The organism is candidate division TA06 bacterium (assembly GCA_004376575.1).
Classification (GTDB): domain Bacteria; phylum Hydrothermota; class DG-26; order E44-bin18; family E44-bin18; genus E44-bin18.
Map to the genome: position 1 here is coordinate 1 of SOJN01000010.1, position 57671 is coordinate 57671.

Consider the following 57671-nt stretch of genomic DNA (forward strand, 5'->3'; position numbering starts at 1 on the left):
AGCGAGTGGGACGCCTGTCCCGACATAGTCGGGATCTGCCAGTTCCGCCACCCCGGCATACTTAGAGGACAACTTGTATTCATGTTTTTCAAATAGCCCCTCGAGCGAGTGGGACGCCTGTCCCGACATAGTCGGGATCTGCCAGTTCCGCCACCCCGTCGTCATTACGATAGAAACTGCGCAGGGAATACTATATTATTTGCGAACGCCAGGTGTCAAGTCTTTTTGTGGCCTCACCCCATCTCCAAAACGCCTGCCCACCCACATGGCGATCCAGGTGCAGCCTAAGAATGTGGCTCTTCTCCAATTTAGTTGGCGGTACTGCTTGGCAATGGGGTGCTATGTCCTTGTTTGCCATTGGGATTGGTCTACCGCACTCTTTTCTGCATCTGTTCTGATGTTGCGTCTGACTTTTCTCTTCCTCCATGTGATGCCTGGGCCGTTTTCCTGGAAATGGGCGCTAACCTAGCGCCCCGCAAGCGGCGCTACTCCACACATTCAGGAGTAACCGCCTGTCCTTCGCATTCGGCTTCGCCAAGCATAAACTCCGTCGGAGGAAGGTTGCTCGGCGCCACAGGCAAGGGTTCTCCGTACGTTCCCCAACTCCTCCCTGTCATCAACTTTTTGGGAGAAGAGCAAAAAATGTAAGGTCCGGCCTCGACCTGAGATTCTTTTTGACACGAAGCGAAGCAGTGTGCTACAATAGCAGAAATCTGGCTTTTCCGCCGAGGGAGGTGGTTGCCTGAGATTTGTACGTGTGATTTCCCCAAGCACATAATACAAAACTTCTAACTGGAGGGAGGAGCATGAGAAAGCTCTTCGTATATACTGCCACGGCGGTTCTACTGCTGGCTTGGGCCGGAGTTTGCGCAGCCGATTTTGCCGCGAAGGCGTTTACGCACGGTTCTACTGGGGGAGCTAATCCCAGACCAGGCAATGTGACGGCAGGACACCGAACGAGACCAGCGATCCTTCAGGTATTTGATGTCGTCGACTCCATCCCTGCCCCTGGAGACTTACACATGGGCCTCGCGTGGGATGGGACATATCTCTGGATGGCCACTAATGAGACACCTCCGATTCGTATTTACAAGATCGATCCGGCTACTGGAGCCGCTGTCGACACATTGATCACCAGTGTTGGTAGCTTTGTCCTTGGCCTGACCTATCTGAATGGCTCATTGTGGTTGCAGGAATGGCAGACCACCGGAACTACTTATCAGATTGATCCGACCAATGGTTCGACCATAAGCTCTTTTGTGTCTCCGGGCGACATATGGTCGAGGGGTCTTGCCAATGATGGCACCTTTTTGTGGATTGCAGACACCAGAGGTGGCAGTAACATAGGAATCTTGCATCAGGTCGACACTCTGGGAAGCACACAGAGAACAGTTGACATAGGAAGCGTCATAAACTGGCCCATGGGGATGACCTACAATCAGACCACGGATTCTATGTGGCTGAACGACAACGGTCCGAATAACGATGTGAATGAGCTGGATATTTCAGGAGCAGTAGCGATACTTGTATCCGAACACACGCCCCCAGGAAATCCTATGGCAGATACTCCAGAAGGCTTGACAAATGACGGGACCTTCTTGTGGTACACGGACCATTACGGCTCCTGGATTTGGAAAATAAACATAACCCCATTTGAACATGATGTGAAAACAGAAGAAATACATACGCCTTCAACTATTGTGACGCCAGGTGGGCCCGTGACCATTGAAGCAAGGGTGAGAAACTCGGGTGAAAACATGGAAAGCTTCACAGTCTGGGCCGAAGTCGAAAGCCTCAGTGTTCAAATATACCAGGACTCAGAAAGCATAACCGACCTTGCCGCTGGGGATACGGCATTGGTCACCTTTTCTGTAACGTGGGATGCTCCTGTGGAAGGAAACACATATTTGGTGAGGGTCTTTACGGACCTTGTAGGTGATATGCTTCCGGCGAACGATACGGCTGAAGTAGTAACCTTTGCCACTTTCACAGAAAAGATGTGCATTGATGATGGAACGATGGTGAATGCGCACGCATGGTGGGACGGCGGCAACATATGGGCTGTTCGATATACGCCGAGTGAGTATCCCGCTTACGTAGATTCTGTGCAGGTCTACATTCTTTCTGGAGGAGATCCGTACTATCCCTGGCCGGACCCCACACATCAGCCTTTCGTCATTGAGGTGTGGGACGAGGCAGGCGGCCAGCCTGGTTCAGTCCTTTTCGGGGACACAGTGCTTGCCGATGACATACCGCCAAGTTGGGTGATGGCCTATCCCGACGTCGAAATCACGTCTGGTGACTTCTGGCCCACGCATCATCAGCTAAACGACAACCCCGCCTGCGAAGGAATGGGTGTTGATGCCTCGGTCAACTATGCCTCCCAAAACTGGGGAAGAATAGGCGGCATCTGGCAGCAGTATTCTCCAGCTGGGGATCTCATGATCTGCGCGTACGTCAGGTACAGAGGACTGTACGATGTTGGTCCTGTGTCGATAGACTCACCTGGCCGTATTGTAGAGTCCGGAATTCCCCTTAATCCCATGGCAACCGTCGGGAACCAGGGGAGGCTAACAGCCTATGGCTTCCAGGTGGCCTGCAGAATAGATTCTGCGGGACAACAGGTTTACCTTGACACGGTGACTGTAGACAGTCTGGACTCTGACAGTATTGCACAGGTCACATTCAGTTCCTGGACTCCTGGCCCGCCGCTCAACGACTATGATGTGACAATGTACACCACCTTCACCTCCGATCCCAGATTCTCAAATGACACACTCTATTCTATTGCCAGCTCGTTTCAGTTGATGCCAATTCTCTATTCTCCTCCTGGTGTCACGCCCACATTTGATGGATTGATCGAACCAGGCGAGTGGGCTGATGCGAATGCCTACGACATCTCTGATGTCTTCCAGAAGAAAGGCGAGATAAACTTCCCTGGGAGCGCAATCTTATATGTTATGAACGATCTCAACCAGGTTTACTTTGCCATTGACGCGCAGTTCGATAGTACCAGAACCGACTTTGACAGGATTGGCATCGCCTTCGATGACAATAGAGATGATGCGTATCCCGCACCTGGCGACGACTCAGAAGGGTTGCTTACCCTCTACTATACCTCGCTCCTTGACTTTGTTAGCTACACTTCACTTCATTCTGATGGTTCACAAGGCAGCCCCTATGGAGTGAACTTCCAGGCAGGGACTGCTCTTCCTGCGGGGCACGAGCAATACGAGCTTGCGGTGCCGTTTGGCAGTCTTGACGAAAGGCTTGACGCCAGCCCGCTGGACACTGTGGGCTTGCATATTTTTGTGGCCGACAGCACGGTGGATGGCGGCGAATACGGTGGCTGGTGGTTCCAGAGCGTGGAACCCAATCAGTGGGACGAACCAGCATACTACGGCGATCTGGTTCTCAGTGATGGTGTTGGAGTCACAGAGGCTGTGCCGCAGAGACGCAGAATCGTAAACTACCGCCTGGGTCAGAACTTCCCGAATCCGTTTAGCGATTTGACCGTCTTTGAGTACGCGATCCCCGACTTCGCAACTAACGCCCATGCTTCTGTACGAATCTATGATGCGGCGGGTCGCGTCGTCCGCACGTTGCTTGATAATGACCAGGCGCCTGGCAACTACAAGCTCTTGTGGACCGGGACTGACGATTCGGGAGCAAAAGTTGCTGGCGGAACATACTTCCTCAGGTTCATATCTGGTGGCTTCACGGCAACAAGGAGGCTTGTTCTCATTCGCTGATAACCGATGGAACAAGGAGGAGTTGCGATGAAGAAGATTTTGATATTCTGTGCAGCACTGGTCCTGGCCCTTGCATTACCGCTTTCTGCAGCGGGCAGGAAACTGGATGCTGCCGTATCAGCCGGGCCTGCAGTAAAGACGACGCTAGACTTTGAGTCAAGCCCTGGTATTGCTCTTGGAAGTGGGGGCCCGGACGGCTATGGGTATATGTGGATAGACTCAGACACAGCAGGAGGCCCGGCCTTTGAGTGGGTGGGCATTACCGCTATGGAAGGCGGGAGTGGAACTAACACCGGGATTGCTGGCGACGACACGATGGATGTGATAAATATGTCTCCATTTGGGTTTCCCTTCTATGAAGGCAGTTTCGATGTGATCAATGTCAGTTCGAATGGTTTCTTGAGTTTTTCGTACTACGGTTACTCGTACCCAACGAACCTTCCGCTGCCTGATTCGAATATCACCGATGGCCTTTTCCTGTTCTGGGATGACCTAGACCTTCGAATAGAGGGGTCTATCTGGTACTGGTACGACAGCGCAAATGCCAGGTTCATCGTAGAGTTTTACGATGTCCTGCATTTCGGGACAGGAGGCCCCTACAGCTTCGAGGTTATTCTTCATGCAGACGGCACGATTCTATTCCAGTATCTAGACATGAACACCCCCACCAACTCCAGCACAATCGGTATCCAGGGGGCCGATGGTTCAAGTAACTACTTCCTTGAGTATTACAGTAATGGTGCACCTTTTGCAAATGAGGTTCACGACAGCCTTGCAATACGGTTTGCATACCAGAAGCTTGAGCATGATGTAAAGCCTCTGAATATTATAACTCCTATTGCCAACGTGGACCCCGGAGGAGTGATCGATATCGAGGCGAATATCCTCAACTACGGGCTGAACCCGGAAAGCTTCGATGTGGGAGCAGAGGTTGAAAGCTCTGGAGTGGTAATCTACCAGTGCTTCGAGCATGTATCTGACCTCGACCCGTCAGAAGTTACCGCTGTCGTATTTTCCGACCCCTGGTTTGTGCCGGCCGGTGAAGGTCTGTCCTATGATGTCACAGTTTACACCATGCTGCTCGGCGACATGAACAACGCCAATGACACTATTTCTCTCACAACAAGAGCTGTCACTACGGAGAAATTGTGCATTGACGATGGCGTAATGGTGAATGCTTATGCATGGCTTGCTGCGGACAACGTGTGGGGTGTAAGATACACACCCCCCGACTATCCGACCGTAATCGAATCTGTCTGGGTCTACATCCTCTCCTTTGGCGACCCGTATTACCCGTGGCCTGACGCCGTGCATCAGGAGTTTCAGATCTCAATCTTTGACGAAAGTGGCGGTCAGCCCGGCACGGAGCTTTTTGCCGATACAGTATTGGCCGATGATACGCCACCAAGCTGGGTGTCCGCCTACCCGAATGTGGAGATAACTTCGGGGGACTTCTGGGTGGCCAATCATCAGCTTACTTCCAACCCTACCTGTGAAGGAATGGGTGTTGATGTCGCTATGGACTATCCCAATCTTAACTGGGGAAGAATAGGTGGTACCTGGCAGACATATGGTGTTTCTGGCGATCTGATGATGTGTGCTTTTGTGAGACTTCTGGCTCCGCATGACGTAGCGACAGAATCTGTGGACGAACCAGGGCCAATAGTCGAGGCGGAAGCGCTCATCAACCCTGTGGGTACAGTCAAGAATGTTGGGAAAAACACCGAAAGTTTCGAGGTCGCGTGCATAATCGATTCAGCCGGTACGACGATATGGGCTGATACGCTACCCATATTTAACCTCGACCCGGGCGATTCAGAACAGATCGTCTTTAGTGCCTGGCAAGTTGGACCTCACGGAGTGCAATATGGCGTGACCATAAGAACGATACTGGCGACTGATCAGAGAAATGGAAACAACGCAAAAGCGGTGCAAACCAACTCTTTCAAGGTGGTGTATGAAATCGCCTCACCACCCACGAGTAACCCGCCGACCATTGATGGGATAATCGACTTTGCAGAATGGTCAGATGCCAATCTGGAGGACATATCGGATATCCTTGCCAAGTATGAAGAGCTGAACATGCCTGGAAGCGCCATGCTTCACGTGAAGAATGACAATGACTATGTCTATTTTGCCATTGACGCTTACTTTGACGCGACTAGATCAGACTGGGACAACATGTGGTTGTTTTTTGACGACAACAACGACGGCGTCTTCCCACCACCGGGAACCAATGGGGAAGGTGGCATAGGACTCTTTTACACATCTCTGCTGGATCTCGCTGTCTACCTGCCCCTGTACTCAGATGGTTCTACAGGAGACATGAATGGGGTGAACTTCCCTGCGGCGACGGCCATGCCAATAGGTCATGAACAGTATGAGATTGCGATTCCTCTTGGGACTCTTCCTGAAGAGCTCAACTGCAGTCCTGCCGATACTGTGGGAATGCTCATAGTAGTGACCGATACCACGACTGATTCACGTGAGACAGGTGGATGGTGGGTGCAGAGTATTGATCCTGCCAACTGGAATGACCCGAGCTTCTATGGCAAACTCCTTCTTTCAGTTGAGGTGGGTGTGGAAGAAAAGCATCCGGCCAGGAAAGCGAGTCCCACCGTCAGCTTCCTCTCTCAGAACGTCCCCAACCCGTTCAGGGACTGCACCACAGTCCGGTTCGGAGTGGCAAGAGACTGCTTTGTGTCGGTTGACGTATTTGATGTAGCCGGACGTCTGGTGAAGAACATCTTTTCCGGGGAAATGAGTCGTGGACTCAATTCCGCAACCTGGGACGGGACCAGCGAAGCGGGCGTTGAGGTATCCTCTGGCACCTATTTCATCAGAATGGCTGGCGGCAGAGAGAACTTTGTCAAGAGAGTGGTAATGGTAAGGTAGCAGGAAACCATGGTCTTCTGAGATTCTTGGTGAACGAAGATTCGAGAAGATATGAAAGGGGAAAAACAGGATGAGAACGATGCGAACACTTGCTGTGGCGACCATGATGGTACTTTTGGTCGCTCCGAATGTGGTCGCCCGCGGAGTGATGGGACCTGACCTTGCGGAAATGGTAAACCTCGCCAAGGAGGACGAGCTCATTCCGGTCAACGTGGTCCTTCGGGAGCAGGCAGACCCGGGCATGCTGGCGAATTTGACCAGGGGGATGGATCGCAAAACTAGAAAGATGGCCGTGGTCTCAGAGCTTAAGAGATTCTCCAGCGAACAGCAGGAAGTTATCCTGTCTTACCTGGAACTGGCCTCAGCCAAAGGACTTGCAGAAAGGGTAACCCCGTTCTGGGTCTTGAATGCGATACATGCAGAGGTTGTGCCTGAGTTGATTGATGACCTGTTGTTCATGGATGAGGTCTGGTATGTAGAAAGCAGTCTTCTCAAGGGCGACCCCTTTCCTGCAATGCACTCGACGCTTACTGCTGCTTCAGACACGGCGTGGGGAGTTCTGAAGATAAATGCTCCAGCCGTCTGGCTTGATGGCTATACCGGAGATGGGATAGTCGTCGGGATAATCGATACAGGTGTGAACTATAATCATGTGGATCTGGCTGATCACATGTGGGCCGACCCCAACTACCCAAATCATGGATGGGACTTCCTTGCCGATGATGACGACCCCATGGATACAGCTGGACATGGCACTCACTGTGCAGGCACAATCGCGGGTGACGGCACTGCAGATACCCTCACCGGTGTTGCGCCTGATGCACAGGTGATGGCCATGCGTGTGAGAACTGTGGCAGATTCGACTGCTGAGAACCAGGTCTGGGCAGCCATGGAGTTTGCTGTCAGTCCTCCGCTTTCCCCGGACAACGGTGCCAATCTCATAAGCATGTCTCTAGGTTGGTTCTATACTTGGGATCCAAGGAGAGCCGCATGGAGAACGGCCTGTACTAATGTAGGTCTGGCTGATGTTCCCATGATTGTCGCAGCGGGCAATGAGAGAGGAATGTTTCCTCCTCCGAACGATCTCCGGTGTCCGGGCGATGTTCCGCCGCCGTGGAGGAACCCTGATCAGATCGAGGGCGGCCTGAGTGCTGTGATAAGTATCGGGGCCACTACCATTGACGATGTCTACGCCTCTTTTTCTTCCCAGGGACCGGTTGCCTGGAACATTGATCCTTTCTACGACTACATATATCCTCCTGGGCTCATAAGTCCAGACGTGTCTGCCCCGGGTGAGGATGTGCTCTCCCTGAGGCACAACAATAACACGGGCTACAGGTACATGAGCGGGACTTCCATGGCCACTCCCCACGTTGCCGGAACAGTCGCCTTGATGCTTCAAAAGAACCTACTGCTCAGCCCTGCAGAAGTAGATGAAATTCTTGAGACGACTGCTCTGGACCTCGGTGATCCCGGGAAAGACAATGATTACGGCGCAGGACGGATTCAGGCATGGGAAGCAGTTGATGCCACCTGGCCGCCTGATAGGCCCAATGTGAGGTATCGAACAATAGTATATGATGATACTGCAGCCGGAAATGGCGACGGCATATTTGATCCTTGGGAGACTGTGGATGCTTTTATCAGTCTAGACAACAATGGTGGACAGGATGCGGAAACTGTGAATGTTGTACTGCGAACGGAAGATACCCTCCTTATCATCGAGGATTCAACTGCTTCATATCCCGATATTCCGATGGGGGAGAATAGAAGGAACGATGCTGATCCTTTCGTTTTCTCAGCTGATCTCTTGACGCCGGAAGGATATATTGCCCAAGTTGTCGCCCACATTACTGCTGCGGGTGGATACGAGTGGGACAGGAGTTTTCAGGTTCAAATTGGGGTGCAACCAGTCCTGTGGGCGGACCATAATATAGGGAATATGGTCTTCACAGTAACCTGCATTGCCGCCTGCGGCCATACTGAGACGGATTCTATCTCTATGGAAGGCACTGGTCTCATCTTCCCCAAAGCTGGCGGCGGCAACCTGCTGAAGATTGGTTCTATATGGATTGGCAATGCCTCTAGCTATGTGGTGAACAGAGACTATTCTGCAGGCAACGCAGACTGGCAGACAGTGGTGCCAGGGGGCTGGTTGAGATTGGGTGCAACTCTTTTCAGTGACCAGGATGGGGAAGCCAGATACGAAGACGCAGGTGCTCCTTCACCCAAGGGGCTGTCTGTAGAGCAGCGCTCATGGGCATGGGCTGATCCCCCGTACGATGACTTCGTGATTATGATGTACAAGCTTACGAATACGGGCGCCGCTAATCTGGGGAACCTCTACGCAGGTCAGTTCATGGACTTTGATATGACAGTGTCCAATCCAGATGACGACCTGGGTGGCAGGGATGTCGACAGGAACTTGATCTATATGTACGATACGAGTGAGCCGGAATATGCGGGCATAAGAGCCCTCGGTGCCATTCCAGTGAAGAATCTGACATTCATAGAAAATGCTCTGTACATAGACCCATGGGGCTACATGCCGGACTCCTACAAGTTCCAGTTGCTTAAGGGAATCATGGGCATCCCTGAAGCCTCAACCGAGAAAAACTGGTCAACTCTCGTTTCTGTTGGGCCTTTTGACCTGGCAGCAGGTGATTCCACTTACGTGGGTTTTGCCATTGTTTGCGGCGAAGACTACAACGACCTCTTGACAAACTCAGACGAGGCAGACAGCATCTTCCGTGAGAAGACAGGGATTCTTGAGGAAATGACGCCAGTAAGTCCGCCCACAGCCCTTTCACTCTTTCAGAACGTCCCGAATCCTTTTCACACTCATACTTCCATTCGATTTGTGATGACCAGGAAAGGTGAGCTGTCGCTGAAGGTGTTCGACATCTCTGGTAGAGTTGTGGCGTCTCTTTACGAGGGTAGTGCAAGCGAAGGTGCACATGTAGCCCGCTGGGACGGCAGAACGGATGAGGGTGGGCCGCTTCCTTCCGGCGTATACTTCTACAGTCTGTCCACCGCCGAAAGGACGATAACAAAGAAGTTGGTGGTTCTCCGTTAGCGTTTTTCATGCCACTTGCAGACATAGGGGCGTAGGCAAGGTGCCTGCGCCTCTTTTTGTGCAAGGTGCCTACGCCGAACCACTGACTATCATCTTCTTCTTTGCTGAAGATTTGGTGTCTGTGGTATCTGTTGACATGTGAGTTTGGGTGTGGTAATAGACTTTGACATTACAGCAGGCGTCTGGAGAGTCATTTGTACAGAGACAGGGTGAGGATAACTGTTGTAGGGGGGAGAGGTGGAGACGGGTGCGTAAGCTTCAGAAGGGAGAAGTACATCCCAAAAGGCGGTCCAGATGGGGGAGACGGTGGCAGGGGTGGCGACGTGATAGTGACAGTCGATACCTCATCGGATGATCTATCTCACATAAGACCTGGTGGTAGCACCGTCCGAGCAGAGAACGGCAAGCCTGGAGGCGCTGGCAACAAGCATGGAAGAGATGGTGAACCACTGAAACTGGCCGTTCCTGAGGGCACACACGTTTACAATGACGAGAGCGATAAGCTCATAGCCCAGATGGGTGAACAAGAAAAAGAAGTGCTAGTGGCAAGGGGAGGAAGAGGGGGCAGGGGTAACCTTCATTTTACTACCTCGACTGATAGGACTCCAAGAAAAAGGGAAAAGGGGACCCAGGGGAGGCGCGTCAGACTGAGGCTTGAATATCTGCCGGCAGTCGATGTTTGCATAATAGGGCTTCCAAATGCAGGTAAATCAACTCTTCTGTCTCGCCTATCCTCTGCCAAGCCCAAAATCGCAGAGTATCCTTTCACCACCAGGCTCCCAGCTCTGGGGACATTCATAGACGAAGAGAGCCGCAAGGTGACAGTGATGGAATTGCCCGCTATTGTCGAGGATTCTCACGGGGGAAAAGGGTTCGGGCAAAGATGGATGGGTCACATGAGAAGAGCAAGACTTCTCCTCTTTCTGATTGATATCTCGAGTAAGAAGTACAGGGATGCCTATGATTTGCTGATTGGAGAGGTTTCGTCATTCGATCAAGTGCTTCTCAACAAGCTACAGGTTCTGGTCATTAATAAAACTGATCTTCTCAAAGAGGAACCTCAATTACCCGAGATTCAAAACAAGAAGGTGGCTGCGGTCCAGACAGTATCACTCAAAACCGGTGAAGGAGTCAGTGACTTGAAGACCACTATAACCAGGCTTCTTGCGAAGAACGAAGTACAGAGTACAGAGGACGAGGTGCAATCCACGCCCTGTCATTGCGAGGAGCCCGAAGGCGACGAAGCAATCTAAATGAGAAGGACCAGAGATGCGGGACGAGGTGGAGAAGCGTCAGCGACGAAGCAATCTGGCACAAGCAGATCCTTCGACTCTGTCCTTCGGACTTCGCTCAGGACGAAATATGCCTCACGCCCTCTCCGATGGCGTGGCCCTATTTCGTTTTCGATTTTCGTGAGGTGGGAAGGTGAAGGAGGTTGAGTACTGGGTAGGTCTCTCACTTGTGCCGGGAATAGGGGGAAACAGGCTGAAATCCCTCATCTCCAGGTTCAAATCCGCAAGGGCAGTGTTAGAGGCATCAAGATCTGACCTGAACGCCTTGGGAATTTTGGATGATAAGACGGTAGCACGGCTCAGTGGCTCAAGACACATCGAACTTGGACAGAAGCAGGTTGACCTCCTTCGGAAGGTCGGAGGTCAGGTGGTCACATTTCTTGACCAGGACTATCCTCGAAATCTCAAGGATCTTGATGAAGCGCCGCCGTTGCTCTATGTGCGGGGTAGCCTGAAAGAAGAGGATTCTTTAGCCATTGCGATCGTAGGCTCCCGACGGGCTACGGCTTACGGTAGAGCTACTGCTGAGAGGCTTTCGTTCGAGCTCGCCAGCAGAGGTGTGACCATAATCAGTGGCTTCGCCACCGGAGTTGATTCTGCGGCGCACAGGGGTGCTCTGCGAGCCGGTGGCAGAACATTGGCTGTTCTGGGGTGTGGTCTGGATATCAACTACCCTGCTGGCAATAGAGGCTTGAGGGAGAAGATCGTATCCTCCGGTGCTCTGGTAACTGAATTCCCTTTGGGCACACAACCCCTGGCCGGGAACTTCCCTAAGAGGAATAGAATTGTGAGCGGGCTTTCTCTGGGGCTTGTGGTAGTAGAAGCAGCTGTCAAAAGTGGGACTCTTTCCACAGTCAAATGGGCTGCAGACCAGGGGAGAGAAGTGTTTGCAGTACCCGGCGACATAAACAGAAAGACGTCTTCCGGGACCAACAGGCTAATAAGAGAAGGTGCCAAACTAACCACCTGCGCAGACGATGTTCTGGAAGAGATTGGAATTTCGAAAAGGCCCTCGATTCAGGCAGCAAAAGAGTCTGTCTCCGACGATGAGAAAGAAGTGATGGAGAGACTTGAGTATGGTCCAGTTCACGTGGATGAGATAGCAGAAGATCTGAAGATGCCTGTGAATGAGACTCTGGCCATTCTTCTCTCTCTCGAGTTGAAGGGTATTGTAAGACAAACACCAGGCAAGATATTTTCACTTGAGTCATGACATGAGTACCGTTGTTTCTCTTGCAAAGTGTAAGGATTACGAACCCGAGCGAGTGGCGGATGCCATGGCGCAGTGTCTTGAAGGCCTGGGGGAGATAGACTCGGTTCTTACAGAAGGCAAAAGAGTACTTGTAAAGCCCAACCTCTTGAGCCCTACTGCTCCTGAGCAAGGGATCACCACCCACCCTTCATTGGTTCAGGCTGTAGTCAACTTCGCGAGGAATAAAGGTTGTCTTGTGAAGGTTGGCGATAGCCACGGAGGTTATGAGAGAAAAACAGAGGAGGTGTGGGATAAGACCGGCATGAAGTCTGTTGCAGAAAAGACTGAGGCACCACTGGTCAACTTCGAAGCTTGCGGGGCACACATGAGAAACATTAATGGCCGAGAGTATCCCATAAGTAATGCTGTCCTTGACTGCGACGTGCTGATCAATCTTCCCAGGCTGAAGACTCACATTATCACCACTTTGACCGGTGCAGTAAAGAATATGTTCGGCTGCGTTCCCGGTTTCAGAAAAGCGAGCTATCATCGAGATCTCCACTCTGTTCGGACTTTCAGTGAAATGCTCGTTGACATATGCCAGCTGGTCACTCCACACATTACTATCATGGATGCCATCGTCTCCATGGACGGGAACGGTCCAGCCGCCGGAAGGCTGAGGGATTCAGGACTGTTACTGGCATCCCTGAGCCCTTATGCGCTCGATGCAGGAATTGCCACGCTCGTTTCTGCTGGTGAGCGGCGGATTCCAACTCTGGGTATCGCAAGAACGAGGGGGCTTGGGCCTCAGGGATTGAAAAGGGTGGAGTTCGTGGGAGCTGATCCTTCAGAATGTAGAATTGACAGGTTCAAGCTTCCGCGCGGTGGTGAACTTCCTCCCATTCTGGCAGCTGTTGTAGGCAGAGCACTCTGGGTCCGGCCAAGGATCAATCTTGCCAAATGTACTTCCTGCGGCGACTGTGCGGAGAACTGCCCGGTCAAAGCAATAGGAATGGAGAGTAAATTTCCCGTAATAGACCTTAGGCGCTGTGTTTCATGTTTCTGCTGCCAGGAGATGTGTCCTTCGGCGGCAATATCGCCGATAAGGTCTCGTCATCTGAAGCTGTATCAGCGATGAAGATTTCAGTTGTAGGGACAATAAACAACGATACCATAGTGAGCCTCGAGGGTGCGAAAACAGAATCTCTTGGCGGTATCATTTACAACACAGTTGCTCTCGCAGTTCTATGCCCCGACGATACGATTATCCCTGTCGCATACTACGGGACAGACTGTGCGGATGGGCTGATGTCCCTTCTCACAAGATTTTCAAACATAGACCCATCCGGGCTGGTCGAGTGGAAGAACGGATGCAACCAGAACCTTCTCAGGTATGTGAGCGGTGACTCAAGAGAAGAGATTCTAGAAATCCGTGTTCCGTCCATAGATTCTGATATGCTCAAAACATGTTCAAGTTCTGATTTTGTACTGGTCAACTTCATCTCAGGTTTTGACATGGAGCTCGATACTCTGAAGAATCTAAGAGAGATTTTCAAAGGAACGATCTATATGGACGTCCACAGCTTGACTCTTGGCATTGATGGTGAGGGGGCAAGGTTTGAGAGGATTGTTGAGGGCTGGACAGAGTGGGCTGTTTGCGCTGACATCATCCAGATGAACAGAAAAGAGGCGAGACTTTTTGCGGGGGTCAGCACCTCAGTCGAGAACGTGTCCAGAATGATATGCTCAGAAGGCCCGAAGGTGTGTCTGATAACTCTTGGGAAGGACGGTGTTCTTATCACACGGTCTACTCCAGAGGGCTCAATTCAGACCAGGATAGAAGGTGTTTCTGTAGACGTGAAGGATACAACAGGATGCGGGGATGTCTTCTCCGCAGCTTACATATGCGCTCGCAACCGAGGATGTGACCCGATTGAATCTGCCAGGCAGGCGAATTTGACAGCGGCAAGGAGCTGTGAGTGTGTTGGCTTGGAAAGCCTGAAGGAGGCCATACACTGATGAAAAGGACAATGACGATTCGAACCATCTCCACTGGGGCTGTGGTCGCCGCGACCTATGCAGTTCTGACCATATGGCTTGCGCCCATAAGCTACGGTCCGATCCAGGTAAGACTAAGTGAAGCACTGACAGTTCTTCCTTTCGTAGCCTCTGCATCAATCTGGGGCCTTTTTCTTGGATGTTTGATTGCGAATATCTTTGGTGGGCTTGGTCCGTGGGACATTTTCGTGGGCTCCCTTTTGACACTTGTCGCGGCTACGTTGACATACCTCTTGAGGAAGACTGGCAAGCCCTGGCTGGCACCTCTACCCCCTGTTGTGTTGAATGCATTCGGCGTGAGCGCCTACCTCCAGTTGCTCTTTGAACCGCCAAGAATAGCGCTTCTGGGCAACATGCCTGGATATTTTGTATTTGTCATCACAGTTGGCATAGGTGAAATCATAGCGTGCTATGCTGTGGGGCTTCCTCTTCTATACGCTTTGAGGAGGCTCAGAGTATTCAAACATTCTCAGGATTCCAGGCATGAGTGACAGTTACGAGGGAGTGGCGAAGTTCTACGACCTTTTCGGAAAGAAAGAAGATGTCGGATTCTTGACGGATCTTGCCCGCAGGTGTGGGAGCACCTGCCTTCAGCTTGGAGTTGGTACAGCCGTAAGGACAGATATGCGGTCTTTTAGTTTGAATCACACATACGATCGGGAGAATCTTTTTGTGGAGGAACGTTGCGTCACTTCAGTGGTCAATACTGTTTCAAGAGAAACGATGGGAGATGTTCTCCAGAGGTACGGCTTCCAGGTAGAGCAGGAGTTTGGAGATTTCAAATCGACCCGGTATATGCCGGGTGATGAATGGCTGGTGACAGTTGCAAAGCGAAGGGTATGACCCACTTGAGCTGGCTGAACACATTCGGCCATCTGTTGCCAGAGGGTTAGAAAGGAAATACTACAGGCTCGGAAGGACCGGCATGTGGTACGGGGGAATTGCGACTGCCGACTGTCTTGGGTGCTCGCTTAAATGTGTCTTCTGTTGGTCAGATAAGCCGAGAGATAATCCAGAAAAGATGGGACATTTTCATGCGCCAGAAGAAGTATATGAAAGGCTTGCCTCTAGCGCCCGAAGACGTGGCTTCTCGCAGATGCGGGTGAGCGGGAACGAACCCACGTTGGCAACTGAACACCTGATCACACTCCTGGAGCTTGTTGAGGGTTCTGGATTTCGTTTCATTCTTGAAACGAACGGTCTCCACGTGGATGAGGGTTTCGCGAAGAGCCTTTCAACATTTGACTGCCTCCATGTCAGAGTTTCCTTGAAGGGTACAACCGCTGATGAATTCCACACTCTCACCGGGGCCAGAAGAGAAGCGTTTGGCCTTCAGTTGGATGCACTTAGCAATCTTATCTCCAACGGGGTGAGCTGCCATCCAGCAGTAATGTCATCCTTTAGCAGTGGAGAGAACTTGCTGCGACTTGAGGAGAAGCTACGTGAAATCCACCGGGGGCTTCCAAAAGCCCTGGAAGAAGAGACGCTCATCCTGTATCCGCACGTAGCGAAGAGACTGAAAAAGGCTGGTATTAAACCATTGAGAGGAGCGGAGGCTTAGATGAGATTCCTGTGGCTGGTTGTAAGCGGCTTCTTGTTTGTGTCATCAGCATGGGCATTTGATGGATCACTCAGTGACAACGAGAGAGCATACATAGGTCGGGCTCTTGAAATGATGAACATGAACGAGCAGCAACTGGGGTTTGAGAAAAGGTGGGCGACCGACTCGCTATTCAGGTTTCCGATTGTCGATACTCTAATGAATGAACCTCTTTACTGTTTCGACTACGCAGACATCTGTGCAGCAAAGGTGGAGAGCCTGGATGGCAATGTGGCGGGTCTTCTCAGATTTGAGATAGAGAGTTGTGGGCTATCGGAGAAGATCCCCTCCATGAAAGATATTTCCGGGAGTTTTGAGCAGAAGGCAATTCCTGGGCTCCCGCCAGAATTGGCCCACGGGCTGACCGCGATTCTATCATCGTTCGAGCAGGCTGACATCTTCCTATCCAGAGCTCTATCACAACTATCTCAAGATGAGAGGTCAATGATTCTGATGAATGCGCCTGTACTTTGGGAGGATGAAGACGACACAACAGATGATTACCTGGTGGGTATCCTACATAGAGAGTTTGGGTTTGAGGTGGATACTTCAGTGGAGTTAAGGACAGACTCACTTCTTTCCATTTCGAGAAAAGTGAACATGGGTGAGCTGGCAAGCGCGGGCTTGGCTGTAGCCCTTGGTTTGGAAAAGGCAAAGGCGGAGCTAGCCTCTGCTGCAGTCAAGTACAGGCGCCTCCATGGAGGCCGGTCGGTGCCAGGTGTTGATGGAGATGTTGTTTATACCAAGCTCACCCGGTGGGGTAGGGTGGTCGTGGGAGGTGCGGGTGATAACACTTACCACGAGGGTTTTGCGATTATCATCGACATTGGTGGGGACGACAGGTATTTCTGCAGGGCTGGTGGTGCAGTGGGAATCCTCGACGACCCATTCTCAGTCGTGATTGACATCAATGGGAATGATCTCTACAGCTCAGAGAAACTCTTCAACATTGGCTCCGGCATATTCGGTGTGGGTGGGCTTTTGGATCTTGAAGGTGATGACACATACAGGGCATCACATTACTCTTTTGGAACGGGCATCTACGGCGTAGGGATAATGTACGATGGTGAAGGGAATGACCTTTACGAGGGTGGCTTCTGCGTGCAGGGCGCGGGTAACTTTGGCTTTGGTCTTCAAGTCGACATGTCTGGTGATGATACATACAGATCGTACAATTGGGCTCAGGGGTTTGGTTCCGTCTGGGGGTACGGTCTCATCGCTGATTACGGGGGCAATGATATCTACTATGCGGGAGGAAAGTATATACACCATCCATTGCTTCCTGATGATTACAAGTCGTTTGCGCAGGGTTTTGGAATGGGATGGAGGCCCTATGCGGCCGGCGGCATTGGCTTTCTTTATGATGCAGAAGGCAATGACTTCTACGATGCCGAGGTCTTTGCTCAGGCCACGAGTTATTGGTATTCCCTTGGCATGATCGTTGACAGGTCGGGTAACGACAGATATCTTGCTGCACAGTATGCACAGGGAAGCGGGATCCATCTTTCGGTGGGAATACTGATCGATTCAGAAGGTGACGATCATTACGTTTCCAAGTATGGTCCAGGACAAGGCGAGGGGCATGACTTCGCCGTAGGTGTACTCCTGGACAAACAGGGTGATGATGTGTACTGCATGAGCGGTGGACAGGGAATAGGGCTGACCAATTCGGTAGGCATATTCATTGATTCTCAAGGCAAGGATACGTACGCGACGAGGGAGAAGAACACAGGACAGGGGAGCGGGACGTGGGCTCGTGGATTCGGAAGCGCGGGAATCTTTCTCGATTTGATGCAAAAGGACTCCTACCCGGAGATGAGTCCGGGAGATGACGATAGAATATGGACCCAGGGAACCTACGGCGTCGGTATCGATGTTCACTCAGATTCGACTCCAGAGGAACCAGAATTTGAGATGCAGCCTGTGCCCGACCTCGAGGACATGACAATTGAGGAGGTCTTCGAAGAGGCCTCTATGTGGGAGGTGAGAGAGGCCAAGGACAGGGTTAGGGCCGGCAGAAAAGAGCTTATCAAAAGAGGAATGGAGTCAGTAAGGTATGTCATTGAGAATGAGATAGACACGAGAAGTGGATTGGCAATCAGAGCCATTCAGGAGCTTGCGGATTCATTTCCAGACTCTATGGCCCTCTATCTGATGGATGTCCTGGACGACGAGCGGTTCTGGGCAAGGGTGAATGCCATTTATCTTCTTGGGGCCTTGAAGTGGAAGCCTGCGATAGATCCGCTCCTTGACCAAATAGAGAGGCCGGGAAACAAAAAGAGGTCAGCAATCTCTGCGCTGGGAAGGATAGGAGAGAAGAGGGTGGCTCCGAAGATAGCAGGATATCTCAAGAGCGAGGATGAACCCACCAGGATATCTGCTGCTGTCGCTCTTTCACGGCTCAAAGACAAAGGGACGATACCTGCTCTCGTGGCTGCACTGGACGATGAACAGTTCACAGTCAGGAGCGCAGTAGAAAATGCGCTGGTGGGGATGGGCGAGACTTCCCTTTCGCGTCTCATCTATCACTTGAAAAAAGGGAACAAGATATCCTTACCAAGCAAGATAAGGGCAATTTCTCGCATAGCCAAAAAGGGTGACAGTTCGCAGAAGAGGAAAGCAGGAAGAGCGATAAAGCCCTACCTGACGGACGAGGGTAGAACAGTGAGAATCTTTGCGGTGGATGCTCTGTCCTTGCTTGGAGACACCGAAACGCTTAAGTGGATGGCAGAAAGGGAGAAGGACGAGCTTGTACTGAGCAGATACAGCCACGCATTGGAAGGCAAATCGCAATGATCAAGCACCAAATTACAAACAAATCACAATGGCTAATGACTGAAATTCCAAACAAGAAAACGAAATCAAAAACGGAAGACAATCATCGATAGCAGAAGTTCAAAACGATACGATCTTGAAGAGAGAACCTTGAAATTCGCCAAGAAGGTGATAGCACTATGCAAGAAGGTTCCCAAGAACACGATAAGCCTCGAGTTGGTAGGCCAGGTCGTAAGGTCTTCAGGTTCTGTTGGTGCGAACTACCGTGAGGCGAATGACGCCTTGAGCAAGAAGGATTTTGTATATAGGATGAAGATCTGTCGCAAAGAGGCGAAAGAGACAGGCTACTGGCTCGAACTTCTCAAGGAGGCTAACCCGGGCTTCGGAGGCAAAATCGAGCTGCTCTTGAACGAATCTGTAGAGCTCAGGAAAATCTTCTCTTCGATAATCGAGAGATCAAAATGAGCCGCCTTTCTTTGCTCGTGCCCGGAACGTGTTTGGTGATTCGAATTTGGAGCTTGTGATTTGTTTGGAAATTGGGATTTGCAGCTTGGAAATTTGTCTCAGGATACCATCAAGTCGTCTCAGGGGGTGTCTTGAATCCTATTCCCCGTTCGGGCATGCCAGTTATCTTTATCTCTCCGAAATTCGACTCGAACTTCTTGATGTTGTCCTCGAGAGCCTTCCTCAAAAGCTTTGCATGTTGCGGCGTCATCACAATTCTTGAAAAGACCTTTGCTTTCGGTGCTCCAGGAAGAACTCTTGCAAAGTCTATGATAAACTCAGAGGCAGAGTGTGCTATTAGCACCAGATTTGAATAGATGCCCTCGCTCACTTCCTTTGGAAGTTCCACCTGCATTTGCTTGCCCTTGGGCTGCTGTTCAGGTTTGCCGCCGAACATAAATCCTCCTTGTCTTTTTCTAGAGTATAATTCCAACTACTACCGTTTGTCAAGCCTGCACTACAGGTCCGGGGACAGCCCCCCAATTTTACATGTAACAGCGAAGGATAAATAGACACATCACAAGAAAGATTTTGGAACCGCAGAAGATTGCTCAATATTGAACCATATTGAACCGGGGATGGGCGCGTGGGAGGAGGGATTGAGCGGGGAGTGGTGAGGGAAAGTGTGGTGAGTTGGGACAGCCCCCAATTTTACAATTTTGGGTAAATGCCGATAGCCAAGAGCTAGCATTTGGCGGTGTGCAGAAAATGGCTTGAATGGGGGCTAGTTGGTGTGTACAGTGATGGATGATATGACACCGGCCCAAGATCCTCTCAAGAAGAAACTGGCGCAAGTGCCGCAGAAGCCCGGAGCCTATCTCCTGAAGGACGAAACAGGCAAAGTCCTGTATGTGGGCAAAGCCAGCAAACTGAAGAACAGACTCACATCCCATATTGCGAGAGCGCCCGCCGAGCATCCCCGCCTTGCCGTCCTATATTCGAAACTGAGCGATTTTGAATACATAGTCACCGAATCAGACATAGAGGCGCTCATTTTGGAAGCGAATCTCATCAAACTCCATCTGCCCAGGTACAATGTAAGATTGAAGGACGACAAGAAGTATCCTTATATCAAGATTACTATCAATGAGGAGTACCCAAGAGTCTTTCCTACCCGGGATCTGAGGAGAGATGGCTCAATACTATTCGGCCCTTACACCAATGCAAAGAAGATGAGAAAAGCATTGCGGGCAGTGACAAGGATTTTCCCTTTGAGAACCTGCAAGGGGAAGCTTCCCAAGATTCTCTGTCTCGACTATCAGATAAAGAGATGCTACGGGCCGTGCGCTGGCAAGATAGGCAAGGTAGACTACCGGCACATGGTGGATCAGATGGTTAACTTCCTTGCTGGAAAAGATGCGCTGGTTGAGGCCGAGCTGGAGAGGAAGATGCAGAAGGCTTCAGACAAGATGGATTTCGAAACCGCTGGAAGGTTGAGAGATCAACTATTAGCGGTCAGGGAGACTATACGAAAACAGAGGGTTGTCTTCCAAGACACGACTGACAGGGACGTGATAGGTCTGGCCAGACAGAGGGCTACAAGCTGCATAGTTCTATTGCAGATTAGAGATGGCAAGCTCATCTCCAGAGAGAATTACCTTCTCGATTCCAGTGCCAAAACAGAAGATGCCGAGTTGATTCGCGCTTTTCTGGGGCAGTATTACAAAAACGCCTTTTTCATTCCCAAAGAGATAGTAGTTCCGGCTAAGTTCGATGACTCAGGACTGTTTGAATCGTGGATGTCACAGAAAAAAGAAAGCAAGGTCAAGATGGTCGTGCCAAGGCGCGGTGAAAAGGTGCGCGTCCTTGAACTCGCAAAAGTGAATGCTACATATTTGCTCGCAAAAGAGATCTCGGAAAGGGGAGAGAAGCCAATTCCTGCCTCCCTTTCGGGCCTTGTCAAAGCGCTCAGACTGAAGTCTTCACCCAGACGGATCGAGGCATATGACATCTCAAACATCGGGGGTGAAGCGAGCGTAGGTTCCCTTGTAGTTTTTGAGAACGGCAGGGCGAGAAAAGACGCGTACAGGAGATTCAAGATAAAGACGGTCAGGGGTCAAGATGATTTTGCAATGATGAGCGAGATCGTGGGTAGAAGATTCAAGAAGCTAAAAGCTGAAGGGAAGGGGCCACCCGACCTTGTACTCATTGATGGTGGGGTAGGGCAGCTCAACAGCGCCAGGAAGACGATTAGGCAGTATTTCAGAGGTGTTCCCGTGTTTGGGTTGGCCAAGAGGATGGATGAACTCCACCTTCCACGTGGAGGCACACTCATGCTTCCCAGAGGCTCGAGCGCGCTGCATCTCCTTCAAAGGGTGAGGGATGAGGCACACAGGTTTGCCATCACATATCACAGGAAGCTAAGAGGTAAGAAGATTTCCGAATCGCTTCTGGACGACATCCGCGGTCTTGGTCAGAAGAGAAAAAGGGAGCTTCTCCGCTACTTTGGTAGCGTAGACAGGATCAGGTCTGCAACCATTGAAGAGATCAGCAGGGTGAGACTCGTCGGTCCAGAACTCGCATCCAGAATACACGAAGAACTACACTAAGATACTTCTGGAAATTGAGAAATTGGAAACTGAGAAATTGAAACCCGGACCACAGATCGCCAAGCATTAATTTCTTAGTTTCTGAATTTCCTAATTTCTGGTTTCGAGGGGGGAGGTATCGATGAAAAACGTTGAGATAGCTCGCGCAGTGGTTGTGACACCGGCAGGTAGAGTGGGAATTTACGCCACGAGATCAGGGGTGAGCAGGATCATGCTGGGTGAAAGAACTAAGAGCGACATTGGCAAAAGCAATCTCCTTAGTCGAGCAAAAAGAGAGCTTGAGCGCTACTTTGGGGGCGAGAAAGTTCAATTCAGGGTCCCTCTGGACATGAGGGAGGCCACTCCATTCAGACTTAAAGTGTGGACCGAACTAATGGATGTAGAATACGGAACCACAGTGAGTTACAAAAACCTTGCCGGGCTCTGCGGAGAGCCGAGTTCTTGGAGGGCTGTTGCTGGCGCTGTCGCAGCCAACCCGCTGCCAATAATTGTTCCCTGCCACAGAGTCATCTCATCCGATGGATCACTGGGGGGATTTGCAGGGGGCCTGAGGTGGAAGAGGTTCCTTCTGAAACTGGAAGGAGCACTGTGAATCGCGTCATATTCCTCGGAACCGGGGGTGCGCGGTTTGTGGTTTTCCAACAGATTCGTGCTTCTGGCGGCATGTGGATGGAACTGGACGGGACAACACTTCTGGTTGATCCCGGGCCCGGCTCACTTGTGAAGATGAGGACGAAAAAGGAAAAACTGGACCCGCGGAATCTGGATGCCATAGTCCTCTCGCACGCGCATCTTGACCACTCTGCGGATTTGAATGTGGTGATTGAAGCCATGACAGAAGGGGGATTCAAGAAGAAAGGTCAGGTCCTTCTTCCCAGGCAGGCCATGGAAGAGCCAGGTCTGGTTCTCGATTACCTGAGAGAGTATGTCAATGGCTTTCAGGTGATGGTGGAAGGGGGGACCTATCAGGTTGGAAATGTCGAACTTGAAACCCCAATCAAACACATCCATGGCCTGGAAACATATGGGATTAACTTCAGGCTGGAAGACTTAACCCTCTCTTATGTTTCAGATTCGCGCTACTTTGAAAAGCTGGCAGAGGTTTACAATGGAGATGTCCTCATTCTGAACGTCGTCAGGGCAAAGCCGAGCAACTTAGACCATCTGTGCCTGGATGATGCAAAAGCGATCATATCAAAGGTCAAGCCAGGGCTGGCCGTCCTGACCCATTTCGGGATGACTGTGATAAAAGCTAAACCGTGGGTTCTGGCCGAGGAGATGTCTAGAGAGACTGGAGTTAAGGTGGTTGCTGCCAGAGATGGGATGATTCTGGATCTGGCCGAGTTCACCAGCAAGAATGAGAAACCATAGGGTAAGTGTATGTGAATTAAGAACTTGCTTCTCCTGCGGGCCATGTCATTTTTTCTTGACAAAATGCTTGACAGCAGACCGTGCCGATGTATAGAATAGCGCATATTTCGTGATTATTTTCACAATCCTTTTTTGTATTGGCATACGTTGCTAATGTTTGCTCTCGATGTTCCGTCCTGTCTTCTAGTAAATCTCGTCTTGCCATTCTGTAAGAGAATGGGTGCCGACAATTGAGATGCCGGTACCTGTTTTTGCCATAGTAGGCAGGTCAGGGAGCGGGAAGACAAAGTTCATTGAAAGTCTGATTCCTGAGCTCAGGTCACGGGGCCTCAGGGTGGCCTATGTGAAGCACTGCCACAAGGGATTCAGTCTCAACCACCGGGAAAAAGATTCTGGCAGGGTTTCAGAGGCTGGCGCAGAGGTTGTGGTTCTAGTTTCACCAGAGAGAACAGCCACAATAGAGAGAAGGGGCAATACACTCTCTGAACTGGTAAAGGAACTCGCCTCAAAGGCTGATATTGTTGTGGCAGAGGGCTTTAAGGCTGAGCCCATCCAGAAGATCGAGGTCTTCAGATCTGAGCTAGGTGGTCCTCTTGTGTGTGGTTCTGATCCGGATCTTTTGGCTGTAATTTCAGATGAGGCGGTTGCTATAGATTTGCCCACGTTTGGGTCTGAAAAGGCAAAAGAGGTTGTGGATTTTCTGGAGGCAGCGATAATGGGGAAGAATGAGTTGGAAGCAGAGGTTGAACTAGAGGTGGATGGTTCACCTGTCGAAATGAAAGGCTTCGTGAAGTCGGTGATTTCTGAAACAGTGATTGCTATAGTTTCCACTTTGAGAGGAGTGGGGGAGCCGATTGAAATCAAATTGAGAATCAAGAAAGGAAAGGGAGGTGGTAAGGCCTGAGTTTTTTCGCGACTTAAAGGCACAAGAGTATGAACGAAAAGTGGGGGGTACGCTTATGAAGGTTACAAGAAGGAGTTTCTTAAAGTTGACTGGCGGAACACTCGCAGCCGCTACAGTCGCCAACCTGGGCTTTTTGAAAAAGCGCGCGTATGCAAAAGGCCCGGCTGAGCTGAAAATAAAGTACGCGAGGGAGACCACATCCATCTGTCCATATTGCGCAGTTGGTTGTGGTCTAATTGCTCATGCCAGTGGAGGCAAGATAATCAACCTCGAAGGTGACCCCGAGCATCCCATCAATGAGGGAAGCCTTTGTTCCAAGGGGAGTGCTCTTTTCCAGGTGGCCAACAACGAAAAGCGCCTTAGAAAAGTGATGTACAGGGCGCCGTACTCCAATAAATGGGAAACAAAGACTTGGGATTGGGCCCTGGACAAGATTGCCGCCAACATGAAGAAGACCAGAGACGACACCTTCGTGACCAAAGATAAGAAGGGCAGAGTGGTCAACAGGAACGAAGGTACAGCCTGCCTTGGCGGAGCTGCTCTGGACAACGAAGAGTGTTATCTCTACTCCAAATTCGCCAGAACACTTGGTGTTGTGTACTTAGAACACCAAGCCCGCATATGACACTCTTCTACCGTCGCCAGTTTGGCGGAAAGTTTCGGTAGAGGGGCAATGACTAACCACTGGATCGATATTCGTAATTCGGATTGCATCATGATAATCGGCAGCAATGCCGCCGAGAACCATCCGATTTCGTTCAAATGGGTCACCAAGGCGATAGACAAGGGAGCGACTCTGATAAGTGTGGACCCCAGGTTCACACGAACCTCTTCAAAGGCTCATATCTATGCACCGATTCGTTCTGGTACTGACATCGCTTTTATCGGTGGCATTATCAATTACTGTTTTTCCAATAAGCTCTACAACAAAGAGTACGTCGTCAACTACACGAATGGAGCGCACCTGATCAACTCCGGTTACAAGCTCAACGACGGGCTCTTCAGTGGCTTCAGCCGTGGTAAGAGAGCTTATGACAAGTCCTCGTGGCAGTATCAAAAGGACGCTAAGGGCATACCCAAGCGAGACCCAGGTTTGAAGGACAAGAACTGTGTTTTCAATCTCATGAAGAAGCACTACTCTCGCTACACTCCAGAGATGGTCAGCAAGGTAGCGGGATGCCCGAAGGATGTTTTCCTGAAGGTGGCGAAGGCATACTGTGACACGGGTAAGAAGGGAAAAGTTGGAACCATAATGTATGCCATGGGAACAACTCAGCATACACACGGCACCCAGAACGTACGCAGCTACGCACTCCTACAACTCCTCCTGGGAAACATCGGACTTGCCGGCGGTGGAATCAACGCTTTGAGAGGCGAATCTAATGTTCAGGGCTCGACCGACCACTGCCTGTTGTTCCACATAATTCCGGGGTATCTCAAGACCCCGAGGGCAGACAATGTCAGCCTGAAAGCCTATTTGGAGAAGTGGACACCGAAGTCCAAAGATGCAAGGAGTGTGAACTACTGGAAGAACCTTCCGAAGTTCACGGTCAGTTTGCTCAAGGCTTTCTTTGGAAAAGCTGCAACGAAGGCTAACGATTTCGCCTATGCATACCTGCCCAAAATAGAGGGGAACTATTCTCACATCGCTATGTTCGAAAAGATGTATGAGGGCGGGATCAAAGGGCTCTTCATACTCGGGCAGAACCCGGCGGTTTCTGGGCCCAATGCTAGGATGGAAAAGAAGGCAATGGAGAACCTGGATTGGCTTGTGGCTGCCGATCTCTGGTCTACTGAGACTGCCAGTTTCTGGAAAGGGCCAGAAGCCAATGCCAAGAAGATAAAGACCGAGGTGTTCCTATTGCCTGCTGCTTCTTCAGTTGAAAAAGAAGGTTCTATTACAAACTCCGGTAGATGGGGACAGTGGCGCTACAAGGCCGTAAACCCGCCCGGCGATGCAAAAGACGACCTCTACATTCTGAGCGGGGTCTTCACCAGACTGAAGAACCTCTACAAGAAAAAGGGAGGCAAGTACCCGGATCCTATCCTCGACTGCGCCTGGAACTACGGTGAACATCCAGATCCTCACATGGTCGCAAAGGAAATAAACGGCTATGACTTGAAGACAGGGAAACTTTTGGCGAACTTCACCAAGCTCAAGAGTGATGGGACGACCTCTAGTGGCAATTGGCTATACTCGGGCAGTTACAATGAGGGTATAAACATGATGGCTCGCAGAGGCAAGGAGGATCCGACTGGCATCGGCCTCTATCCTAACTGGTCCTGGTGCTGGCCCGTGAACAGACGGATCATTTACAACAGGGCCTCCTGCGACCTCAAGGGTAAGCCGTGGGACTCCAGACACCCGGTCATAAAGTGGGACGGGACCAGGTGGGTCGGCGACGTTCCTGATTACGGGAAGACGGTTCCACCGGAGAAGGGTGTTGGAGCATTCATAATGAAGCCAGAAGGCTATGCGAGGCTGTTTGGAATGGGTCTCAAGGATGGGCCCTTCCCTGAGCACTATGAGCCGCTTGAGAGTCCGGTCAAGAATCTTCTGTCCGGCACTCAGAACAGTCCGGTGATAGTGGTCTGGGGTTGTGCGATGGATTGCGTGGGTACATCCAAGGACTATCCGATAGTCGCGACTACCTACAGGGTGACCGAGCACTGGCAGGCTGGAGCGATGACCAGAAACCTTCCTTGGCTTACGGAGCTCATGCCGGATATGTTTATCGAAATGAGTAAATCTCTTGCCAAGGCAAAGGGAGTAAAGAACGGAAGTATGGTCAAGGTCATCACGGCACGTGGCGAAATAACTGCCTATGCGCTGGTCACAGACAGGTTCAAGCCTTTCAAACTGAACGGGAAGATGGTCGAGGAGATAGGGATGCCCTGGCACTATGGTTATGAAGGGATCTGCTGCGGTGCTACTGCAAATGACCTTACACCGCATGTGGGTGATGGAAACACCATGATCCCTGAGTACAAGGCATTCCTTTGTGACATCAAAAGGGCTTGATAAAGGGAGGTAGACTAAAATGGCCGATATGGCTTTGTACATAGATCCAAGCAAATGTATGGCCTGCAGAGCTTGCCAGGTGGCCTGCAAGCAGTGGAATGGTCTTCCTGCAGAGCGGACCACCTTCTTCAGTGGACCCGGCTATCAGAACCCCGGCGATCTTTCCCCAAAGACCTGGACTCTGGTCAAGTTCTTCAAAGAGGAGTATGTCGGAGACAAACTGGAGTGGCGTTTCAGGAAGGTTCAGTGCATGCACTGCGAGGACCCCGGCTGTGTGACCGTTTGTCCCGTCTCACCCAAGGCGGCCACGCGCGATGAGAAGTGGGGCTTTGTGTACATCGACCACAGCCGGTGCATTGGCTGCGGCGCGTGCATGATAGGATGTCCTTTTGGCATTCCGCACGTAGACGAGGCAATGGATGAGCCCAAATCCAAGAAATGCACAATGTGCAACGACAGGGTTGTGAGCGGGCTCGTGCCAGCGTGCGCCAAGGCCTGTCCCACAGGTGCGGTCAGCTACGGGACGAGAAAAGCGATGATGGTCAAGGCTGAAGCCAGGGTCAAGGAGCTTAAGAACATGGGGAAGAAACCGTACATCTACGGGAAAAAGGAGATGAAAGGTCTCCATTCGATATACGTTCTTCCCGAAGGCGTCGACAAGTATGATCTGCCCAAGAATCCGAAGATTCCTGAGGATGTCGGCTATCTTCACGAGCTCCTGGGGCCGATGCTCGGAAGCTCCAAGATCTCTGCCGCGCTAGTTGGCATGGCAATAGGCTGGCTGAGGAAGAGAGGGGCCAAGAAGGAAAAGGCATCCGCCTAACGGGCACTGGATGGAGTTTTGTGTTGCGAACCGCCTGGGCATCAGTATTATGCTTGATGCTCAGGCTTTTCTCGGAGGATTAGATGGCTCTCAGCAGCGCCACCAAGGTGAGATCTGAACTGGAAATATACAAGGAGAAGACCGGGGAGAACGCTGATGTATTCGATTTCTTCCATTCGGTACTGAAGGTCCAGAACAGGACGTACAAGAATTCCAGGGTATCATTCCGCGTCAGCATTGCCGCGCTTCAGGAACGCTTGAAAAACTCTCAGAGGCTGGTAAAGCCACGAGAGATTTCCATCCCCAGGCGCGAATACCTGGAGACACTCAAGAGGATTGAAGGCGAGATCAACAAAAGGTGGATGGTAGGAAAAAGGCTCAAGCAATTTTCAAGACTTGAGGAACTTAACAGCGATAAATTCGCCGGCTTCATTAGCGGCATGGTTTCAGGGAAATCGGGCTACTTGAAAGGCCTACCGACAAAGACACATACAAAGAAGGCTACCCTTCAATTTGCGCTGGAAAGTGCGGCCATGCCCTTCATGGCAAAGATCTCTTCGGATGTTTCCAAAAAAGTCGACCTATCTCTCTGGCAAAAAGGGACGTGTCCAGTTTGCGGAAGATATCCCGTGGTTGCGAAGATGAGAAAGGATGACGGTGCTAGATTTTTGTATTGCGGATTTTGCGCAACTCAATGGCGCTTTCCGAGGCTCACCTGCGTGAACTGTGGAAATACAGATCAGTCCACCATGAAGTACTTCTTTCCTGAAGCGGACAGGGGACACAGGGTCGATGTGTGTGATGTGTGCAAGAAGTCGGTGAGGACGACAGATGAGAGAGCCCTGGGAAGGGAGACGTTCTTTGAGGTGGAGAACTGGGTGACATCTTATCTAAATGATGTGGCCATACGTGAAGGCTACAAGCCTCTCGGATAGGGAGAAAGACATGGCCAGGAAAGTTCGAGGTTGAAGGGCCAATGATAAAAGACTCTTCTGAGTTCAAGACTATCCGGTATGAAAAGGGCGAACCTGCAACTCGAACAGATATGGTCCCGAGAGAGTCATCAATCGATATCTATCTTTGTGGGACAAGACTCGTCACTCTTCAGGCGTCGCCGAATCAGTTGATCGAACTGGCGGTTGGCTTCCTTCTTTCCGAGGGGTTGCTTGAGACGCTCTCTGAATATGAGACTGCATCGATTGATGCTGAAAGCAAAGAAGTAAGGGTGGAGGCAAAGAACCGGTCAAAGGTCCTTTCCAGACTCCTCGACAAGGGAGATGTCATAAGAACGTCAGGTTGTAGCAGGGGTATGAGCTTTGGCGGGTATGACATGATAGGAAAGGTGAACTCTGACCTCTCTGTCTCAACGGAGAAGATCAAGACGATGACCAGAGAGATGCTCAAGGCAGCGGATCTCCACAACGCGTGTGGAGGCGTTCACTGTTCTGCACTGGTCAAAGGCTCAGAGGTCATCTCCATGAGTGAGGACATTGGCAGGCACAACACGATCGACAAGATAGTTGGGCAATGTTCCTTAAAGGGCATTGACATGTCAGAAGGTTTCCTCCTGACCACAGGAAGGATATCCTCTGAAATGGTCGCCAAATGTGCGAGGTCCAGAATTCCAGTTATCGCCTCCATGACCTCGCCCACAGATCTGGCTATCCGCATTGCAGACAAGCTGGGTGTGACAGTTGTGGGATATGTCCGGGGAAACAGAATAACCGTCTACACTCACGCGGATAGGATAACGAACTAACATGAGGTACGAAGAACGAACGAAATAGGGCCACGCCATCGGAGAGGGCATGAGGCATATTTCGTCCTTCGTCGGCATATGCCGACGGAGGAGAGTGAAAAACGAAGGACGGCGGAAGGTGAAGAATTTCGGAATTTCGAAGGTAGGCAGGGAGAGATGGGAATTTCGATGGGGTTTGGAGGTGCAAGGAGTGGAGAGTGGAAGCATTCGTACTGGCTGGCGGAGAAAGCAAAAGGTTTGGGTCCAATAAGGCTCTCTACAGGGTTGGCGACGAGACTCTGCTTGAGATACTGTTTAGAAGGATGTCCGATCTCTTCGATAAAGTTCGAGTACTGACAAAAGACAGCAGTCTGTTCAAGGGTTTGGACTTCGAAGTCCTGGATGACGTGAGAGAAGAGTGCTGTCCACTCTCGGGCATCTATTCAGGGCTGAGGTATCTCAGAAACGGGAAGGCGTTCTTTCTGGCTTGCGATTTGCCGCTTGTGCAGAGCAGGCTGGTCAACCATATTGTGGAGCAGAGCCAGGGGTTCGATGCCGCTGTGCCCCGGACTGCCATGGGATTTGAACCTCTTTGTGCGGTGTATGATGTCGCTTGTTTGGACGCTATCGAGGACCAATTTGTTTCCGGGAATCTGAGGGTTGTTTCGTTTTTGAATAATGTGAAGACAAAAGTAGTTGAAGAAGATGAACTGAAGAGGTATGACAAAAAGCTGGTTTCTTTTGTTAATGTCAATACTCCTGATACTCTGGGTATGGTCCTTGAACTGCTAGCCAGAGAGAAAGGAAGACGATGCTCATAGACTACTGCGGAAGAAAGGTCGATTACCTCAGACTCTCCGTCACAGACAGATGCAACTTGAGTTGCACATATTGTTCTCCCGGACATATCGAATGGCAGAGGAGGGGCGAGATTCTCTCCTATGAGGAAATGGTGACGCTTATCGACATTACTGCATCAATGGGTATCAAGAGGGTCCGCTTAACCGGTGGTGAACCTCTGCTGAGAAGAGATTTCGTTTCTTTCGTAGAGCAGATAAGAGCACTCGACAGGCCGCTTGACCTTTGCTTGACGACAAATGGTATTCTCCTCCCTGACCTTGCAGGAGAGCTGTTGCGGGCAGGGGTCACAAGAGTGAATATTAGCCTCGATACTCTTGATGAGGCAAAGTATGAGAGGATCACGGGCTCGAAGGCGCATAAAAAGGTCCTGAACGGCATCGAGGTTGCCCTGCGCCTTGGGTTCGATTCTGTGAAGGTCAACGTCGTTTTGATCAAAGGTTTGAATGATGATGAGATAGATTCCTTTGTCCGCATGGCTGAATTCAGGCCCCTTACCGTAAGGTTCATAGAGTTCATGCCCGCTGGACTTGCCGATTGGAACATAGACAGACTAATGCCGTCCCGAGAGATCCTCGAGAGATTCAAGAGGAGATACGGTGATATTGAACAGGTGAAGGCCGACGGGGGCGGTCCATCTCTCGACTACCGATTTCCAGGGATGGTGGGTAAGGTAGGTTTCATATCGTCCGTTACGGAACCTTCTTGTGAAATGTGCAATAGGTTGAGAGTCACTGCTGAAGGTAGGCTTAGACCCTGTCTTTTTTCTGAGATCGAGTTTGACATCAAGACGGCGCTCAGGACGACCAATGCCAGAGATGAAGTGAAGATGGTGATACTTGATGCGCTCCGTGCCAAGCCGGAAGGCCACTTACCGTTGGGTTCGTGTCGGCGGACGGAGACGCCCATGGCGCAGATAGGCGGTTGACCCTCCGCTGACGCTTCGGGAAGTACAAGGAACGAAGTACAAAGGTCGAAGTACGAGGAGACAGGCAACTGCCTCCTCTTTGTACTTTGCTCCTCGAACTTCGTACTTTAGTTGCGCATTGTCTTTAACAGAAGCTTTGACAGGGAAAGAACCGCAAAGGCAGTAACAGCCACTGACACGACAGCTCCTGCGATGTACAACAGGAGGGAAGTCCCTTGCACATGATATAGAAAGAAGCTTCCAAGAGCGCCAAGGAGATTGGAAGCCCCAACAATGTAATCCTGGAGAGACTTCCTTAAGAAAATATCAACTACGATCGCCCCGAACACAAATATCAGGTACATTGAAGCGACGTTGAAGGCTCCCATTGACCTTGCCTTGTTTGTTGGATCTTTCACCAGGGCAATCGTTGACAGAAGGGCTACTACTCCCATGGGAAGAGCTATGACCAGATAGAGCCAGCCAAGGTCGACCATAAAGAAGAGAGCCGCCGATACTACGAACATGACGAGCGTGAACCAGAAACCCATCCATGCCGCTGCAACGGGTGTGGGGTAGAAGAAAAATGCCTTCTTCTCAGTTATCAGTCCTCCATCCTTGGTTCTTATTGGATGAGAAGGTGAGTGGACCATTATGTGAGCGGACTGCCAGATAATCGCCGTCACAGCAAGAACCCATGGTATCGGACTGGTAAACAGTGTCTCTGGAGAGAAGGCAGCCCAACCCCCTAGTGGAAACAGCGCGATAATAAAGGGGAGCGATAGGTATCCCACGACGTCCCGGAGGAACATTGTGTATACAATGCCAAGGGCAAGTGCTATACACAGAACTGTCGTTGCGAGAGCGTTGAACGTAAACCACACAACTGCAATTGACATTGCCATAAGGATCAGACTGTATATCAGTGCAAGGCCTGAGTGAATTCTTGCTGTGGGTATTGGCCTGTCTGGCCATACGTCCAGGTCCCTCATCCTGTCCCACCAGTCGTTGAATGTGTGTATGCCTGCCGTTGCTATGCATGCAGCAGCAGAGCCCAGGATAACCAGAAGCAGATGAGGCATCCTGCCGTTTGCCAGTATGGCGCCGGCGCCAGTAATAGGAGGCGCCATGGTCAGTAAGAACGGCCTTGTTATCTCGAAATAACTGAAGACTCGTTCAAAGAATGAATACCTTTCCTTTCTGCCAATTCCTCCGTGGCCCATCAGTCCTCTTAGCAGTGGCCCGGCGTGTTCCGCGATTACAGTTCCCAATGAATCTTCCGTTTCCCCTTGAAATGCCGTAGCAACCCTCCTTTTGCAGATTACTTATATCAGACAATCTACAGATTGTCCACCAATCATTGGCTCGCGGGCCAGTGTCGCCTCATACGCCAATGGACCCGGAGTCCAGGCCCAACTCAAACCCCAAAAGCCCTTTTTCCTTGAATTTGGGATTGAGGAAGCGTAAAATGAAGACGATGAAACCAAAGATTGTATCTGTCAACACAAGCAAAGAGAAGGGCACGCGGAAACACAAAGTTCCATGTGTTCTCCTGAAGGTCGATTGTGGTGTGGAAGGAGATGCGCACGCAGGCACACGGAACAGGCAGGTCTCTCTTCTGGCACTCGAGTCCATTGAGAAGATGAGGAAGAAGGGGGCGAATGTGGGCCCCGGAGACTTTGCTGAAAATGTGACCACACAAGGAATAGACCTGGTTTCGCTTTCTGTCGGCACCAGACTGAGGATAGGGGAGACTGTTGTGGAGGTGACTCAGATAGGGAAAGAGTGCCACAGCGGATGTGAGATTCGTGAAATCGTCGGCGATTGTGTTATGCCCAGGGAAGGGATATTTGCCAGAGTTCTGAAAGGGGGAGAGATCAGGTCCGGGAACGAAATACTAAAAGAGAGAGCAGAGGGGTGAGATGAAAGTCGCGATACTTACAGTGAGCGATAAAGGCTCCAGAGGAGAAAGGGAAGACCTGAGCGGAGCGGCCATCAATGAGTGGGTTGAAAGAATGAGGGGCGAGGTTGTCAAGCATGAGGTGGTCCCGGATGAGCCCAAGTCCATAATAGAGAAGCTCAAAGACTACTGTGACGTTCTTGGAGTTGACCTCGTATTCACGACTGGCGGTACAGGATTCTCCCCAAGGGATAACACTCCAGAGGCTACGGCAGCGGTCATAGAGAAACTGGCTCCGGGCGTCTCGGAAGCTATAAGGGCGGAAGGGTTAAAGAACACGCCTATGGCCATGCTTTCCAGAGCAATTGCAGGGATAAGGCGGTGTACGCTGATAGTCAACCTTCCGGGAAGCAGAAGGGGAGTTGTTGAATCGCTAGTTGCCATTGAACCAGTAATCGAACACGCTGTTGAGATTCTGAAGGGTGAGGGAGGGGAGTGCGCGCCTGAGTGACCGTCTGACCCTATTTCACACTCTGACCGATTTTCCAGAATGGCACAAATAGTCATCCTTCCAGATGAGCTTGTTTCCAAGATTGCAGCGGGGGAAGTGGTTGAGCGGCCCGCTTCAGTCGTAAAGGAGTTAATAGAAAACTCCCTGGACGCAGGAGCAAAAAGAATAGTCTGCGAAATGGAAAACGGAGGCAAGAGGCTAATACGTGTATCCGACGACGGCTCTGGTATGACGCACGAAGATGCTCTGCTTGCAATAAGGTCTCACGCAACCAGCAAGCTAACATCAAGCGGCGATTTGCTCAGCATCGCCAGTTTCGGATTCAGAGGTGAGGCACTTCCTTCAATTGCTTCAATCTCGAAGATGGAAATCGTGACCAGAACAAAAGATGATGTGGCAGGCACAAGGGTCGCAGTAGCCGGGGGTGAGGTGAAAGAAGCAACCGAAGCCGGTTGCCCCGTGGGGACGTCTGTAACAGTGAGAGACCTCTTCTACAATGTCCCGGCCAGGAGGAAATTCCTGAGGACCACTCAAACTGAGCTCTACCACGTGGTCAATGCGGTCACATCTCTTGCTCTTTCCAGTCCTGAAGTGGCCTTCTCGATGACACACGATGGTCACAGCCTTTTTGAATTCCCCTTTTCTTCCTCTGTCAAAGACAGAGTTCTTTCTGTTTTCGGACTGGGATTCGTGAAATCCACTTTGGAGGTGAGCAGCGAAAGCCCTCTGGCCAGGATCTATGGTTTTGTATCCACACCGGAAACCCTTAGCTCGGCAAGAACCAGGCAGTTCATCTTCGTGAACAAGAGGCCAGTGAGCAGCCGTTCTCTGGTGCACGCTGTCTATGAAGGTTTTGGACTGGAAGGCAGAACCAGGCACCCGGCTTTTCTCCTTCTTCTTGAAATCGATTCTGGGAGTGTTGATGTGAATGTTCATCCGACCAAGAGGGAAATACGCATGACGAATGAAAGAGCAATACACGACCTCGTAGCCCAGACTATAAGGGATGCTTTGCATGCGAGTCCCGAGATTCAAGAGAAGACTGAGCCAACATATATGAGGCCCAGACTTGACGGGAAGCAGGGAGCTTTTTGGGGAGTTCAGGAATCTTTTGTCGGATACAGAGGGGAAGGCTTGGAGGCCGAGGAACGGGAGCAGTTGTTCATACCGGAGTTCTGGCAGTTGCACAGAACATATATCATTGCTCAGACAAAGACGGGTATGATCGTAGTTGACCAGCACACCGCCCACGAGAGGATTCTATACGAGGAGATACTAAAGAATGAAAAAGGTTCAGAGTCACAGCAACTCCTCTTCCCAAGACCTGTTGAACTTTCACCTCAGCAGTCTGTCCTTGTGGAAGAGAAGATGGATGAAATAGCCAGGCTGGGGTTTGAAGTAAAAAAGTTCAGCGGAAACACTTTCGTGGTTGAGGCTGTCCCAGCATACCTTGAACATTACAGAGATGAAACATTCGCGGAGTTCATTCAGGAGATGTACGAAGCAGGAAAATCCAAGACGGAGAGTTTTGATGAGATGGCAAAGATGCTCGCTTGCAAAGCCGCAGTCAAGGCAGGGCAGTCACTGACGCCGGAAGAGATGAACTCACTTCTGGACAGGCTTTTTGCCACCAAGGTTCCCTTTTTCTGTCCACACGGCAGGCCAACGGTCATCAGGATGAGTCTTGAGGAGCTGGGAAGGAGGTTCGGACGCATTTGACGCTTCCCGTTGTAATCGGCCCGACAGCGGTGGGAAAGACTACGCTTGCCATAGAGGTTGCCTCAAGAATAGGCGCAGAGATAGTGTCGGCAGATTCCAGGCAGGTCTACAGGTACATGGACATAGGCACTGCTAAGCCGACCGAGGATCAGCTCGGAAGAGTCAAGCACCATATGATCGACTTCATCGACCCGGATGAGCATTTTGGAGCAGGACAGTACGGTTCCAACGCAAAAGCAGCGGTCAAGTGTGTCACTTCCAGCAATAAGATCCCTCTTGTTGTTGGAGGTTCAGGCCTTTATGTCCGCGCACTTGTGGAGGGTTTTTTCCCTGCTCCACCAGTGGATAGGAGATTAAGAGAGAGAATCCTTGCGACGGCAGAAGAGAAGGGGACAGGATTTCTACATGAACGACTCAAGACTGTGGACCGTGAGGCAGCCGACAGAATCCACCCCAACGACCTTCAGCGTATTTCGAGAGCCCTGGAGGTTTTTGAGCAGACCAAAACGCCAATCTCTGAGCTTCAGAAAGGCAAGAAGGAAAACACGTTCAGGCCGCTCTACATTGGTCTTGCCAGAGAAAGGGGCCAGCTCTACGGAAGGACGGAGTCCAGGATTCTGAAAATGGTCCAGCTCGGATTCGTGGAAGAGGTGGAACGGCTTCTGGACATGGGATATTCTTCTTCATTAAACTCTTTCGGCGCAGTCGGCTATAGAGAGATGGCTGCACATCTGTCCAGGGAAATGACTCTTGATCAGGCAATAGCAAAAACAAAGAAGAACACAAAGGCCTTTGCCAGAAGGCAGCTCGCATGGTTCAAGTCGCTCGAGAACGTCCATTGGATCGACCTCTCCTCTGACCAGGACGAAAAGAGGGCAGTTGATACGATGACGGCACTGATAAAGCAACGGTGCTCCTCAGGCGCATAACCACAAAAGTCCAAAAGTCCATACCTGTCCCCATACGCATACGCGAAGGACAGATTCCTAAGTACTGAGTGCAAAAGAACTTGTACTTCGCACTTCGTACTTCGTCCTTCAGTGGCAAGTAGTTTGGCCTTGCAGAAGCGGTTTGCCCAAGTATAATATGAAAGAAGGTCAAGGCTCGGCCTAGGCCGGGGAGTCGCCGATGGCAAGGATCAGGATAACTAGAAGGGAATTCCTAAGAAACCTGACTCTGGGGGCTGGGGCTACCGTTGTTGGACAGAGTCTCGTGGGTAGAAGTATCAAGAGCGCCCTGGCAAGAGATGTGGCGAGCCCGGTCGTTGTGGTCAAGGATCCAACAGCCACAGACTATCCAACCATCAACGAGCCTGTGGTGCAGGCGATGATGGATGCAGGGATAAGAGCGCTTGGCAGAAATGAAGACCTGGGAGAAGCATGGAAAACTTTCTTTCCCCGTGTTGACGAGACTAGTGTCATCTCGATAAAGGTAAATTGTTTCCTCACCCTCTGTAGCCATCCTCAAGTCGCGAATACAATCATAAATGGCCTGACACAAATGGACTTCGGTGGTACTCCATTCCCGGAGAACAATATCATCATTTGGGACAACAGGGACGACCGGCTCATCAACGGTGGTTACACAATAAACGATGGACCAACTGGCGCAAGATGCTTCGGCACAAACCACTCTGGGGCAGGATATGACTACAGTTATGATATGGATATCAACGGCGTGATCAGCCATCCAAGTAGGATTATGAAGGATATATGTGATTACATGATAAATCTTGCCGTCCCAAAGGACCACTCAATTGCGGGTATCACTCTGTGCATGAAGAACCACTACGGGTCTATCAACAACCCGGGCTCGCTACACTCAGGTAGGTGTAATCCATACGCCCCCATACTGAATCAGCTCATCAGAGACCAATTGAACAGAAGAGAGGGCATCTTCATCATCGATGGTATGTTCGGCATATACACCGGAGGCCCAGGAGGAGCGCCACAGTTCATCTGGAATGGTCTCATAATGTCAAATGATCCAGTCGCGTGTGACTTCGAAGGGAAAGTTGCCATAGATTTTGAACGGCACAAGCGCGGCATGAATCCAACCAATGCACCAATGATCGATACTGCAAAAGATTTGGGAGTTGGAACCTATGACGAGAACAGGCGAGAAGTACGTCTTATCGAGAGTCCGAGTTTCAAGATGATGGGTTTAATTCCGTCCGATCCTGTTCTTGGCCTGTATCGCAGCAAACCAAATCCATGCAGGTATCATACGAAGATAGGGTTTTCACTGATAGAATCTGCTCACGTTGACCTGGCCGTTTATGACCTCAAAGGAGCCAGGGTGACAACTCTCAAGAGCGGTCCACTCGATGATGGAGCATACACCGTTGAGTGGGACTTGAGAGACAGGAAGGGTCACAAGGTTCCAGCAGGCAACTATTTCTACAAGCTTACACTGGACAACGGATTTACAAGAAGTGAAAGGATGGTGGTGCTGAAGTGAAGATTGCGTCAAGAATTCTTCTTGGACTTGCTCTTCTCTGTCTGGTTTCGGCCTTCTCCTGCTCCAGGAACGAAAATGGGGGTGGTGGAGGCGGCGCCGTGTTCCCCTGGTATTTCCTCCCGGGTGATAATGAGATAAGCGGGTGGGCTTGGGACGGTTCGTATGAAACTGCAACGACAACACAGGAGCTCTGGGCCTGGATAGATGGTGCGGGCCAGGTTTTCATTGACCATGGTTTCTCATCTTGTGCCAGGCAAATATACAAGGGCTCGTTGTCCGGTTCCGAAGTAAAGATCGAATATCTTTACATATACGACCAGACAACTGATTCCAATGCCTACGGTGTTTATCATGACCCCGGATCAGGTACGGGTACCCCCTGGACTGACGACCCTGCGGGAACTGAGGCCAGAATAAACGACTTTGGGATAGACACCTATGTTATCGATTTTTGGCAGTCAAAATACTTCGTGACCATCACCATTTGGGACAAGAGCAGTGAGGCTCTGGATGTCATAAAGCTATTCAGCCATAACATATCTGACAAAATGCCGGGTAGCTCAACCACTACCAGGCTCCCTTCTGAAGGATGAGCAAAGGAATATCAAGAAGGGAATTTCTGAACAGGTGCTACGGCCTTGGTGTGGCCGTGGGTTTGGTTTCTCTTCTTCCCAGTATAGAATCCCTTTCTGCCGGGGAAGATGCAAAGATAGACCTTGCGGTTGTGAACGGTGACCCACAACCTGCAGTCAATAAAGCAGTTGAACTCCTTGGCGGAATCTCGTCCTTTGTCAGGCCAGGAGATAGGGTTCTGGTGAAGCCGAACATGTCGTTCGCCAACCCGCCCAACTGGGGGAGTACAACCGACCCGAGGGTGGTGAGGGCTGTGTCTCTACTCTGTCTGGCGGCGGGAGCCAAGAAAGTGGTGATCATGGATCATACTCTGCGGGCTGCCGAGGCCTGTTTGAAAGAATCTGGGATAAAGGATGCGGTCTCTGATCTCGATAAGGTCGCTGTTGTGACTGCAAACACTGAGAGATTCTTCACCGATGCTGAGGTACCTGATGGTGATGCATTGAAAACAGTGGCTGTGGTTAAGCAGCTTGGAAAAAGCGAGTGTTTCATCAATCTGCCGTGTGCAAAGTCGCACGCAGCAACCGGAGTGAGCTTCGGCATGAAGAATCTTATGGGCCTTGTATGGGACAGGCAGTACTTCCACGAAAGGACAGACCTGAACAAGGCCATTGCTGAACTTGCCGCTCTGATAAAGCCTGACCTTACAATACTGGATGCAACCAGAGCGCTCTTGAATGGTGGGCCTGGAGGGCCAGGAAAGGTGAAGGAGCTTTCCACCATTGTCGCGGGCACGGACCAGGTGGCTGTGGACAGCTATGGCACATCACTTGCCCCGTGGTATGGGCAGACCTTTACCGGAAAGCAGGTTCGGCACATAATCGAGGCGTACAATCTGGGCCTCGGTGAAATAGACTTAGAAAAACTGAGGGTAAAGAGGGTGAGTGTTTGAGCGAAGAGCCGGTCATCATATCTGGCCCTTCCAGGGTGAGGGGGACAATTCAGATAGTCTTCCTCGTTTTTTTTCTGCTTCTTTTCATTTTCACGTTGTTCCCACTGCAAGAATGGGTTCCCCCCGTAGACATTCTACTCAGAATTGATCCAGTCGCGGCACTTGGTTCGCTGATAGCAACAAGAACCTGGGTATACCGGATGTTCTTTTCTATTCCACTTATAGCGCTCACCCTGTTTCTGGGAAAGTTCTTCTGTGGATACGTGTGTCCGACCGGGACCTCAATCGACCTCTGGAGAAGGCACGTGCTGCGAAGATATCATGACGGTCTTCCCCGGAAAGACCTCACCAGATGGAAGTACTATACTCTCTTTCTGATCCTGACCAGTGCAGTCTTCGGATATTCTCTCATCTGGCTGCTCGATCCATTATCCATCTTTGTAAGATTCCTGACCCTGGCAGTGTACCCTGCCGTCGTTTTCATTCTTGATGGAGCTCTTGCCTTAATCAGTCCTGCAGCCGATAAACTGGACATCACGTCCCTGGCATATAAATCTATTTTCCAACCCTCGTTTCAAGGCGCGCTTGCCATACTTGCAGTATTCGGCACAATCCTGATGCTTGAGCTTGTCCAGAGGCGTTTCTGGTGCAGAAACCTGTGTCCTCTCGGAGCATTTCTGGCTCTTCTTTCCCGGTTCAGCCTGTTCAGGAGGCACGTACCATATGATTGCACAGAGTGCGGAGAGTGTGAAGAGGTCTGTCCGATGGGGGCCATATACGAAGGAGGAAAGAAGAACGTTCCTGCTGACTGCATAGAGTGCTACACGTGTGCCTCAGTCTGTCCAGCAGGAGAGATATCTATAGTTGCTGGCAGACCGGCCGGGCCATACAGTGTGGACATTCAAAGGAGAAGGGTGCTCGGGTCGCTGGGTCTGGGATTTGTTGCTGCTTCCATGTTCAGAATGGACGCGCTTAGGGTGAGCAGGAATCACAACTTCATAAGACCACCAGGGTCAGTTCCAGAGGACCTCCTTTTGTCAAGATGCTACCGGTGTGGAGAATGCATGAAGGTCTGTGTCACAGGAGGTATTCAACCGGCAATTCTGGAGGCGGGCATAAGTGGGCTTTGGACACCTCTTCTCGTTTCGAGGATTGGTGGCTGCGAGAAGACGTGCAACCTGTGCGGTCAGGTCTGCCCGTCCGGTGCGATCAGATCCCTCTATCTAACAGAGAAGACCTTTGTCAAAATGGGAACCGCCACCATAGACAGAACAAGATGCATTGCGTGGGAACAACAGAAGCTCTGTCTCATATGTGATGAGATATGCCCATTTGCCGCCATAGATTTTAAGCTTGTTGCTGATGCCGAAGGCGAATCGAAAAGGCCATTTATCAACGAAGAGGTCTGTACGGGCTGCGGCCTGTGTGAGCAGAAATGTCCAGTTGAGGGCACATCGGCGATAGTGGTGAGTCCCATAGGGGAGGAGAGGCTCATTGCCGGGAGTTATGTGAGTAATCAGAAGATCGAAGCCAGAAGAAAGGCCATTGAGGGCAGGACTCCAATCGAGCAGTTGAAAGAAGAAGAGAGAAGGCGGAGAGGGGAAAAGGAACTTCCTAAAGGATTCATTATTCAATAGCCAGATCGTCGGTACCAGGTTTTATCCTCCGAATACTCGAAGGACCTTCGTCATTTTTGCATTTTGGAGATTTGGGTTAATCCATTGCAACCACAGATTTCACAGATTCTCACAAGATTATTCTTCTGGGTAGGGTTCAGCCATGAGGATGCGTTTGAAATCTGTGGTAATCTTGTGTAATCTTGTGGTTACAGAATTTTTCTCATTTTCAGCCTTGGTGATGAAAAGACTCTTCCTATCTTTACTTCTACCGGCAATAGTGAGCCTTCTAATGGGGAACCCAGCCGTCTCTCAAGAGGTGAGCATCGGCAATCGGAGGACATTCCCCTGGATAAGCCACGAAAGCAAAACCTACTTCGGCATGCAAACGGGCCTCCTTGTCTATGACCACCTCTCAGATGTGTGGAATGCTACCTACGTGGGGGAGGATGCAGCCTCGAATAGGATAAATGTTCTGGGTATGGATGAGGATATCCTCTGGGTAGGTACGAATGGCGGTGTCGCGAATTCAGATGTCAGGCTCGGGGATTGGATAACCTATGATATGGAGGGAGGGCTACCTTCAGACACTGTGTTGTCTCTAGGTTTTGAAGAAGACTACGCATGGGTAGGCACTCCGGATGGTGTGGCAAGGTTCGATAAACTGACTGAAGAGTGGGATGTCTACGACACCACCAACGGCCTCTCTTCAAACATGGTGAACGACATCATAGTCCGTACGGGTAGACTATGGTTGTGCACAGACAAGGGAGTATCGGAATACGATACAGAATACGAAGTCTGGAGAGTACACGTAGATGAGGCTCCCGCGCTTGGCGGACCGATTGAGAGGGTTCATGCGTCTAAAGGAGTTCTCTGGTTCTTTGGTGAAAGAGGTGTTTGCAGGTATGATGAAAACACCCGTTTCTGGTCTGAGTACAGCAAGGACAGATGGAAGCCAGAGAGCGTCCCGGATCAGATAGTCGCTGAAGGTGATTCACTCTGGCTCGTGGCAAGCGGCAAGATATTTCTTTTCGACCCATCCGTTGATGTTGTATCAGAGTTCGAATACAGTTCTGACCTTGGCAAGAAAGAAGTAAGGTATATGAGTGTGACATCCAGTGAGATACGAGTCGCCACTGACAAGGATGTTGCCAGCTTTCGCAGGGGAAGCAAGATATGGAAATTCTATGGACCTGCGCAGGGACTCGCATCGCAGGACTTCCTGACCACAGTCAAATCCTTCAACTTTGACTTCGCGTGCGGGGGTGACGGCTCAATCAGCTATCAAAAGTGGGGTGAGGGTAAATGGTATGAGAGAGAACCACTCAAGCCGATAGAGGAGGAAGTATCGGCCAGGTTGAAGCTTACCAGTGATGAACGGGGGACAGGGGTGATCCTCCCTCATGACAACTCCCTGCTTCTCAAAGGGAGCACAACGTGGAACTTCGAGCGCAGTATGTGCAACTGGTTTGACCCTGAGGGTAGGTCAGATTTGACCCTGTCCGGGAGCATAACAGGGGAGAGATCCCTTTCGGGCAGATATGATGATACAGACTTTGAAAAAACGGTCTATGGGCTCACTTTTCGTGGTGCGCAGAAAGACCTACTCAGGAAAGTGAGCTTTGGTCATGGCAGGAGTGAGTTTGGTCGAGACAAACTGGTAAGGTCACTCGACATATTTGGTGTGTTTGCTGAGGTTGGCTATGGCGAGAAAACGGGAAGGGCGAAGAGACTGGGGTTGTCCGCGACGACAGGCGAAAGAAGGAGTGGATTCGATTCAGACTTTTTTGTAGGGATAAGAAAAGGATTCGACAGTAGCATAGATGACGTAGATTATGTGGAAAGACGTTACTTCTTAATTGACACAGCCGGCATGTGGCTCCCTGTTGTCCATGGTTCAGACGAGGTCTTTCTGGACGACCGATACAGCGGGAACAATAACGCTAACACCTTCCTGGATACCATGATAGGTGGGATAGTCGGTGATTTTGATAGGCTATATCCTGTCTTGGACTACGCTCTTGACAATATCAATGGAATACTTGATTTTCGGTATCCAGTTGATTCGCTGCATGTTCTGGCAGTTAGCCTCAGATCGTCAGTCGGGAAGCGGGAGATTATCGTTCAATCCGATTCAGTCCGCGGGTTCGCTCAAGTGAACAGATATTCTCTGCCAAGAAGTATGATCCCGACGAGTGTGTCTATGTCGATTGTTGATACTTCAGGGGTTGTTCATCCTCTGTCTGAATTCGGTTTGGACGAGGATATGGATGGCCGAGTCGACCCAGAGTATGTTGATTTCAAAAATGGTCTCTTGGTTTTCCCAGAACGAAGGCCGTTTCCTGAAGAGGTTTATACATCAGACGTACATATCTACACGATTCATATCCAGCACGAGACGTTTTTGCCAACTTATGGGCTTTCTCACCGCCGCATTGTAAGGCCTTCGGAGACCGTCAGGCTTGATGGGGCCTTTCTTGAAAGGGGGAATGACTACATTCTCGATTATACGTCAGGCACTTTGATCATTTTGAAGGACGAACTAATAGGGGATAGGACACAGGTCGATGTGACATATGAGTATGAGAGGGATTCAGATGAGCAGTTGAACATGGTTGAAGTGAAGGTCAATCCGAATGACGCTTTCAGAGGTGTGATCAGAGGGATTAGGTTTGATGATGATGAGATGAGCCTTGAAGCCTCAGACATGGTTCATGGGTCAATGGAGATCAGAACGAGGACACTAGGAATGGATTTTCGCGTCCCTGTTGAGCTGGCAAAAGGCGTTGATGACAGTCTTGACGGAATAGGACAGAAGTACTCTGTGTATGCCAGCGGCAAGAGTCTCAGAGCCAACGCATCATACGAATCCTACGGTGACGACTTTGTCTCGTTTGCACCTGAAAGGGGTAGGCTGGGGATGGTGAAAGACGCATACGGGGTCGCAGCCCAATATGACTTCTTTGATTGGCTTGTTGGGGGCGTCGACTGGGGCCGCCAGGCTTTCAGACCTGACAGTGGTGAATTCGAGCCTGTCTGGACCAACGCCCTTGCTTCTTTCATCTTCAGCAAACCGAGGCTCCCTGCGTTCGGCCTCAAAATGGCAACGAACACCACGGCGTTAGACTCTATTGATGAGAGAATGAGACAGGTAGGTTCAGAAATCAGCTACAACATAAGTGAAGAAGAGCTCCCGGGCTTGCCTGTCAAATCCCTGAATCTCAGTTCTAGTTTTGTGAGGACCTGGTGGGACGAGACACCAGGAGACAGTTCCGGGATATATGATGGGGGTTCTTTCATGCTTCTTTCGACGCTCTTCCGAGGGGTCTCGGTGGGCGCGGAATACTTACACAGGTTCGGAAAGCAGGATTCTGTCGGCAGAACAACTTCCTACCAGACTTCAGGGAGCGGCGAAGTCCGGCTAAGTGGAAATATCGACAGAATTCCCGGGCTGTCCTTCTATGGGAAGACTGAGAGGGAGACGAAAGAGGATCCGTATACTGGTGCGTCAGGAAGGAGGGATGGTGATTATGACTGGAGAGACTATGCAAGGATTGGCGTCTATCCCGGCGTCTGGTATGGTCGTCTTTCTTTAATCGATTTCGAATACGAAATCTCGAAGCACTTGTCTGCCCATCTGAGGGACGCATCAGGGCCGCTTTCCATAAGACATAGGTTTCTGGAGGCACCGAACGACTTGCTCGACAACAGATATGAGTCAAAGACTGAGGATTTCGACGGCCGGATAAGACCTCATGTGACTCTATTGTTAGACTTTAGCTATCAGAAAACACGAGAGATGTCACGCGTACTTGATTCCTTCAACGGAACAGAAAGAGACAGGTATGAGGGGAAGGCTGAATACATTCCCAGGTATCGTTCGACTTTCACCCTGCAACACGGCCAGACACGCGATAGATACAGTCCCCTCTCGAGCAGGATTGATTACTCTTCCAGCGCATGGTGGGAGGAGAGATGGACATACTGGGTGTTTACAAAGACGGGCTTCTCCCATTGGTATGCCAAGAATTGGGAAGGTTCCATTGGCAGTGCACAATCATCATTGAATCCGCAATTGAGTGCGACATTCCGAGCAAAGAAGTTTCCGTTGCTGGGGAATGTTGAGTTGAGCAGTGACTTGGGACTCAGGCGCAGCACCAACGATTCATCGGTTACTATGCAGTACGCTGGCGGCTTCCAGTTAGACATCAAACCGATACACCTGCTGAGGCTGAAGACAAAACTGGATCTCGGATACGTTGATGGACTGTCGACCAATCTGGTCATAACTGTAACGGGTACATTCTAACCCACATTCTTGGGAAGGACGAACGAAATAGGGTCACGCCATCGGAGGAGAACGAAGAACGAAGGACCGCGGAAGTTATTAATTTCGCAATTTCGAAGGTGTGTGGCATGGTCGGGTGGAGTTTCGTAGTTTCGTATTTTGGGTTTGTTTCTTATTGCGCACATCCTTCCCATGTTATAAACTCTGTTTCCATCCCTTCCCGTTCTTGGGAAGGAGACCCGAGGGAAATTCTTAATTTCGTGTTTCTGGTTTTATTTTCGATTTTCCCTTCGACAAGCTCAGGATCTCTGACGAGCTTCTATTTTCGTCTTTCGTTTCTAGTAATCTCGTGTAATCTTGTGGTTACTGGTTTGTTTTCTAGTCTTAGGTGAGGAGGTTGTGAATGAAAAAGCTGTCTGTGAGAGACATGGACCTCAAAGGCAAACGCGCTCTGGTAAGAGTCGACTTCAATGTCCCTCTGGATGAGAATCAGAATGTTGTTGACGATACCAGGATAAGAATGACCCTTCCTACAATAAAGCACATCCTGGACACACAGGGGAGTGCTGTTCTCATGTCACATCTGGGCAGGCCTAAGGGCAAGGTTGTGGACACTCTCAGCCTGCGACCTGCTGCAGAGAAGCTCAGCACTCTATTGGACAAAGAGGTGAAACTTGCCCCTGACTGTGTGGGTGATGAAGTGAATCGCATGGTCTGGAAACTGAAGAATGGCGAGTGTATGCTCCTAGAGAATCTTCGTTTCCACCCTGAGGAGAGGAACAATGATGAGGATTTCGCAAGGAAGCTCGCAAGCTTGGGCGATCTCTACATCAATGATGCCTTTGGAACTGCACACAGGGCTCACGCATCTGTGGTTGGGGCAGCACTCCAGTTCGAGAAGAGAGCTGCCGGTTTTCTCATAGAAAAGGAGCTAAACTTCTTGGGTAAAGCAGTCGAGAGCCCGAGGAGGCCTTATGTTGTCGTCATCGGAGGAGCTAAGATTTCAGACAAGATCCCCGTAGTAAAGAACCTCCTCGAGAAAGTTAACAACGTAGTAATAGGTGGAGCCATGGCCTTCACCTTTCTCAAAAGCCAGGACTTGGGTGTCGGCAAGTCGTTTGTGGAAGAAGGTCAGCTTGAAGCAGCTCAAGAGATATTGAGAAAGGCCGGCCATCACAATGTGAACTTCTTTCTGCCCGTCGATTTTGTTGTGGCAAAAGAAAACAAGGATGACGCTGAGACAACTGTTGTGGCAAAGGAGAGCATTCCAGAGGAGATGATGGGTCTGGATATCGGTCCGCTTTCCATTCGCATCTTCATGCACGCCGTACAGGGTGCAAAAACCATTCTGTGGAATGGTCCGATGGGAGTCTTTGAACGCCGGCCATTCAGAGCAGGGACAGAGGCGATGGCCAAGAAACTTGCTGATGAGACTGCCGCTGGTGCAACGACCATAATCGGCGGCGGTGATACTGTTGCGGCGGTCACAATGGCAGACGTTCACGAAAAGATGAGCCACATATCAACCGGTGGAGGAGCTTCCCTGGAGTTCCTGGCTGGAAAATCTCTGCCCGGCATCGAAGCACTTACTGACGCAAGATAACGCCTGCTCATTTCAAATTGGAAATCGTAAATTGAAAACTGCAAGAGTTCCATCAGTTCCCTGCCCTTTTCCGGGGAGAGGAAAGGGTTTTCGTAATTCGTAATCGTCAGCATAGCAATTTCTTAAAGTGGCTGAATATTTATTGTTGACACAAAGAAGCCTTTGCCCTAAAATGACTTAGTCCCAAATCATAAGAGTTTACTCTAAGGAATTAGATGGCCATCTCACAGACTCCCAAGAGACTCTACTACAGCATCAGTGATGTGTCCGAAATGGTTGGAGTTAAGCCCCACGTTCTCCGCTATTGGGAGTCTGAGTTCAGTCTTCTCAAGCCCAAGAAAAGCAAGGCGGGAAGAAGAACCTACACTCAGAAGGAGATAAAGCTAATCCTTCTCATAAAGAAGCTGCTTTATGAGCAGAGGTTTACGCTTGAAGGGGCTAAGAACAGGATTCATGAGCTGAAGAAGGCCAAGTTTCATCAACTTGAGATTCCATTTGACCAGAGGCTTATCTCTGAGTTTATCAAGGACATAAGAAAAGACCTTGAGGAAATACTTCAAGTCCTTTGCAAAGAGTAGATTCTTGTTAGATGCGGGTCCTGGTCTTTGAAGATTTTTCTCTCACAGCATGCAGCTTCCGTACAAGTCTGTCCTTGTTTTCTCCGGGGTCTAGCGGAGTCTGCCCCTTTCTTTCTTCCCGGTTTCGATTGTAAGTAGGATGTGCTCTCTGCATAGTCTGTGAGGTCTGTGTTTCAGGGTTCTCTTTTCGATTTTCGAAGGCGTGGGGGGCGTGGGAGTGGAATTTCAATTTTCGTCTCTTGTGTCTGGTGACTCGTACAATCTGTGGTTAGTGAAGACCCCTGGAACCACAGATTAACACAGATTATCACAAGATTTCTTATTCTCTGGTTTTGAAAAGAGTTCAATGTATTTCTGTGTTAATCTCGTGTAATCTGTGGTTAGATTGTTTTGAGTAACGGGGCGTAGCGCAGTTTGGAAGCGCGCTTGGTTCGGGACCAAGAGGTCGGAGGTTCAAATCCTCTCGCCCCGATTTCGGCATCCGTTGGATGCCGAAAGAAAACCAGGAATTGAGAAACTGAGAGATTCAGAAACTGAAAACCTGAAAACGTAGAACGCTGAATAACTGTGAACAAGTGCGATGTCTGTACATCTGGGCCTTATGTCGTCAATTTCTTAGTTTCCTAATTTCTCAATTTCGAGTAGTTGTATGTGGATTCTATTTTATAGCAGTATGTCATTTCTGGCTAGGGTTCTGCCCAGAGGAGCTGCGCTGTTTATGGCAGACAGGCTCGCAGAGGGCGCATACTTCGTGGCATTTAAGAAAGCCCGGCCAAATGCCATCAAGAACCTCACCTTTGCCCTCAGAGGCCTGAAGACAGAACACGAAGTGAAGTTCATGATACTTGAGCAGTTCAGAAACTTCGGCAGGTTCATCTATGAGTTCCTGCTGCTGCCCTATTTGGATGAACGCAAGCTCGACAAGATGTGTGAGATGTTCGGTCTGGATAAGGTTCATGAGGCCCTCAGAGCAGGCAAGGGTGTAATTGCCCTTACCGCTCACCTTGGAAATTGGGAACTCGGAGCTTCTGCTGTTGTTCAAAAGAAGATTCCGATAACAGCCATAAGCTTGCCCCATTCGACCAGCGGAGTCACAAGATTCTTCGACAATACACGCATTTCCAAAGGGATAAAAGTCGTGTCCATAGATAAGGCCGCGAGAATGGGGCTAAAGGCGCTCCGGGCAAATCAGTGTCTAGCCATTCTAGGTGACAGAGATTTCACAGGTACGGGGATTACAATAGACTTTCTCGGAGGAAAGGCCACGTTTCCAGTAGGTGCGATAAGGCTTGCCGCAAAGGCCGATGCCGCTATCTGTCCTATTTTTGCGATCAGATCCAAAGACGGAAACTACAAACTGTACTGCGAAGACACCTACAGGGTTGAAAAACTTCCGGATGGGAAACCAGACATAAAGGGTGCCCTCCACAAGTACGCTGGCATACTTGGGGAGTATGTTCGGAAATTTCCCACCCAGTGGTATGTCTTTGACCAGGTCTGGCAGGCTCCTTAGGTGAGAAACTTGAAGTTCGCTGTTCTGATACCTGCCTACAACGAAGAGAAGGACCTCCCACATGTACTCTCCAGGCTTCCGTGTGAAAAAAAGAATATCATCGTCGTCGATGACGGCTCCAACGATTCCACCGCAGCGGTCGCCGCCAAATGTGGTGTCACAGTACTGAGGCAGGGGAAAAATCTGGGGAAGGGGGCAGCTCAAAGGAGAGGCTTCGAATACTTGAAAGATGAACCCTACGACGGGGTGATAACCATAGATGCTGATGGACAGCACGATCCTGCCTTGATACCACAGTTCCTGAAAAAGGCCAGGGATGGCAATTATGACATTGTGGTAGGTACTAGGGTGCTGGAACCAGGCACTGCCATGCCCTTGATAAGACTTCTGACCAATCTCACAACTTCCCTCGTAGTATCTCTCATGTCAGGCCAGAGGATAAGGGACAGCCAGTCAGGATACAGATACCTCTCCGCCAGGGTGATTAGGAACATACCGTTGACGACGAGCAGATACCAAACCGAGTCAGAAGTATTGATAAAGGCAGGCAGGCAAGGCTACAGGATAGGTGAGATGCCCATATCAACGATATACTCCGGGCAGAAAAGCAATGTCAACAAGTTCATAGATACTATGAGGTTCATAGGACTCTGTATTAAGAGCCTGTGGGGGTAGCGGTGATCTTACTTACGAACGATGATGGAATAAGGGCGCATGGTCTCAAGGTTATGAGAGGTCATCTTGAAGAACTCGGTTCGGTGATGGTTGTGGCTCCAGAAGACGAAATGAGCGGGGTCAGCCACTCTGTAACTCTCGAGAAACCCATAAGTGTCCGGTGGATTGATCAGAATTCCGCCGCTGTGGGAGGCACGCCCACAGACTGCGTGCTTTTGGCTGTGCACAAGCTCATGAAGAAGAGGCCGGACATTGTTGTGTCAGGAATTAACCTCGGTCCAAATCTGGGAAACGATGTGACTTACTCAGGTACCGTGGCCGCAGCATTGGAAGCGGCAATTCACGGGATCAAGGCTGTGGCGATTTCAGTAGCCTCCAGAAAAGATCCTGACTTTGAGCCCGCAGCCAGGTTTGGTAAGAAACTAGTTCAGCATCTTGCCGCCCTAGAGGTTCCTACTGGTACGTTTCTGAATGTGAATGTGCCGAATGCACCAAATGGTGAGATACGCGGTGTTAGAATTACACGCCTGGGGAGAAGGACATACAGGGATGATGTGATCCAGCTTGATGATCCAGAAGGAGAGGAATGCTACAAGATTGGCGGCGAGCCAATCTGCGAGATGGAAGAAGGTACCGATGTTGAGGCTATAGAAAGCGCTTTCATATCTGTAACGCCAATCAGCCTCGACCTCACAGACCACACTTTTCTGCGCGAGCTGAAGGAATTGGGTGAAAAGATATCAGACTTCTAAGAGAGTACAGAGTACGCAGTACAAAGCCCATCTCATCCACCCGATGATGTCAAGAAGGCCGGGGGAGAGGGCGAAGGAGGGTCATTGCGAGCCAAAAAGGCCCGGCTTTTCGAGAGAATAGACGAGGCATTTTTGGTCCTCCGTCGGCGCGAGCCGAAGGAGGAGAAGCGAAGCGACGAAGCAATCTAGAAAGGACAGCTGATGCGCTTTGAAGGTTTGAGAAATAAAATGGTCTCTACCCAAATAGAATCCCGCGGGGTCAAGGACAAGCATGTTCTGAAGGCGATGAGGAAGGTTCCCAGACACATTTTCGTGGAGGAGGCTCTCTGGGAAAGGGCGTACGATGACCATCCCCTTCCCATCGGGCAAGGCCAGACTATATCTCAGCCGTACATGGTAGGTTCCATGACCGAAGCCCTCGAATTGAAGGGAAAAGGAAAGGTCCTGGAGATTGGGACCGGATCAGGTTATCAGACTGCCATTCTGGCTGAGATTGCGGAGCAGGTCTTCACCATAGAAAGGATCGAGGAGCTATTGAAGAAGGCGCGGAGAACCCTTGACAGACTCGGTTATGCCAATGTAGTATTCAGAGTTGGTGATGGGACTATTGGGTGGCAGGATCAGGCTCCGTTTGACGCCATACTGGTAGCTGCCGGAGCACCCGATGTGCCCGAGTACCTGTTTGAGCAACTTGCTGAAGGCGGTAGGATGGCAGTACCCATAGGTGACGTACACGGCCAGACCCTTGTGGTGATAAAGAAGGAGGCTGGGAAGCAGGTCAAGACAACCCATTTTGGCTGTGTCTTCGTCCCGCTGATTGGCAAAAACGGATGGCCCGAATAACTATACACAAAGTACAGAGTACAAATTGCAAAGTACAAAACCCGATTCCTCTCTCCCCCTCGATGGGGGAGCCTGTCCTGCCTGCCCTGAGCGAAGTCGGAGGGAGGGGACCCGAAGGGAGCAAGAGAGAGGGTGAAAAGTTTCGATTTTCGAAGGTGTGGGGCGGTGGGAGTGGAATTTCTATTTCCGTGTCTTGTGTCTGCTGATTCGTGCAATCTGTGGTTAGTGTAGACCCTTGGAACCACAGATTAACACACCCTCCTTCGCTGTTTGAGCTACGAAGGGCAGGGATTATCACAAGATTTCTTATTCTCTGGTTTTGAAAAAAGTTCATTGTTTTTCTGTGTTAATCTTGTGTAATCTGTGGTTAAATTGTTTTAGGTTTCGGGGCGTGGCGCAGTCCGGTTAGCGCACCAGCATGGGGGGCTGGGGGTCGGCGGTTCGAATCCGCCCGCCCCGACACTGACTGAAAGAGGAAGATAGAAAACGAAATAAGCCCACGCCATCGCAGAGGGCGTGAGGCATATTTCGTCCTTAGCGGAGCCAGACGAAGTCGAGGAGGACGCAGTCTGGCGGAGTCTGAGAATCTCCTTCATCCTTACATCTTAATCAGCTAGTTACCTATGTGCCAACATTGAGCACGGCTAGGCTCTAGGGCGTTCATGTTTGGGATTTCCTTGTTGACAGGGCCCTTCTAGGGTAATAGAAATAGGAGAGAAATCTGTCGAGGACCTTATTCTTTAAGATCGAAGATGTGAGATCTATGATTGTGTGCCAGGCAGTGAAAAGCAGATTCTACTCCGTTGGCTCAAGCCAACGAAGCACGAAATATGCCTCATGCCATCTAACGATGGCTTGGACCTATTTCGTTCGCCAGGCCTCAACTCTGTCGGCACACGCCGACGAAGGACCGAAAAATCCCTCGTCTTTTCTCTGGAAAAGCCGGGCCTTTTTGGCTCGAGAATGACCCTCCTACGCCCTTCTTGGCTTCGGAGGGCAGGCAGAGATTCTTGCAACCCGCTGTTAGTTCGACAGCGGCAGGCTTGCACCTCTCAGAAACAGGGCTGACATGAGAAAGGGTATCTCGATTGTGGTGGGTGGGGTGGTGGTTTCAGTGGTGGCGGCTTTTGTTGTAGTTGGACATTACCGCGTAAGTATGCAGTACTTTCCTCCCAAACCGATATTGGAATCCTTCTCAACGTCTGGACACGGAATGAAGTTGGCATCGACCAAGAAGGTAATTCTAGCCTTACATATAAATGAATCTGGTGTTGTGTTCGAGGACAGCGTAGTGCAATCTTCAGGCGATTCTGATATTGACTGCGTGGCCTTGGCCCAAGGACTTCAATTCAGGTTTGAGCCTGCGATGAAGGGGGGTAGGCCGATAGACACCTGGGTGAATTTGCGGATCAAATTTCATTCTGAAGAAGCTGGCAGTACCTGCCCAGCAATACAACGAAAGTAACAACTCCAGTAAAGGCTAGTGACGAGGATGCAATGCTGCCATCTGTGAGATTTTGTGGAGGGGCTTTGGGATGAGAAAGATACATATATGGGCTATTGTTTTTTGTCTGTTTACGTTCAGGCTAGCCAACGCGGGTCGTCTTCCCGAAGCTTGGGACCATCTTCCGGCCCTTGGAGAGATTCGCTTTTCAGAAAAAGCTGTAGGTTTTCTTACAGTAGTGCCCCCAGTAGCACCTCAGCGTTTCTTTGTTCTCGAGCGAGAAAAAGGGCTTTTCCATGAGGTCGATTCAGCATCTTTCTCGTCGGAATTCCCAGAACAAGAAGACACTTGTGAGCCCCCTAAACGTTCAACAGCTTGGCTTTGTACAGATAGAAACATCTACTTCGCTGAACCTGCATACTGCTCTGAAGGCGGCAACAGGCATCACATACTCTGGAAGATGGCTCTTGATCGAGGAGTCCCATTGAAAGTTCAGGATCATGTAGACAGATGCCTGTCTATCAGTGGGATACGTATCATTTCAGGTAACCTGTGGTTAGGGACCAGATATAGCGGCGAGTACGGATACTACCCTGGCGAAGGCATCATTGTACAGTCTTTGGATACAGGGGAACTTGTTTGTCGAATTGACGCTGAACACGGAGGGCTTACGGGCGGCCTGGTCTGGGCCATTGCACTCGATCCCAAAACGTCCAATGCAAGGGTGACAACAGAATGGGGTATTAACGAGATCCAGCCGACTGGCAGGATCGTAGGGAGTCTCTTTCTCTACGAAGATTTCAACGGAGAAACAGGGGCTCCCGAAATCCGTGTTTCTCCAACCGAAACCAAGGGCAATCCATTTGCGACCTTGGTCCGTACGATAGGAATCGACGACACGGAAGCCTTCTACAAAACGTTATCCAAAATTCCAAAGGAAATGATGGGTGAAGTCACACAATTATCACCGTTGATCATAGGATCCCAAACTCATCCCTTTGAAACACCTGTGGATAGGCGATGGAACGCTCTAGTCCCCTTCATTCTGAAGGCGACCCAAAACAAGGACCGGGTCAAAAAGTGGTATGCTGATCGTGTCCTCGCGATGTTTGATGATATGGAAGCAAGAAAGTATTTCGTACAGATGTTGAATTCTGCCACCAGACCCTATGAAGTAGGATTCGCGCTGAGATATCTTCGAAGTCGTGTGAGTGGCGAAAACGAGACACGCGCTCAAGAAATGCAAATACTTCGTAGACGAATAGAGCAAGCTATTTCCGACCTGGAGACTATGAATATGCGTTCTACGCGCAGCAAAGAGATAGCCAGGACTTTGGTCGCGCTTGCGCCAGATCTTCAATCGCTTGGCTCGCCAGATGGCTACAAAGCTATCGAAGATTATTTTCAGAAAGCGGATTTCGACTGCCAAAGAGATGCAGTGTTGCTTAAGACCATAGCGGGACAGATTTATCGCAGGGAAGAGCTTGTTCCAGCTTTTTTGATAGCTCTCAGAAGAATATCTGCGGAAAGAGCGGAAGTACTTGCGTCGGTGTGTTCCGTGTTTGACATGACCCGTACCGAGGACTATAGAGGCGCCGTGTTGTACAGCACTGATTATGTTTTAGCGCTTCTGAGTGCCTTTGTCAGAGCGAATGCGGTTGAGGGCGTAGATTTGAGTACGCTTTCAGGATGTGAGCAGGCCATCCTCTCTCAGTTGCGCAATCCAGAGGTTCGGTCAGAATTCGTTAGCCGAATCCGTCCAGGTCTGAAAGGAGATGAGGCGAAATTTGCCGATATTCTTCTTGGCAAATCACAATCTAACTGATATACCTATGCCAGCATTGGTGCCAGCCCCCTACCATCTGAGATCTCAAATCTGAGATCGAAGATTGTGTGTCAAGCAATGACCCGACTAGGCTCTTCTTAGCTTCGTCGGGTCTAGGCCGGGGCCCCCCAGGATTCTAGACAGTTTTTGCCTTTCCCTGGCTACCCTACCAGGGTCATAGGTGGCACACATCTGCTCCAACGTTGAGCACAACCAGGCGCCGGGGCGTTCACGTCTGGCATTTCGTTCTTGACATGGCTGCCTGCCTGTAATAGAAATAAGGTACGTATCTGTCGGAAGGCCTTACTATCTAAAATCTATGATGTAAGATGTCAGATCCTGCAAGGCGTTGTTCAGCAGTCGAGGATGCTCCCCTCGACTTCACTCGGGGCAGGCGGGACAACCTCTCCCATGAAAGGAGAGGATGGAGTAGACAGGAACTCAGACTGCCAGGTAGCATGATTACTGGAAGCCGATCGAGGAAGGAGGCAAAGATGAAGTCACTTGTTGCAAGGGCGGTGGCGATTCCGGTAGTTTGGGCACTATTTTTCTTGCCAGTTGTGGGGCAGGGGAGTAAAGAAACGGAAAGCACGGAAAAGGCAGATCAACATTATGAGAAGATTGAGATGGAAGACCATTGGTTCTTTGGACCACGCTATAAGGTTGGGGGCAAGAAGATAGGAAGCGGCGAGGCAGAAGCTTTGATATACTCCATCGAAGACGGCAAGGCGGAAGGGCACCTTAGGATGTCAAGAACTTACGGCATTGCGAGCTTAGTGGTTATTACTGGGGGAACTGTCCTTTCGCTGTTGTCGATTTCCACCAGGGAGCGTGGTTTCAACTCAGCTATGTTCTGGAGCGGCTTTGGCATCACAGCGGTGGGTTATGGGGTTGGTGATCTATCGAAGAACGAAATAGCAAAGGCGGTCTATCGCTACAATAAGGTCTTGAAGGACAAGTACGGTATTTCATTTCACTGGGCGCCGGAGTCTGGGAAAGCTAAACTTCAGTTGGAATATTCGTACTAAATGATATAAGACCACGGGGACCGCGCCGCCTCCTTCGCCCTCCATGGCTTCCCGTCTCCGCTGTCTTTAGGTTGGCCGGGCTTCGCGTGGGGCTTCGCGTCTGGCTACACTCCCTTCGACTATCACCCAGGACCTTGGACATTTCTGGAGTCTGGCCCCAAGGAAAAAGCCCTTGTCCAACATTCCTCCTTGGTATATCATGGCTTGCGACAGCCTTTTTGTGTCGTTGCTAGGCACGCTCCCTGGCACATGGAGGCTGGAAGCACCTCGATGAGCATAAAAGGCGATCCAGAGCGAAAGGAATCGTGACCAAGAAGCTCGAGGAATGGTTTAGACAGGCTGATTACGATTTGGACACAGCGGAATTTATGTTCACTGGCGGAAGGTATTTCTATGCTATTTTCATGTGTCATCTTTCCATCGAAAAAGCACTGAAGGGTTTGTATGTGCAATTCCGTGAAGCGGCGGCTCCCCGGAGTCACAATCTCGTGTATCTTGCTGAAAAGACCGAACTTCAACTCCCTGAAGAACTCAGCGATTTCATTTCCTTGCTTGACGGGGTGAGTGTTCCGACGCGCTACCCAGATGATCTCCAACGACTGCTCAAGGATTATGACAAGGCAAGGACAAGAGAGATGTTGAAGAAAAGTAGAGAGGTTCTTAGATGGCTACGAGCGAAATCACAGAAGTGATTCAATTCCTTGGTGACTGTCTGGAAGAAAGAGGATTAGACGTTTCCAAGATCATCCTTTTCGGGTCACAGATGAGAGGCGGAGCTGGGGACGAGAGTGATGTAGACCTAGTGATTGTCTCAAAGGACTTCCGCACCAAGGATATCTTCGAAAGAGTAGGGGCCGTCAGACACGCCGTCGCAGTAACAATCAAGAGATTTATGGTACCGCTTGATGTTGTAGGCTTGACTCCTGAGGAATTCGAAAGCGAAAGTCTGCTCGTCGCCCGATACGCTAGCGAAGGAGAGGTGGTCTACGAGAGCAGAAAATAGGACATCTGTCTAGGCGTCTACCATCCAATATCTAAGTTGGCGTGCTAAGTAGCGAAAAGCAGATTCTTCGGCGGAGCCTCAGAATGACAGGCTTGGCCGGTTGTTGTTTTCCAGGAAGTCTTGGAATGAGGGGTATGAATATCCTGCCTAGAGTTGAAGCTATCAGTGGACCTGCTGCTTTGGCGTATGCCTGCCTCATATCTAGAAGCCCTTTTTCCGTAAGACTCTGCCGGGAATTTGCAGGAGAAGTACTATCGATAGTATCTTCTGGCTCTGTGCTTGATGTTGGAACCGGTCCTGGCTACCTTGCACTGGAGATTGCCAAGAGATCAGCAGGCCTCCACGTCACAGGTGTGGACCTTTCACATTCGATGGTGAAAGTGGCTCTCAAGAATGCGCGGGACAATGGACTGTCGGAACGTGTCAGCTTTCGGGTCGGAAATGTGGCCAAGCTTCCTTTTGAGGAAGCGTCCTTCGATTTCGTGGTGAGTAGCTTTAGCCTTCACCATTGGTCAAAGCCTATGGAGTCTTTCAAAGAGATCTATCGCGTGCTTAAGCCTGATTGCAGAGCGCTCATCTACGACCTCGGACGGGACATAACAAGGGCGGACAGAAGACTGTCGCAGAAGAAATACGGACGAATTATGGAGTTCGCCATGTCGAAATTGGTGAGGATCCACTCGTCAGTACCCTCGGATGCGGTCCAAGGAATACTTGCGACTTCAGTAGTCCCCTTTTCAGAATCAACGATGGAAAATGATGGTGTTATTCTCAGGATTATGCTTGTGAGGTAGTCGCCGTATCGGTGCCAGGCGTGATACCTTCACATCTAGATTGCCACGGTTTGCCTGCGGCAAACTGAGTTTACACCGAGCCTGTCGAGGTGCAATGACATTTTTCCCTTATGGGTAAGAACTAGGGGTAATCTCCATTTTCTCGTTACTGTCTTGCTTAGTTCTGCTCCAACATTGAGCACAGCTAAGTCTCAACAGCAGTAGCTCTTAGCATTTCCTACTTGACATAGTCCTCTTCCTGTAATAGAAATCAGACACATGGGTGGTTTGGAGTG

General features: G+C 50.4%; 45 protein-coding genes and 2 tRNA genes. 45 read left to right on the forward strand and 2 right to left on the reverse strand.

The window, feature by feature from the left end; translation table 11 throughout:
* Nucleotides 1–806 precede the first annotated feature (806 nt).
* The 12 genes from E3J62_00425 to E3J62_00480 all read left to right on the forward strand — a co-directional run bounded on the left by E3J62_00425 (nt 807) and on the right by E3J62_00480 (nt 19105).
* Nucleotides 807–3752, forward strand: coding sequence for a T9SS type A sorting domain-containing protein (locus tag E3J62_00425; GenBank protein ID TET47699.1), 2946 nt, complete (start codon nt 807–809; stop codon nt 3750–3752).
* A gap of 6 nt (nt 3753–3758) precedes the next feature.
* Entirely contained in the window at nt 3759–6647 is a 2889-nt protein-coding gene (locus E3J62_00430; protein ID TET47700.1) for a hypothetical protein, read from the forward strand.
* A 70-nt stretch (nt 6648–6717) separates the two neighbouring features.
* Nucleotides 6718–9723 carry a T9SS type A sorting domain-containing protein gene (locus tag E3J62_00435; protein TET47701.1) on the forward strand — a complete coding sequence of 1002 codons (3006 nt, stop codon included), beginning with the start codon at nt 6718–6720 and terminating at the stop codon, nt 9721–9723.
* A 182-nt stretch (nt 9724–9905) separates the two neighbouring features.
* Entirely contained in the window at nt 9906–10976 is a 1071-nt protein-coding gene (obgE, locus tag E3J62_00440; protein ID TET47702.1) for a GTPase ObgE, read from the forward strand.
* Nucleotides 10977–11148: 172 nt separating this feature from the next.
* Entirely contained in the window at nt 11149–12228 is a 1080-nt protein-coding gene (dprA, locus tag E3J62_00445; protein ID TET47703.1) for a DNA-protecting protein DprA, read from the forward strand.
* 1 nt (nt 12229) lies between these two features.
* Nucleotides 12230–13345, forward strand: coding sequence for a DUF362 domain-containing protein (locus E3J62_00450; GenBank protein TET47704.1), 1116 nt, complete (start codon nt 12230–12232; stop codon nt 13343–13345).
* On the forward strand, nt 13264–14226 hold the full coding sequence (locus E3J62_00455; protein ID TET47705.1) for a carbohydrate kinase family protein: 963 nt from the start codon (nt 13264–13266) through the stop codon (nt 14224–14226). Before E3J62_00450 ends, E3J62_00455 begins: the two co-directional genes overlap by 82 nt.
* 11 nt (nt 14227–14237) lie before the next feature.
* Nucleotides 14238–14756: a QueT transporter family protein gene (locus E3J62_00460; protein ID TET47751.1), complete on the forward strand. Its 519-nt coding sequence runs from the start codon at nt 14238–14240 to the stop codon at nt 14754–14756.
* Nucleotides 14749–15108, forward strand: coding sequence for a hypothetical protein (locus tag E3J62_00465; GenBank protein TET47706.1), 360 nt, complete (start codon nt 14749–14751; stop codon nt 15106–15108). The genes E3J62_00460 and E3J62_00465 overlap by 8 nt, the downstream gene beginning before the upstream one ends.
* A gap of 82 nt (nt 15109–15190) precedes the next feature.
* Complete coding sequence (locus E3J62_00470; protein TET47752.1) at nt 15191–15826, forward strand: radical SAM protein; 636 nt, start codon at nt 15191–15193, stop codon at nt 15824–15826.
* A complete protein-coding gene (locus E3J62_00475; protein ID TET47707.1) occupies nt 15827–18661 on the forward strand; it encodes a HEAT repeat domain-containing protein in 2835 nt (944 codons plus the stop codon).
* An 81-nt stretch (nt 18662–18742) separates the two neighbouring features.
* On the forward strand, nt 18743–19105 hold the full coding sequence (locus tag E3J62_00480; GenBank protein ID TET47708.1) for a four helix bundle protein: 363 nt from the start codon (nt 18743–18745) through the stop codon (nt 19103–19105).
* A 109-nt stretch (nt 19106–19214) separates the two neighbouring features.
* On the opposite strand, the gene E3J62_00485 is transcribed toward E3J62_00480, so the two are convergent.
* Nucleotides 19215–19541, reverse strand: a complete 327-nt coding sequence (locus E3J62_00485) for a DUF3467 domain-containing protein (protein TET47709.1) — start codon at nt 19539–19541, stop codon at nt 19215–19217.
* Nucleotides 19542–19872: 331 nt separating this feature from the next.
* On the opposite strand from E3J62_00485, the gene uvrC reads away from it, so the two are divergent.
* The 10 genes from uvrC (at nt 19873) to moaA (ending at nt 31337) form a co-directional block, all read left to right on the forward strand.
* Nucleotides 19873–21693, forward strand: coding sequence for an excinuclease ABC subunit UvrC (uvrC, locus tag E3J62_00490; GenBank protein TET47710.1), 1821 nt, complete (start codon nt 19873–19875; stop codon nt 21691–21693).
* A 121-nt stretch (nt 21694–21814) separates the two neighbouring features.
* Nucleotides 21815–22285 carry a methylated-DNA--[protein]-cysteine S-methyltransferase gene (locus E3J62_00495; protein TET47711.1) on the forward strand — a complete coding sequence of 157 codons (471 nt, stop codon included), beginning with the start codon at nt 21815–21817 and terminating at the stop codon, nt 22283–22285.
* Complete coding sequence (locus tag E3J62_00500; GenBank protein ID TET47712.1) at nt 22246–23064, forward strand: MBL fold metallo-hydrolase; 819 nt, start codon at nt 22246–22248, stop codon at nt 23062–23064. Before E3J62_00495 ends, E3J62_00500 begins: the two co-directional genes overlap by 40 nt.
* Nucleotides 23065–23284: 220 nt before the next feature.
* A complete protein-coding gene (gene mobB / locus E3J62_00505) occupies nt 23285–23968 on the forward strand; it encodes a molybdopterin-guanine dinucleotide biosynthesis protein B (GenBank protein TET47713.1) in 684 nt (227 codons plus the stop codon).
* Nucleotides 23969–24023: 55 nt separating this feature from the next.
* Nucleotides 24024–26990 (forward strand): formate dehydrogenase-N subunit alpha, encoded by a 2967-nt coding sequence (fdnG, locus tag E3J62_00510; GenBank protein TET47714.1) that lies wholly within the window; start codon nt 24024–24026, stop codon nt 26988–26990.
* Nucleotides 26991–27009: 19 nt separating this feature from the next.
* Nucleotides 27010–27813, forward strand: a complete 804-nt coding sequence (locus E3J62_00515) for a 4Fe-4S dicluster domain-containing protein (protein TET47715.1) — start codon at nt 27010–27012, stop codon at nt 27811–27813.
* A gap of 83 nt (nt 27814–27896) precedes the next feature.
* The gene (gene fdhE, locus E3J62_00520; protein TET47716.1) at nt 27897–28748 is read left to right on the forward strand and encodes a formate dehydrogenase accessory protein FdhE; all 852 of its coding nucleotides are present in this window, start codon (nt 27897–27899) and stop codon (nt 28746–28748) included.
* Nucleotides 28749–28789: 41 nt separating this feature from the next.
* Nucleotides 28790–29572: a formate dehydrogenase accessory sulfurtransferase FdhD gene (gene fdhD / locus E3J62_00525; GenBank protein TET47717.1), complete on the forward strand. Its 783-nt coding sequence runs from the start codon at nt 28790–28792 to the stop codon at nt 29570–29572.
* A 197-nt stretch (nt 29573–29769) separates the two neighbouring features.
* Nucleotides 29770–30372: a molybdenum cofactor guanylyltransferase gene (locus E3J62_00530; protein ID TET47718.1), complete on the forward strand. Its 603-nt coding sequence runs from the start codon at nt 29770–29772 to the stop codon at nt 30370–30372.
* The gene (gene moaA / locus E3J62_00535) at nt 30363–31337 is read left to right on the forward strand and encodes a GTP 3',8-cyclase MoaA (GenBank protein ID TET47719.1); all 975 of its coding nucleotides are present in this window, start codon (nt 30363–30365) and stop codon (nt 31335–31337) included. Before E3J62_00530 ends, moaA begins: the two co-directional genes overlap by 10 nt.
* Nucleotides 31338–31444: 107 nt before the next feature.
* Here moaA and E3J62_00540 read toward each other — a convergent pair whose 3' ends face one another.
* Complete coding sequence (locus E3J62_00540; GenBank protein TET47720.1) at nt 31445–32539, reverse strand: hypothetical protein; 1095 nt, start codon at nt 32537–32539, stop codon at nt 31445–31447.
* Nucleotides 32540–32793: 254 nt separating this feature from the next.
* On the opposite strand from E3J62_00540, the gene E3J62_00545 reads away from it, so the two are divergent.
* The 23 genes from E3J62_00545 (at nt 32794) to E3J62_00655 (ending at nt 57396) form a co-directional block, all read left to right on the forward strand.
* The gene (locus E3J62_00545; GenBank protein TET47753.1) at nt 32794–33237 is read left to right on the forward strand and encodes an MOSC domain-containing protein; all 444 of its coding nucleotides are present in this window, start codon (nt 32794–32796) and stop codon (nt 33235–33237) included.
* Between the two features lies 1 nt (nt 33238).
* Complete coding sequence (locus tag E3J62_00550) at nt 33239–33727, forward strand: MogA/MoaB family molybdenum cofactor biosynthesis protein (protein TET47721.1); 489 nt, start codon at nt 33239–33241, stop codon at nt 33725–33727.
* A 39-nt stretch (nt 33728–33766) separates the two neighbouring features.
* Complete coding sequence (mutL, locus tag E3J62_00555; protein TET47722.1) at nt 33767–35446, forward strand: DNA mismatch repair endonuclease MutL; 1680 nt, start codon at nt 33767–33769, stop codon at nt 35444–35446.
* Nucleotides 35443–36375 (forward strand): tRNA (adenosine(37)-N6)-dimethylallyltransferase MiaA, encoded by a 933-nt coding sequence (gene miaA / locus E3J62_00560; GenBank protein TET47723.1) that lies wholly within the window; start codon nt 35443–35445, stop codon nt 36373–36375. Before mutL ends, miaA begins: the two co-directional genes overlap by 4 nt.
* A 199-nt stretch (nt 36376–36574) precedes the next feature.
* Nucleotides 36575–37906: a DUF362 domain-containing protein gene (locus E3J62_00565; GenBank protein ID TET47724.1), complete on the forward strand. Its 1332-nt coding sequence runs from the start codon at nt 36575–36577 to the stop codon at nt 37904–37906.
* Complete coding sequence (locus E3J62_00570; protein ID TET47725.1) at nt 37903–38499, forward strand: hypothetical protein; 597 nt, start codon at nt 37903–37905, stop codon at nt 38497–38499. Before E3J62_00565 ends, E3J62_00570 begins: the two co-directional genes overlap by 4 nt.
* Nucleotides 38496–39431, forward strand: a complete 936-nt coding sequence (locus E3J62_00575) for a DUF362 domain-containing protein (GenBank protein TET47726.1) — start codon at nt 38496–38498, stop codon at nt 39429–39431. Before E3J62_00570 ends, E3J62_00575 begins: the two co-directional genes overlap by 4 nt.
* Nucleotides 39428–41068, forward strand: coding sequence for a 4Fe-4S dicluster domain-containing protein (locus tag E3J62_00580; protein ID TET47727.1), 1641 nt, complete (start codon nt 39428–39430; stop codon nt 41066–41068). The genes E3J62_00575 and E3J62_00580 overlap by 4 nt, the downstream gene beginning before the upstream one ends.
* 154 nt (nt 41069–41222) lie before the next feature.
* The gene (locus tag E3J62_00585) at nt 41223–45359 is read left to right on the forward strand and encodes a hypothetical protein (protein ID TET47728.1); all 4137 of its coding nucleotides are present in this window, start codon (nt 41223–41225) and stop codon (nt 45357–45359) included.
* Nucleotides 45360–45741: 382 nt separating this feature from the next.
* Nucleotides 45742–46941: a phosphoglycerate kinase gene (locus E3J62_00590; GenBank protein TET47729.1), complete on the forward strand. Its 1200-nt coding sequence runs from the start codon at nt 45742–45744 to the stop codon at nt 46939–46941.
* A gap of 215 nt (nt 46942–47156) precedes the next feature.
* Nucleotides 47157–47519 carry a MerR family transcriptional regulator gene (locus E3J62_00595; protein ID TET47730.1) on the forward strand — a complete coding sequence of 121 codons (363 nt, stop codon included), beginning with the start codon at nt 47157–47159 and terminating at the stop codon, nt 47517–47519.
* 398 nt (nt 47520–47917) lie between these two features.
* Nucleotides 47918–47991 (forward strand) — tRNA-Pro (locus E3J62_00600).
* A gap of 177 nt (nt 47992–48168) precedes the next feature.
* Nucleotides 48169–49032 (forward strand): hypothetical protein, encoded by an 864-nt coding sequence (locus E3J62_00605; GenBank protein TET47731.1) that lies wholly within the window; start codon nt 48169–48171, stop codon nt 49030–49032.
* A complete protein-coding gene (locus tag E3J62_00610; GenBank protein ID TET47732.1) occupies nt 49033–49707 on the forward strand; it encodes a glycosyltransferase family 2 protein in 675 nt (224 codons plus the stop codon).
* Nucleotides 49708–49709: 2 nt separating this feature from the next.
* The gene (gene surE / locus E3J62_00615; GenBank protein TET47733.1) at nt 49710–50459 is read left to right on the forward strand and encodes a 5'/3'-nucleotidase SurE; all 750 of its coding nucleotides are present in this window, start codon (nt 49710–49712) and stop codon (nt 50457–50459) included.
* Between the two features lie 201 nt (nt 50460–50660).
* A complete protein-coding gene (locus E3J62_00620; protein ID TET47734.1) occupies nt 50661–51302 on the forward strand; it encodes a protein-L-isoaspartate(D-aspartate) O-methyltransferase in 642 nt (213 codons plus the stop codon).
* A 385-nt stretch (nt 51303–51687) separates the two neighbouring features.
* Nucleotides 51688–51762, forward strand: a tRNA-Pro gene (locus tag E3J62_00625).
* Nucleotides 51763–52371: 609 nt separating this feature from the next.
* The gene (locus E3J62_00630; GenBank protein ID TET47735.1) at nt 52372–52767 is read left to right on the forward strand and encodes a TonB family protein; all 396 of its coding nucleotides are present in this window, start codon (nt 52372–52374) and stop codon (nt 52765–52767) included.
* Nucleotides 52768–52837: 70 nt separating this feature from the next.
* A complete protein-coding gene (locus tag E3J62_00635) occupies nt 52838–54571 on the forward strand; it encodes a hypothetical protein (protein TET47736.1) in 1734 nt (577 codons plus the stop codon).
* Between the two features lie 494 nt (nt 54572–55065).
* Entirely contained in the window at nt 55066–55599 is a 534-nt protein-coding gene (locus E3J62_00640; protein ID TET47737.1) for a hypothetical protein, read from the forward strand.
* A gap of 305 nt (nt 55600–55904) precedes the next feature.
* Nucleotides 55905–56291 carry a HEPN domain-containing protein gene (locus E3J62_00645; protein ID TET47738.1) on the forward strand — a complete coding sequence of 129 codons (387 nt, stop codon included), beginning with the start codon at nt 55905–55907 and terminating at the stop codon, nt 56289–56291.
* A complete protein-coding gene (locus E3J62_00650) occupies nt 56264–56602 on the forward strand; it encodes a nucleotidyltransferase domain-containing protein (protein ID TET47739.1) in 339 nt (112 codons plus the stop codon). The genes E3J62_00645 and E3J62_00650 overlap by 28 nt, the downstream gene beginning before the upstream one ends.
* Nucleotides 56603–56685: 83 nt before the next feature.
* Nucleotides 56686–57396 carry a class I SAM-dependent methyltransferase gene (locus E3J62_00655; protein ID TET47740.1) on the forward strand — a complete coding sequence of 237 codons (711 nt, stop codon included), beginning with the start codon at nt 56686–56688 and terminating at the stop codon, nt 57394–57396.
* The last annotated feature ends 275 nt before the right edge of the window (nt 57397–57671 follow it).

Excerpts from the sequence above, each read along its gene's own strand:
- E3J62_00425 (TET47699.1), top strand. The coding sequence starts at position 807 with ATGAGAAAGCTCTTCGTATATACTGCCACGGCGGTTCTACTGCTGGCT.
- E3J62_00430 (TET47700.1), top strand. The coding sequence starts at position 3,759 with ATGGAACAAGGAGGAGTTGCGATGAAGAAGATTTTGATATTCTGTGCA.
- E3J62_00435 (TET47701.1), top strand. The coding sequence starts at position 6,718 with ATGAGAACGATGCGAACACTTGCTGTGGCGACCATGATGGTACTTTTG.
- E3J62_00450 (TET47704.1), top strand. The coding sequence starts at position 12,230 with ATGAGTACCGTTGTTTCTCTTGCAAAGTGTAAGGATTACGAACCCGAG.
- E3J62_00455 (TET47705.1), top strand. The coding sequence starts at position 13,264 with ATGTTTCTGCTGCCAGGAGATGTGTCCTTCGGCGGCAATATCGCCGAT.
- E3J62_00460 (TET47751.1), top strand. The coding sequence starts at position 14,238 with ATGACGATTCGAACCATCTCCACTGGGGCTGTGGTCGCCGCGACCTAT.
- E3J62_00465 (TET47706.1), top strand. The coding sequence starts at position 14,749 with ATGAGTGACAGTTACGAGGGAGTGGCGAAGTTCTACGACCTTTTCGGA.
- E3J62_00470 (TET47752.1), top strand. The coding sequence starts at position 15,191 with ATGTGGTACGGGGGAATTGCGACTGCCGACTGTCTTGGGTGCTCGCTT.
- E3J62_00475 (TET47707.1), top strand. The coding sequence starts at position 15,827 with ATGAGATTCCTGTGGCTGGTTGTAAGCGGCTTCTTGTTTGTGTCATCA.
- E3J62_00485 (TET47709.1), bottom strand. The coding sequence starts at position 19,541 with ATGTTCGGCGGCAAACCTGAACAGCAGCCCAAGGGCAAGCAAATGCAG.
- E3J62_00495 (TET47711.1), top strand. The coding sequence starts at position 21,815 with ATGAAAAACGTTGAGATAGCTCGCGCAGTGGTTGTGACACCGGCAGGT.
- E3J62_00515 (TET47715.1), top strand. The coding sequence starts at position 27,010 with ATGGCCGATATGGCTTTGTACATAGATCCAAGCAAATGTATGGCCTGC.
- fdhE (TET47716.1), top strand. The coding sequence starts at position 27,897 with ATGGCTCTCAGCAGCGCCACCAAGGTGAGATCTGAACTGGAAATATAC.
- fdhD (TET47717.1), top strand. The coding sequence starts at position 28,790 with ATGATAAAAGACTCTTCTGAGTTCAAGACTATCCGGTATGAAAAGGGC.
- moaA (TET47719.1), top strand. The coding sequence starts at position 30,363 with ATGCTCATAGACTACTGCGGAAGAAAGGTCGATTACCTCAGACTCTCC.
- E3J62_00540 (TET47720.1), bottom strand. The coding sequence starts at position 32,539 with ATGGGCCACGGAGGAATTGGCAGAAAGGAAAGGTATTCATTCTTTGAA.
- E3J62_00545 (TET47753.1), top strand. The coding sequence starts at position 32,794 with ATGAAACCAAAGATTGTATCTGTCAACACAAGCAAAGAGAAGGGCACG.
- E3J62_00550 (TET47721.1), top strand. The coding sequence starts at position 33,239 with ATGAAAGTCGCGATACTTACAGTGAGCGATAAAGGCTCCAGAGGAGAA.
- mutL (TET47722.1), top strand. The coding sequence starts at position 33,767 with ATGGCACAAATAGTCATCCTTCCAGATGAGCTTGTTTCCAAGATTGCA.
- E3J62_00565 (TET47724.1), top strand. The coding sequence starts at position 36,575 with ATGGCAAGGATCAGGATAACTAGAAGGGAATTCCTAAGAAACCTGACT.
- E3J62_00575 (TET47726.1), top strand. The coding sequence starts at position 38,496 with ATGAGCAAAGGAATATCAAGAAGGGAATTTCTGAACAGGTGCTACGGC.
- E3J62_00590 (TET47729.1), top strand. The coding sequence starts at position 45,742 with ATGAAAAAGCTGTCTGTGAGAGACATGGACCTCAAAGGCAAACGCGCT.
- E3J62_00595 (TET47730.1), top strand. The coding sequence starts at position 47,157 with ATGGCCATCTCACAGACTCCCAAGAGACTCTACTACAGCATCAGTGAT.
- E3J62_00605 (TET47731.1), top strand. The coding sequence starts at position 48,169 with ATGTGGATTCTATTTTATAGCAGTATGTCATTTCTGGCTAGGGTTCTG.
- E3J62_00620 (TET47734.1), top strand. The coding sequence starts at position 50,661 with ATGCGCTTTGAAGGTTTGAGAAATAAAATGGTCTCTACCCAAATAGAA.
- E3J62_00630 (TET47735.1), top strand. The coding sequence starts at position 52,372 with ATGAGAAAGGGTATCTCGATTGTGGTGGGTGGGGTGGTGGTTTCAGTG.
- E3J62_00635 (TET47736.1), top strand. The coding sequence starts at position 52,838 with ATGAGAAAGATACATATATGGGCTATTGTTTTTTGTCTGTTTACGTTC.
- E3J62_00640 (TET47737.1), top strand. The coding sequence starts at position 55,066 with ATGAAGTCACTTGTTGCAAGGGCGGTGGCGATTCCGGTAGTTTGGGCA.
- E3J62_00650 (TET47739.1), top strand. The coding sequence starts at position 56,264 with ATGGCTACGAGCGAAATCACAGAAGTGATTCAATTCCTTGGTGACTGT.
- E3J62_00655 (TET47740.1), top strand. The coding sequence starts at position 56,686 with ATGACAGGCTTGGCCGGTTGTTGTTTTCCAGGAAGTCTTGGAATGAGG.